Raw genomic sequence first — 57,671 nt, 5'->3', positions numbered from 1 at the left:
GTAGGTGAACCGGACCTCTCCCCGCACCTGGTCTCCGTCCGAGGCGACGGTCCAGTAGTGCGCGATGTAGACGCCCTTGCCCGGCCAGTGCGCCACGGGTATGCGCGCCTGGTACCCGTCGTGGTACAGGTGCGGCTCCCAGGAGCCGTTGACCAGGAAGAACTCTCTGATCGGCTCGTCGAGCCGCCGCGGCTCGCCGTGCGACCAGTGCCGGTCGACCCGTGCGCCGTCCGGGGCGGTGACGGTGAAGTACGCGTACGACAGCGGCTTCTCGGTGAAGTACAGCGAGACCGCGTCCAGCGGCTCGGTGACCGTGGCGTCCTTGGCCGGCACCGACAGGGCGAGCTGCCCATGGGCCTCGGCCGGCGCCGCCGGGACGACGAGCGCGAGAGACGCGATGACGGTCAGCAGCAGTATCCGCAGGGAGAGACCCTGGCCATGTCCAAGCGCGGACGAGCGCAACGAGACCCTTTCCGGAACACGGGCGCCGACCACGTCGATGACGATCGATGAGTACCCGTCGAGGGCGCGGGTGCCGCCCGATTCCGCCCAACGGATATTGCGCCCACATTGTCGCCATGAACCGAAGGGAGCGTCAACCCTCCCGCCCGCGCCCCGGCGCACCGGCACCGCTTCGCCTTCTCCACGGCGGACACGGCGCGCCGGGGACAGGCCGCCAACGCTAGTGCTCCCGGTTCGCCGTCCAGGGCCGGAGCTTGTCGGGGTTGCGTACCGCCCAGATGTGCTGGATCCGGTCGCCGGCGACGTCGAACGCCGCCACCGTCACGGTGACGCCGTCCCGCTGGGCGACCAGGCCGGGCCGGCCGTTGACCGTACGCTCCAGGATCGTCAGTTCGGGGATCACGGCGGCGATCTCCAGGAACAGGCGCGCGATGCGCTCGCCGCCTTCGACCGGGCGCGGTACGGCGCTGACCACGCCGCCGCCGTCGGCGGTCACCCTGGCGCCGGGGTCGAGGAGCCTGACCAGGGCTTCGATGTCCTTGGCCTCCCAGGCCCGCTTGAAGTCCCTGACGATGCCGGCCTGCCTGGCCGCCGGAGTCGCGGCGGCCTGGGTCCCGCGGATGCGACGCCGGGCCGAGGAGGCCAACTGGCGGCACGCCGCCGGCGTACGGCCGACGATCTCCCCCACTTCGGCGAAGGAGTAGCGGAAGACGTCGTGCAGGATGAACGCGACGCGCTCGGCCGGCGTCATCGACTCCAGCACGACCAGGAACGCCATGTTGACCGACTCGTCGAGGGTGACCCGGTCGGCCGGGTCCGCCGTGGCGCCGCCCGGCCGCCCGGCGATCCACTCCTTGGGGTCGGGCAGCGGCTCGGGGATCCATTCGCCCACATAGCTCTCCCGCCGGGCCCGTGCCGAGCCGAGCACGTCCAGGCAGATGCGACCGGCGACCTTCGTCAGCCAGGCGCCGGGCGACTCGATGGCCTCCTGCCGCTGCGGGGACATGGCGTACCAGCGCGCGTAGGTCTCCTGGACGACGTCCTCGGCCTCGGCCAGGGAGCCGAGGAGCCGATAGGCGAGATTGATCAGCCGGCGCCGCTCGCCCATGATCGCGGCCAGGCCCGGATCGGCCCGGTCGTCCTGCGGCCCTGATCGGGTGGTCATGGCGTTGCCCTCCTTTCCCTTCGTCGCATCCGCGTCCGCGCCCACACCGGACCGACGAGGTGACCCCCCGGAATGTGAGGTCGACGTCTCACCTCGCGTGGCCGTGTCGCCGGGCCACTGTGACACCATCCGGCCTGGAGCTCGGCACACGCCCCTCTCGTAGGACATCGCTCGGGGCCGGCCGGCCGAGCCCGCGGAGGACCTCCTGGACCGGCTCTCCCGCCGGACCGCGTGCCTGACATCCTGAAGCGGCCCGGTGGCGGTGCGAGATGGAGGGGCCGGCATGCCGCAATGGTTGCAAGCAGGGTTGTGGGGGCTCGTCGCGGGAGGCGCGCTGGTCGCCGGGGCGGGGGTCGCCTGGCTGGTGCGGGTGCCGGCCAGGCTGATCGCCGCGATCATGGCTTTCGGCGCCGGGGTGCTGATCTCCGCGCTGTCGTTCGACCTGGTCGACGAGGCGGAGCGTTCCGGCGGCCTGGCCGCGGCCGCGACGGGTTTCCTGGCCGGGGCGGTCCTGTACGTCGCGGCCAACGCCTGGCTGGCCCGCCACGGCGCCCGGCACCGCAAACGTTCCGGGCACCAGCAGGTCGACGAGGGGCAGGCGCAGGGAAGCGGGGCGGCCATCGCGATCGGGGCCCTGCTCGACGGCGTCCCCGAATCGGTGGTGCTCGGCCTGTCACTGCTGAACGGCGGCGGCGTCGGGGTCGCCGTTCTGGCGGCGGTGTTCATCTCCAACGTGCCCGAGGGGCTGTCCAGCGCCTCGGGCATGAAGAACGCCGGCCGCGACGCGCGCTATGTCTTCGGAGTCTGGGGCGGCATCGCGCTGGCCAGCGCCGTCGCCGCCTCGGTCGGCAACCTCACCCTGCGGACCGCCTCCCCGGCCGCCATCGCGATCATCACCGCCGTCGCCGCCGGAGCCATCCTCGCGATGATCGCCGACACCATGATCCCTGAGGCGTTCGAACGCGCACACGTCCTCACCGGCCTCATCACGACGATCGGCTTCCTCACCGCCTTCACCATCGAACGCCTCGGCCACTAGCGCAGGCCCCCGGCGATCTCGGACGGCGCCGTGCGGGGCGGGTCTTCGGGCGTTGTCACAGGTAGAGGGGGGGAGATGGAGGCCTGGTCGTCCTGGAGGAAGGTGAGGTCGCAGACCAGGGCGATGACGCCGTCGACGGTCTCGGCCGACGCGGCGAGGCGGGCGGCCTGGGAGCGCAGGAGCGTCTGGCCGGTCAGCGTGACGACTCCCGCCTCGACGGCCACCTCCAGTCCTTCGCCGGTGATCTCGTGAACCTCGATCAGCCGCCGGACCTCGCGCTCGATGTCGGCCGACGGACGGGTGTAGACCTTGATCAGGTCCTTCTGGTGGACGGTCCCCGCGACGCGGCCGCTGAGCACGTTGATCACCGGTAGCTGCTTGATGTGCGCGGCGTGCATGAGCCGGGCCGCCTCGCGGATCGAGGTGTCCTCGGTCACCGTTATGGCCGGGCTCGTCATGAGCTTCTGGGCCGTGGTGCCGGCGGCCTTGCGGTTCTCGCCGCGCCGTCTGCGGCTCTCGAACAGAGCGCCGGGGGCGGAACGAGGCCGGATCTCCTTCAGCAGCACGTCGTCGGTCGTGACGACTCCGACGGGACGCCGGTCGGGGTCGACCACCGTGACGGCGCCGACGTCGAACCGCCGCATCGTGGCGACCAGCTCGGCGAACGACGCGTCCAGCGGCACGGTGATGGCCACCTTTCCCATCACGTCTCTGACTTTCACCGTCATGACGAGCCTCCTTTTCTCCCTCCTCACGATGCCCGAAGGCGATCGCACCGGGCAGCGGTGAAAGTCCCTTGCTTCAGGGACTTTCGCTCGGTCGAGAAGGCCGGTCGTCTCCGGGAGTGGCGCCCTACCGTCACAGGCTCACCGGGGTTACTGTCCAAGACATGATTCGGGTGTTCCTGGTCGACGACCATGAGGTGGTGCGCCGCGGCGTCGCGGCGCTGCTGGATGCCGAGGATGACATAGAGATCGTCGGCGAGGCCGGCACGGCCGAGTCGGCGGTGGCGCGCATCCCGGCGCTCAAGCCCGATGTGGCGGTGCTCGACGTGCGCCTTCCCGACGGCAGCGGGGTCGACGTCTGCAGGGAGGTGCGCTCCAGGGTGCCCGAGCTGGCCTGTCTGATGCTCACCTCCTACGCCGATGAGGAGGCGCTGTTCAACGCGGTCATGGCCGGCGCCGCGGGCTACGTCCTCAAGCAGATCCACGGCTCGGACCTGGTGGGGGCGGTGCGCACGGTGGCGGCGGGCCAGTCTCTGCTCGATCCGAGGACCACCGCCACCATGTTGCAGCGGCTGCGCGAGCAGGCCGGCCGCAAGGACCCGCTGGCCGCCCTCACCGACCAGGAGCGGCACATCCTGGAGCTGATCGGCGAGGGGATGACCAACCGCCAGATCGGCGAACGGATGTACCTGGCGGAGAAGACCGTCAAGAACTACGTGTCCAACCTGCTGAGCAAGCTCAACATGCAGCGCCGTACCCAGGTGGCGGCCCTGGCGGCCCGGCTGAAGGCCGACCAGGGGGAGGGCGGCGACCGGACCGGAGGCTGACGCCCGATCCGGCCGGAGGCGCCGGCAGGGATCCCGCCCGGTGGGTGGCCACGCCCGCCGGGCGTCCGCTGTGACCGCACGCGTCGGCGCCCGCTCCTCGTGGCGAGGAGCGGGCGCCGGGGCGGTCATGGAGGACTACTTGAGGACGGGGTGGCGCCGCACGATCGCGGTGCCGCTCCACCAGCGGCCGATGCCGAGGGTGTCGCCGGCGCCTGCCAGGGCGAGGCCGGCCAGCACGATGGCGTAGATGATGTGCTCGTCCACGAACGGGTTGGTGGTGAGGGGCAGTTCGGCCGCCCACATGAACACCAGCAGGAGGCCGCCGGTGGCCGCGGCGATCCTCATGCCCGCGCCCAGGATCAGGGCGGCGCCGATGCCGGCCAGTCCGGCCATGAACAGCCAGTCGACCCAGGCCTGGCCGGCGAGGCCGCTGAAGAATCCGCCGAAGGTGTGCTCGGTGGTGCCCTTGAGGAAGCCGGTGGTCGGGCTGCCGCCGTTGATCCACGCCCGGGCGGAGGGGGTGGCGAAGCCCCAGCCGAACAGCTTGTCCAGGAAGGCCCACAGGAAGACCCAGCCGATCGCGATGCGGGCGAGGGCGAAGACGTAGTCGGCCGGACGGGTCTCGTCGTGCGGCAGGCCGGCGTTCACCGCGGGGGTGCGGGGCGCGGCGTCACCTTCGTGGCGCCCTTGGGTGAGTGACATGGCTGGCCCTTTCATCGCGGGGCTGACGTGGTGTTCGCACTAATCACACCTTTTCCAGGTCTTTGCCAGCAGTGCCATACGGATCGCGTCGACCGGCCGGTAGGCCCGGCGCCTCCGGGACCTTCGGCCCTGCCGTCCATCCGGCGTCCAGCGGGAGCCTCGGAGTCGACGAAGGAGGCACGCCATGCCTGTCCCCACTGAGACCGACCTCGGTGTCCGCTGGCTGCTCGCCGCGGCCGGTCAGGCGCCCTCGATCCACAACACCCAACCGTGGCGCTTCCGCATCTCACCGAACGCCGTGGAGCTGCTCGCCGATCCGGACCGCCGGCTCAGAACGACCGACCCGCGTGGCCGGTCGCTGCACGTCAGCTGCGGTGCCGCGCTGTTCAACCTGCGCCTGGCCGTCCGCGTGGCCGGATACCGGCCGCTGTCGTGGCCGCTGCCCGACCCGCAGACCGACCCGCGGCTGCTCGCGGTCGTCCACATGCCCTACGCCGGCCCGCCCACCCCGCTGGAGCAGGAGCTGTACGCCAACATCGGCAAGCGACGCACCAACCGTGAACCGTTCGACGACAGGCGGGTGCCTTCGTGGGTGCTGGCGGACCTGCGTATCGCGGCGTCCAGAGAGGGCGCCAACCTGGTGCTGCTCGGCGGGCGCGGCTCGGCGGACCTGCTGGACTATGTCGCCATGGCCGAGGGGGAGCTGGCCGGGGACCACGACTACCTCGCCGAACTGCGGGCGTGGACGATGAGGGGAAGGCACCGCGACGGCCTGCCCGGTTACGTGCTGGGCCCGCGCCCCGCCGGGGACTCGGCGGCGGTCCGCGACTTCGGCACGCATCCGGCCCGGCCCGACGCGCGTTTCGAGCGTCACCCGCAGATCGCGGTGCTCACCACCTCCGGCGACCGTCCCGTCGACTGGCTCCGGGCCGGGCAGGCGCTGCAGAGGGTGCTGTTGCTGGCGAGCGCGCACGGTGTGTCGGCTTCGTTCCTCAACCAGCCGCTGGACCTGCGGGACATGCGCCACCGCGTCGATCCGCACCACCGCCGCGGCCACCCGCAGATGATCATCAGGTTCGGGTACGGCCCGAACGTGCCTCGCGCTCCGCGCCGCCCGCCCGTCGAACTGCGCACCGGTCGAGGCCTAAGACCCTGGCCGTGAGGACTTCCGGCTCGTCGATGTGGTGGACGAGATCGGTTACGACGAGGAGTACGGCCCCAAGTGGTCCGGCTCGTAGTGGGTCAGGAGAACCGACGCCCGCCGAGCGGACGGAAAGGACAGAAGATGTTCGAAAAGATCGTAGTGGGCACCGATGGTTCGCCCTCGGCGGTGGCGGCGCTCGACTGGGCCGCGGACGAGGCCGCCCGTAAGGGCGTTCCGCTGCACATCGTCTCGGTGGTGGAGAACTGGCCCTACGGCATCGCGAGGTACCCGGCTCCGCCCGACGTCGGCGACAGCCTGGTCCGCGGCGCCGCGCGCGTGCTCGGCGAGGCCGAGGCCCGCGCCCGGCGGCGCCGCCCGGAGATCGAGGTCACGGTCGCGGTCGTCGAGGGCGTCCCCGCCACGGTCCTGTGCGAGCAGGCGAAGGACGCCGCTGAGGTGGTGGTCGGCAGCAGAGGGCTCGGCGGGTTCGCCGGAGCCGTGGTCGGCTCGGTCAGCGCGCACGTCGCCGGCCACGCCCACGGTCCCGTGGTGGTCGTGCGCCCGGACGCCGAGGCCCGGGACGGCGGCGAGGTCGTGGTCGGCGTCGACGACTCCCCGGAATGCGGCCCCGCCCTGGTCTACGCCTTCGAACAGGCCTCGCTGCGCGGCGCCGCCCTGCGTGCCGTGCACGCCTGGCGCCTGCCCGTGCACGCCTACGCCCCCGAGATCGCCTACGACATGGACGAGATCCGCCGGGCTCAGCACCAGGTCGTCTCCGACAAGCTGGCCGAGCTGAGCGGCGGGTATCCCGGCGTCACGGTGATCGAGGACGTGCCGTGCGCACACCCCGTCGACGCGCTCGCCCAGGCCTCGGAGAAGGCCGATCTGGTCGTCGTCGGCTCCCACGGCCGCAGCGGCGTGGGCGCTCTCCTGCTCGGCTCGGTGAGCCGTGCGCTTCTGCACCACGCCTGCTGCCCCGTGGCCGTCGTCCGTCCATGAGTGAAGTCCCCGCGCCGCGGCGCCTCCTCCAGGGGTCTGGAGGAGGCGCCGTGTCGTCGTGCCCGGTTCCTCACGCGGGCGCCCCGAGCGCCGCGCGGCCGGCCTCCAGCCGTGCCACGGGGACCCGGTAGGGCGAGCAGGAGACGTAGTCCAGTCCGGCCCGGTGGAAGAACCGCACCGACGCCGGGTCGCCGCCGTGCTCACCGCAGACGCCGATCCGAAGGTCGGGCCGGGCGTCCCGGCCTTCCTCGACGGCCATCTCGACCAGCCGGCCGACGCCGCGGCCGTCGATGGTCTCGAAGGGGGACTCGTCGAAGACGCCGAGGCGCGCGTACGCGGGGAAGATCGACGCCTCCACGTCGTCGCGGGAGAAGCCCCAGGTCATCTGGGTCAGGTCGTTGGTGCCGAAGGAGAAGAACTCGGCCTGCCGGGCGATGTCCCCGGCGGTCAGCGCGGCGCGCGGCACCTCGATCATGGTCCCGATCGGGATGACGGGGACGCCGTCGATCCCGGCCAGGACCCGCTCGGCCTCGGCGCGCACCATCGCCAGTTCCCGGACGTCGCCGACCAGGGGCACCATGATCTCGGGCAGCGGGTCGCCGCCCGCCGCGGCCCGTTCGGCGGCGGCCTCGCCGATCGCCTGCACCTGCATGGCGAACAGGCCAGGCACCAGCAGTCCGAGCCGGACGCCGCGCAGGCCGAGCATCGGGTTGCTCTCGTGCATCCGCCGGACCGCGGCCAGCATGGCCCGGTCGCGCTCGAGCAGCGGATCGCCTGGCGCGGCGGCGGTGCTCGCGACCAGCTCCTCCAGCGACGGCAGGAACTCGTGCAGCGGCGGGTCGAGCAGCCGGATCGTCACCGGCCGGCCGTCCATCGCCTCCAGAATGCGGATGAAGTCCGCGCGCTGGAGAGGGAGCAGCGCGTCCAGGGCCGCGCGCACCTCGCACTCCCTTTCCGCGAGGATCAGGCGCTCCACCAGCGCGCGCCGCGGGCCGAGGAACATGTGCTCGGTCCGGCACAACCCGATCCCCGTGGCGCCGAACCGGCGCGCGCGGACCGCGTCCTCGGGGGTGTCGGCGTTGGCGTGGACACCCAGCCGGCGCACCGCGTCGGCGTGGCGGACCAGCCGGTGCACCGCCGAGACCAGCGGTCCCGACCCGGCGTCCAGCTCGCCCTCGAAGTAGCGCACCACGGGCGAGGGGGCCACGGGCAGCTCGCCGAGGTAGATTCTGCCGGTCGTGCCGTCCACGGAGATGGCGTCGCCTTCGCGCACGACCACGTCCCCGGCGCGGAACATCCGGCGCCCGGTGTCGACCTCGATGCCCTCCGCGCCGCACACGCAGGTGCGGCCCATGCCGCGGGCGACGACGGCCGCGTGCGAGGTCTTGCCGCCCCTGCTGGTCAGGATGCCCGTGGCGGCCAGCATGCCGGGCAGGTCGTCGGGGTTGGTCTCCCGGCGGACCAGGATGACCGGGCCGTGCGCCTCGGCGGCCCGGCGGGAGTCGAAGACCGCCTGCCCGCAGGCGGCGCCCGGCGAGGCGGGGACCCCGGTGGCGATCGGCTCTGGCGAGCCCGAAAGGTCGAAGCGGGGGAACATGAGCCGCGCGAGCCGGGCGCCGTCCACCCGGCGCAGCGCCTCGTCCAGGTCGATGACGCCCTCGTCGACCAGTTGCGCGGCGATGATGAACGCGGCGGCGGCCGTGCGCTTGCCGACGCGGGTCTGCAGGAGCCAGAGCTTGCCGTCCTCGATGGTGAACTCGATGTCGCACAGGTCGCGGTAGCGCCGCTCCAGCACCGCCATCGCGGCCATCAGCTCGTCGAAGCAGCGCCGGTCCAGCGCGGCCAGTTCCTGGAGCGGGAGGGTGTCGCGGATGCCGGCCACGACGTCCTCGCCCTGGGCGTTGGGCAGATAGTCGCCGTAGACGCCGCGGGCGCCGGTCGCCGGGTCGCGGGTGAAGGCCACCCCGGTGCCCGAGTCCGGTCCGCGGTTGCCGTACACCATGGCCATGATGGTCACGGCGGTGCCGAGGTCGTCGGGGATGTGCTCGGCGCGGCGGTAGATCCGCGCGCGTTCGGTGTTCCACGACCGGAACACCGCCAGGACGGCGCCCCGTAGCTGTTCGTGCGGGTCCTGGGGGAACGGCCCGCCGGTGTGCGCGTGGAAGATCTTCTTGTACTCCTCCGCCAGGTCGCGCAGGTCGCGTGCGGTGAGGTCGGGATCGCGGCTCACTCCGGCGGCACGGCGATGGGCCTCCAGCGCCCGCTCGAACTCCTCGGCGGGCACGCCCGCGACGGTCGAGCCGTACATGGAGATCAGCCGCCGGTAGCAGTCCCAGGCGAAGCGCTCGTTCCCCGACGCGGCGGCCAGGCCGGCGACGCCTGCGTCGGTCAGGCCGATGTCGAGGATCGTCTCCATCATGCCCGGCATGGAGAACCTGCCCCCCGAGCGGACCGAGACCAGCAGCGGATCCGCGGGATCGCCCAGCCGGCGCCCCATCACCGCCTCGACCCGCCTCAGGTGGGCGGCGACGTCGTCCATGAGTCCTTCGGGCACCTCGCCTCGCGCGAGGTAGGCGCGGCACGCTTCGGTGGTGATGACGAAGCCCGGCGGGACCGGGAGCCCGAGCCGGGTCATCTCGGCGAGGTTCGCGCCCTTGCCGCCGAGAAGCTCCTTCATCTCCTTGCCGCCGTCCGCGAAGTCGTACACATAGGTGCGCATCGCGTCTCGCCTCCGTTCGGATCCGGGTCGTTGGTGCCGCCGGTCAGACGCTGGTCACGCCGTGCGCGCGGAACTGCGCGTGGACGCGGTCGAGCAGCTCCTGGCCGGGCGGCGGGGTGTCGGCCAGGGGGAACGTCCGGCCCAGCCGCTGGTACTTCTCCGCCGCCATGCGATGGAAGGGCAGCACGTCGACGTGCTCGACGTTCCCGAGGCCGGCGACGAAACGGGCCAGCCGGTCGACGTCACCCGGGTCGTCGGTGAGACCGGGGACCAGCACGTAACGGATCCACGTGGGCCGGCCGAGGTCGGCCAGGCGGCGGGCGAAACGCAGAGTCGGCTCCAGGGAACCGCCGGTCAGGCGCCGGTAGCCCGCCGGGTCCGTGGACTTGATGTCGAGCAGGACCAGGTCGGTGTCGGCGAGCATCGCGTCGGTCGCGCGGTCGCCCAGCAGGCCGGAGGTGTCGAGCGCGGTGTGCAGGCCGAGGTTGCGGCAGCGGCGCAGCACGTCCGCGGTGAAGCGAGGCTGCAGCAGCGGTTCGCCGCCGCTGACGGTGACGCCGCCGCCCGCCACGGTGATGAACCGGCGATACCTGCCGACCTCCGCCATGACCTCCTCGACGGTCACCCGGCGGCCGTCGCGCATCCGCCACGTCTCGGGGTTCTGGCAGTACAGGCAGCGCAGCGGGCAGCCGCACGTGAACACCACGAACCGCGTCCCGGGGCCGTCGACGCCGACCGAGATGTCCCACGAACTGATGACACCGGTGCCCGGCGCCCCGGGCGGCGAGCGCAGTTCGCCCGCCGCCTCTCCCAGCACCGTCTCCCGGGCGTTCACCCCGACCATTACAGGGACCCGTGGAAGGTGCGGTCCACGACGTCCTGCTGCTGCTCGCGCGTCAGGCGGACGAAGTTCACCGCGTACCCCGACACGCGGATGGTGAGTTGCGGGTAGCGGTCCGGGTGCTCCATCGCGTCCAGCAGCACGGCCCTGGTCAGCACGTTGACGTTCATGTGGAAGCCGCCGGCGTCGGCGTAGCCGTCCAGGACGCCGACCAGGTTCACCACCCGCTCCTCCGGGGTGCGGCCCAGTCCTTCGGGCGTGACCGTGTTGGTGAGCGAGATGCCGTCCTTGGCCTGGTCGTAGGGCAGCTTGGCCACCGACAGGGCGGCGGCGACCATGCCGTGCCGGTCGCGGCCGTTCATCGGGTTGGCCCCCGGCGCGAACGGCGCGCCGGAGCGGCGCCCGTCGGGGGTGTTCCCGGTGTGCTTGCCGTACACGACATTGGAGGTGATCGTCAGCACCGACTGGGTGTGCTCGGCGTCGCGGTAGGCGGGGTGGCGGCGGACCTTGGCCATGAACGAGCGGACCAGGCCGGCCGCGATGCGGTCCACCCGGTCGTCGTTGTTGCCGAAGGCCGGGTAGTCGCCCTCGACCTCGTAGTCGACCGCCAGCCCCGTCCGGTCGCGGATCACCCTGACCCGCGCGTACTTGATCGCCGACAGGCTGTCGGCGGCCACCGACAGCCCGGCGATGCCGCAGGCCAGAGTGCGCGCCACCGGGTAGTCGTGCAGCGCCATCTCGATGCGCTCGTAGGCGTACTTGTCGTGCATGTAGTGGATGACGTTGAGGGCGTTCACGTACGTGGCGGCCAGCCAGTCCATCATCCGGTCGAACGCGGCGGCGACCTGGTCGTGGTCCAGGTACTCGCCCTCCAGAGGCGGGACGGCCGGGCCGATCTGCTCGCCGGTCATCTCGTCGCGGCCGCCGTTGATCGCGTACAGCAGGGTCTTGGCCAGGTTGACCCGGGCGCCGAAGAACTGCATCTGCCTGCCGACCGGCGCGGCCGACACGCAGCAGGCGATGGCGGTGTCGTCGCCGAAGCACGGTCGCATCAGGTCGTCGCTCTCGTACTGGATCGAACTGGTCTCGATCGACAGCCGCGCGCAGAACCGCTTGAACGGCTCGGGCAGCCGCGGTGACCAGAACACCGTCAGGTTGGGCTCCGGGGCGGGCCCGAGGTTGCGCAGGGTCTGCAAGTAGCGGAAGCTCGTACGGGTCACCAGTGTCCGGCCGTCCTCGCCCATGCCGCCGATCGACTCGGTCACCCAGGTGGGGTCGCCGGAGAAGAGCTCGTCGTACTCGGGGGTGCGCAGGAACCGGACGACGCGCAGCTTGATCACGAAGTCGTCGATCAGCTCCTGGGCGCGCTCCTCGGTGATGGCGCCCTCGGCCAGGTCGCGCTGCAGGTAGACGTCCAGGAAGGTCGCGGTACGGCCCAGCGACATGGCGGCGCCGTTCTGCTCCTTCACCGCGGCCAGGTAGGCCAGGTACAGCCACTGGACCGCCTCGTGGGCGGTGGCGGCGGGCCGGGAGACGTCGCACCCGTACGAGGCGGCCATCTCCCGCAGCTCCGCCAGGGCGCGCACCTGCTCCGAGAGCTCCTCGCGGTCGCGGATCACCGCGTCGGTGGAGAAGGCGTCGTCGAGGCCGCGCAGCTCGGCCTTCTTGGCCTCGACCAGCCGGTCGACGCCGTACAGCGCGACGCGGCGGTAGTCGCCGATGATCCGGCCCCTGCCGTAGGAGTCGGGCAGGCCGGTGATGACCCCCGAACGGCGCGCGGCGCGGATGTCGGGGGTGTAGGCGTCGAAGACGCCGTCGTTGTGGGTCTTGCGGTACTTGGTGAAGATCTCCCGCACGCGCGGGTCGAGGGTGTGGCCGTACGCGGCCAGGCCGTTCTCCACCATCCGCAGGCCGCCGGCGGGCATGATCGCCCGCTTGAGCGGTGCGTCGGTCTGAAGCCCCACGATCAGCTCGTCGGCCTGGTCGATGTACCCGGGCCGGTGAGCCGTGATCGAGGAGGGCGTCGAGGCGTCGACGTCGTAGACGCCGCGCCGCCGCTCCTCGGGGAGCATGCCGGCGATCTCGCGCCATACGGCCAGCGTGCGAGCGGTGGCGGAGGCCAGGAACGACTCGTCGCCGTGGTAGGGCGTGTAGTTGTCCTGGATGAAGGCGCGGACGTCGATGGCCGTGCGCCAGGCCGTTCCGTGGAAACCGCGCCAGGCTTCGAGCCCGGCCGCCTGCCGCCGTCCCGCTGTGACCGTCATCGCGAACCTCCCGGTGTCAGGGTCTCGCTCCCACTTTCGTCCGGTCCCCCCGCCGGCTCATCGAACGGAGGTCCTTGATCGGCGGGCCGAAAGTCCTCCGGCCGCGGCTTCCCGCGGGGCCGCCGGGCGTTCTCAGGCATGGCGGCGTCAGCCCAGCCGGGCGGACACGCTCTTGGCCCACGCCGCGATCCGCTCCCGGTCGCGGTAGTCGCCGGCCAGCTTCTTGGCCATGGCGGAGGCCACGAACCCCGACTGCTCGGGAGCGAGGCGCCCGCCGAACGTCACGTGCCCGGCCGCTTCCAGCCGGGCCGACAACGTGGCGACTCCCCGCACCGGCGGGATGTCCTTCCGGGCGGCGGCGTCGCCGAGCGGGCCGCTGCTGAAGAGCCACACCGAGCGGTTCCGCAGCGTCTCGGCGTGACGCCGCGCGAAGCGGCGGGCGTCTTTGTGCCACACGCCCGCGTAGAGGGCGCCGCCGAGGATCACGACGTCGTATCCCTGTACCTGCCGCGCCTGCTGGGCGGCCGTGACGTCGACGTGGTGGCCGTCCTGCCGCAACGTCTCGCCGATCCACTCGGCGATCTCGGCCGTCGAGCCCTGCTTCGATCCGTATGTCACCAGGATGCGTGCCATGGGATCACCTCCATGCCGAGCATCGGTCCGGCGTGGGAGGGCGCGTAGAGCCCGACGGCCATGGTCACGGGTGACCAAGGTCCCGCCGGGCCCCGGGGTTCGCGCGCCGGGTTCAGCCGCCGGTGAGCCGCTTGCGGAACACCCAGTACGTCCACGCCTGGTAGGCCAGGACGATCGGGGTGAAGCTCACCGCGACCCAGGTCATGACGGTCAGCGTGTAGGGGGTGGAGGAGGCGTTGACGACCGTGAGGCTGTGGGCGGCGTCCAGGGCGGGCATGACGTCCGGCCACAGGTTCCCGAACAGCGTCGCGGTGACCGCGGCGATCGCCGTGGCGTTGGCGGTGAACGCCCAGCCGTCCCTGCCCCGGATCGTGGCGCCCAGGGCGCAGGCGACGCCGGCGGCCGCGACGGCGGCGGTGACCCAGGTGGCCGGCTTTCCGGAGTCGAGCTGGGTGAGCAGGAGGAACGCGCCGCCGATGACCAGGGCGAGCAGCCCGAGCTGCCGCGCCACCCGGCCCGCGGCCTGGCGCAGCTCCCCTTGGGTGCGCAGGGCCAGGAACACGGCTCCGTGCAGGGTGAACAGCGCCAGCGTCGCCGCTCCGCCGAGCAGGGCGTAGGGGTTGAGCAGGTCCAGCAGCGTGCCGGTGTACTCGTGATCGGCGTCCAGGGTCACGCCGTGCACGATGTTGGCGAAGGCCACTCCCCACAGGAAGGCGGGGACCACGGAGCCCCAGAACAGGGCGCGGTCCCATCCCCGGGTGCCGTCGCTCTTGTTGCGGTACTCCAGCGCCACCCCTCTGGCGATCAGCGCCAGAAGGATGAGGAACAGCGGCAGGTAGAAGCCGCTGAACAAGGTGGCGTACCACTCGGGGAACGCGGCGAAGGTCGCGCCGCCCGCGACCAGGAGCCAGACCTCGTTGCCGTCCCAGACGGGCCCGATCGAGGCGACGACGACGCGGCGCTCGGCCTCGTCGCGGGCCACGAGCGGCAGCAGCACGCCGACGCCGAAGTCGAAGCCCTCGAGGACGAAGTATCCGGTCCACAGGACGGCGATGAGCACGAACCAGACGGTTGTGAGTTCCATGGGACGGGTCCTCAGTAGGAGAGCGCGGGTACGGGGTCGTTGGGCTCGGCTTCCGTCTCGACGCCGAGCCGGACGAACTTCAACAGAAGCCGCACTTCGATGACGGCGAGCAGCCCGTAGACCAGCGTGAAGCCGGCCAGGGTGAGCGCGACCTCGGGGACGTCCGCCCCCGGGGACACGGCGGCCGCCGTGCGCATGACGCCGAAGACGGTCCACGGCTGGCGCCCCATCTCGGTGAAGATCCAGCCGAGGGAGTTGGCGAGGAAGGGCAGGCCGATGCCGAGCACGGCGGTCCGGTAGAACCAGCGGCTCGCCGGCAGGCGTCCGCGGCGGGTCAGCCACAACCCGGCCAGGGCGAGCAGCCCCGCCAGCAGCCCGAAGCCGATCATCAGGCGGAACGACCAGTACGCCAGCCCCACCACCGGCCGGTAGTCGCCCGGGCCGTACAGCCGCTGGTAACGGGCCTGGATGTCGTTGATGCCCTCGACCTTCCCGTCGGGCGTGCCGGTGGCGAGCAGGCTGAGTCCGTTGGGGACCTGGATGTTGACGTGGTTGCGGCCGCCCGCCACGTCGCCGACGGCGAACAGCGAGAAGCCGGCGGAGGTCTCGTCGTCCCACAGCGCCTCGGCCGCGGCCATCTTCATGGGCTGCTGCTCGGTCATGATCTGCGCCTGCCAGTGTCCGGACACGGCGACCCCGGCGGCGGCCACCAGGCCGACCACCATGGCGATACGGGCCGAGGTCAGGAACAGCGGCACGTCGCGCCCGCGGGAGAGCTGCCAGGCGCTCACCCCGGCCACGAAGGCGCCCGCGGTGACGAACGCGCCGAAGATCACGTGGGGGAAGGTGACCAGGGTGGTGGGGTTGGTCAGGACGGCCCAGATGTCGGTCAGCTCGGCCCGGCCGCTCACCGGGTTGAGCCTGTACCCGACCGGGTGCTGCATCCAGGAGTTCGCCGCCAGGATGAAGGAGGCGGAGACCGCCGTGCCGGTCGCGGCCAGCCAGATCGTCGCCAGGTGCAGGCGCGGCGGGAGGCGGTCCCAGCCGAAGATCCACAATCCGAGGAACGTGGACTCCATGAAGAAGGCGATCAGCCCTTCCATGGCCAGCGGCGCCCCGAAGACGTCCCCGACGAACCTCGAGTACGCGCTCCAGTTCATCCCGAACTGGAACTCCTGCACGATTCCCGTGACGACGCCCATCGCGAAGTTGATGAGGAACAGACGCCCCCAGAACCGGGTCAGGCGCAGGTAGGCGAGGTTCTTCGTGCGGTACCAGGCGGTCTGCAGCCCGGCCACGATGAACGACAGCCCGATCGTCAGGGGGACGAACAGGAAGTGGTAGACGGTCGTGATGCCGAACTGCCACCGGGACAGGTCAAGGACGTCCATCAGGGCTCCAGGAGTTTCGAGGCACTCCCGGAAGGGTCCGGCATCCGCCGGCGTCGTCCCCAGGGCCGTCGGGTCACATGTCGCGGGACCTTGGTCCCACCGACGGACGCGCACGCCGGTCCCGGCGAGGGGCGAGGGCGGGGCGGAGACGCGGTGGCCGGGCCGGAAGGACGGTGGAGCCTCCGGTGCGCGGCGGTGATCCCCGGCGGACCAAAGTCCTCTTCACGGTGGCCCTCCGGCACTGCCGCCCTTGCGGCATGGGGCGGGACCGTGGCAGTGAACCACGCACCGAAGCAGACCCGACGACGGCGGCAGGCGCGGCGCGGCCGTCCTCCCGCATGCCCTCATCGCGGTCCGGCACCGAACGGGAGACCGTCATGTCCGAGGAATGCGACGTCCTGCTCCGCGACGGCGGCATCGCCCACGTGCGCCCGCTCGCGGCCGGCGACGGCGCCGGCCTGCACGAACTGGTCGCGCGCACATCGGAGCGTTCGGCCTACCTGCGCTTCTTCACCGGCGGCCGGGCGACGGCGCACGCCTATGCCGACCGGCTCACCCGCCCCGGCCGGCAGGGCCTGGTGCTGGTGGCGATCCTCCACGGCCGGCTGGTCGCCATCGCCGAGCACACCCCTGCCGCCGCGCCCACGGCCGCCGAGATGGCCATCCTGATCGACGACGCCGCCCAAGGACTGGGGCTCGGCACCCTGCTGCTGGAACACCTGGCCGTGCGGGCCGCGGAGGCCGGCGTCGCGGAACTGACCGGCGAGGTGCTCGCCGAGAACCGGGCGATGCTGAGGATGCTCCACGACCTCGGACTGCCGGTCGAACTGGAGTACGACGGCTCCCTGGTGCATCTGCGCATCCGCCTGGACCCGGGTGACCGGCTGCTGGAGAGCGTCGCGGCCCGCGACCACCAGGCCGAGCGCGCCTCGCTGGCCCGCGTGATGGCGCCGGCGTCCATCGCCGTCGTCGGCGCGGGCCGCGACCCGTCGGGCGCCGGGCACAAGGTGCTGCGCAACCTCCTCGACGGCGGGTTCCCCGGCCCGGTGTACCCGGTCAACCCGAAGGCGGCGCGCGTGGCCGGGATCGAGGCGTACCCGGACCCGCGCGCGGTCCCCGGACCGGTGGACCTGGCCGTGGTCGCGGTCCCCGCGCCGGCCGTCCTGAGCGTGGCCCGCGACTGCGCCGCCGCCGGGGTGAAGGGGCTGGTGGTGCTGACGGCCGGGTTCGCCCAGAACGAGGGACGGCCCGCCGAGCGGGAGCTGGTGGCGATATGCCGGTCGGCCGGCATGCGCCTGGTCGGCCCGAACTGCCTCGGGATCGTGAACACCGCGGCGCGGATGAACGCGAGCTTCCTGCCCACCCCCCTGGTCGGGGGCGGCATCGCGGTGATGTCGCAGTCGGGCGCCGTCGGAGCGGCCCTGCTGGAGCGCCTGCCGGTCTCCTCGCTGGTGTCGGTCGGCGACAAGGCCGACGTCAGCGGCAACGACCTGCTCGAATACTGGGAGGACGACGAGACGGCGCAGGTCATCGCGCTCTACCTGGAGTCGTTCGGCAACCCGCGCAGGTTCGCCAGGATCGCCGCCCGGGTGGGGCGCCGCAAGCCGGTGCTCCTGATCAAGAGCGGACGGTCCGTGGCGGGTGACAGGGCGGTGCGCTCGCACACCGCGGCCGCCGCCACGCCCGACGTCGCGGTGGACGCCCTGGTGCGCGCGGCCGGAGTGATCCGGGTGGACGGCGTGCGGGACATGCTGGACACCGCCCGGCTGCTGACGGCCCAGCCGCTTCCGGCCGGTCGCCGGGTGGCCATCGTCGGCAACTCCGGCGGCCCGCAGGCGATGGCCGCCGACGCCTGCGAGCGCGAGGGGCTGGTCGTCCCGGAGCTCGGCCCGTCCGCCGCGCCGGCCGCGTGGGTGCGGGCCGGGTCGGCGCTCGGCAACCCGGTGGACCTGACCGCCGACGCCTCCGCGGAGGAGATCGGCGCGGCGGTGGAAGGCGTGCTCGCCGAGGCGGGGGTGGACGCCGTGCTCGTCGTCTACACCCCTCCGTTCGGATCGGGGCCGGAGGCGACCCGCAAGGCGATCGGCGAGGCCGCCCGCGCGTCCCGCAAGACCGTGGTCGCCTGCGTGATGGGCCACGAAGGGCTGATCGACGGGCGCATCCCCGTCTACGCCTATCCCGAGGAGGCCGTGCGGGCGCTGGCCCGCGTCACGGCGTACGCCGCGTGGCTCCGCACGCCGGACGACCGCGCCGAACCGGTATCCCGCGGACCGGCCCGCGGCGCCAGGGAGATCGTGCTGTCAGAGCTCGCCGCGCGGCCCGGCGGCGGGTGGCTGGACCCGGTCGCCACCGGACGGCTGCTGGGGTGCTTCGGGGTGAGCGTCGCCGAGTCGATCAGCGTTGACGCCCCGGAGAGCGCCTGCGTCGAGATCATCGTGGGCGGCGTCAACTACCCGGCGTTCGGCCCGCTCGTCATGGTCGGCATGGGGGGCGTCACCGCCGACCTGCTCGCCGACCGCGCGTTCCGGGTGCCGCCGCTCAGCCTGGACGCCGCCGCGGAGCTGATCGCCGACCTGCGCTGCTCGCCTCTGCTCTACGGCCACCGCGGCAGGCCGAAGGCCGACGTCAGGTCGCTGGCCGAGCAGATCGTCCGCGTCGGCCGGTTGCTGGACGCCCTGCCCGAGGTGGCCGAACTGGACCTCGACCCCGTGATCGTCTCCCCGTCCGGCGCGGTGGCCGTGGACGCCCGCGTACGGCTCGCGCCCAGCACCCCCGCACCCTCACCCTTCGCCCGCCGGCTCCGCTGACGGCCTCCGACGGCGGGCGTCCGCCCGGGCCGTCCGGTGGCGAGCCTCCGGCGGGGTCCTACAGCGGGGGCGTCCGGCGGCGTCCGGCGATGGGGGGACACGACCCCGACCGGTACGCCGATGACGGCCGAGGTCGCCCGTGCGACCCCGGCCGTCATCTCGACCTGTCCGCCGCCTCAGCCCTCCGCGGCGATCCTGGTCGCCGTCTCCACCAGGCGGCTCGCGTAACCCCACTCGTTGTCGTACCAGCCGAACACCTTCACCAACTCTCCGTCGGCCTGCGTCAGAGGGGCGTCGAACACGCACGACGACGGGTCGCCGATGACGTCGCTGGAGACCAGCGGCCCGGTGCTGTAGCGCAGGACGCCCTTCAGCGGGCCCTGTGCCGCCTCGGCGAACAACTGCTTGACCTCCTCGGCGGTCGTCCGGCGGGCCAGGACCGCCGACAGGTCGGTCAGCGAGCCGTCCACGACCGGGACGCGCAGCGCGAGCCCGTCCAGCCGGCCCTTCAGCTCCGGCAGCACCTCGCCGACCATGCGGGCCGCGCCCGTGGTGGTCGGCACGATGTTCACCGCCGCCGACCGGGCCCGGCGCGGGTCCTTGTGCGGGGCGTCCAGCAGGCGCTGGTCGCCGGTGTAGGCGTGGACGGTGGTCATGAAGCCCTTGACCAGGCCGAAGTTGTCATGGAGCACTTTGGCCATCGGCGCGACGCAGTTGGTGGTGCACGAGGCCATCGACACGATCTGGTGCAGCGCCGGGTCGTAGGCGGAGTCGTTGACGCCCGGTACGAGCGTCACGTCGACGTCCTTGCCGGGGGCCGAGATGAGCACCTTGCGCGCGCCGCGCTTGAGGTGCGGGCCGACCTCGGGGCCGGTGCGGAACCGGCCGGTGGCCTCGATGACGAGGTCGACGCCGTATCCGGCCCAGTCGATGTCGGCGGGGTCGCGATGGCCCGTCACCTGGATCGCGTGGCCGTCCACCAGCAGGGCCGACGCCGACACCGCGACGGGACGCTCGTAGCGGCCGTAGGTGGAGTCGTGCTTGAGCAGGTGGGCCAGCGTCTCGACGTCGGCCACGTCGTTGACGGCGACGATGTCGAGTCCCTGGCCGAGGCCGCGCCGCAACACGGCCCGGCCGATCCGCCCGAAACCGTTGATTCCTACCTTCATCATCACTCCTCGGATTCTTGGGCTACGTGGCGATCGTCCGGCGGGGGCGGGCACGCCCCACAGAGGCGAAGGACCACTCCGGAAGGACCAGAGACTCTGCCCACGCCGGCCGGCGTCCCCGACGCCGGTCCAGGAGCGGCCCGGGCGCGGACCGCCGGGGTCCAAGGTCCCGAGCCGGGGTGTCGTTCGGGCAGGGGATCAAGGTCCAAGCGCTCCGGTGCCGGAGGCGGCTGATCGAGATGCTCAGAGTGACCGCATCACACGAGATGCCGAGGTGATCACATGACCGCGCACGTGGCGCACGTACCGGCCGCCGTCAGCGAGATGATCGACGCCCTTGTCGGGAACGGGCTCAAGGCGCTGGAGGAGTACGCGGCCTTCGACCAGGAACAGGTGGACCACATCGTGAAGAAGGCGTCGGTCGCCGCGCTCGACGAGCACGCCGGGCTGGCCGAACTGGCGGTACGGGAGACCGGCCGCGGGTTGTTCGAGGACAAGGCGGTGAAGAACGTCTACGCCTGCGAGCACGTCACCAACGGCATGGCGGCGCTCAAGACCGTCGGCGTCATCGCCCGCGACGACATCAGCGGCCTGGTGGAGATCGCCGAACCGGTCGGCGTGGTCTGCGGGATCACCCCGGTCACCAACCCCACCTCCACCACGATCTTCAAGACCCTGATCGCCCTGAAGACCCGCAACCCGATCGTGTTCGCCTTCCACCCCGCGGCACAGGAGTGCAGCGCCGCGGCGGCGAGGATCGTCCGCGACGCGGCCGTCGCCGCGGGCGCGCCGGAGCACTGCGTGCAGTGGATCGAGGACCCCTCGCCGGTCGCCACCAGCGCGCTCATGCGCCATGACGGCGTGTCCACGATCCTGGCCACCGGCGGCGGAGGCATGGTCCACGCGGCGTACTCGGCCGGCAAGCCCGCGCTCGGCGTCGGCCCGGGGAACGTGCCCGCGTACGTCGAACGCACGGCCGACCTGCGCCGGGCCGTCAACGACATCGTGCTGTCCAAGGCCTTCGACAACGGCATGATCTGCGCCTCCGAGCAGGCGGTCATCATCGACGCGGCCGTGTACGACGCGACGCTCGCCGAGTTCGGCTCGCTGCACGCCTACCTGGCCACGCCGGAGGAGAAGCGGAAGCTGGAGGACCTGCTGTTCGGCGCGGCCACGGGCGCACCGGGGGCCTGTACCAGGATCAATCCCGACGTCGTCGGCCGGTCCGCCGCCTGGATCGCCGGGCGGGCCGGTTTCACCGTGCCGGAAGGCACCTCGATCATCTTGGCCGAGGTCGGTCAGGTGGGCCCGGCCGAGCCGCTGACCAGGGAGAAGCTCTGCCCGGTGCTGGCGGTGCTGCGCGCGGCCGGCGCCGAGGAGGGCATCGTCCTGGCCGAGCGCATGGTGGAGTTCGGCGGCCTCGGCCACAGCGCCGCCGTCCACACCCGTGACGAGGTGCTGGTGGAGAGGTTCGGAGCGAGGGTGAAGGCCGTGCGGATCATCTGGAACGCCCCTTCGTCCCACGGCGGCCTCGGCGACATCTACAACGCGTTCATCCCCTCGCTGACCCTGGGATGCGGCAGCTACGGCCGCAACTCGGTCTCCCACAACGTCTCCGCCGTCGACCTGCTGAACATCAAGCGGATCGGACGCCGTACCAACAACCTCCAGTGGTTCAAGGTGCCCGCGAAGATCTTCTTCGAGCCGCACGCGATCCGCTACCTGACCGACATGCCCGGCGTGCACCGGGTGACGATCGTCACCGACGCGACCATGACCCGGCTCGGCTACGTCGACCGGATCCTCACCGTGCTGGGCCGCCGCGCCGAGCGGGTGGCACTCCAGATCATCGACGACGTCGAGCCGGAGCCGAGCGTCGCCACCGTGGACCGCGGCGCCGAGCTGATGCGCGCGTTCCGCCCCGACACGATCATCGCCCTCGGCGGGGGATCGGCGATGGACGCGGCCAAGGTGATGTGGCTGCGCTACGAGCACCCCGAGGTCGTGTTCGCCGACATGCGGCAGAAGTTCTTCGACATCCGCAAGCGGGCCTTCAGGTTCCCGGCGCTGGGCGGCCTCGCGCGGCTGGTCTGCGTGCCGACGACCTCCGGCACCGGGGCCGAGGTCACGCCGTTCGCCGTGATCACCGACACCGCCACGGGCAAGAAGTACCCGCTGGCCGACTACTCCCTCACTCCGAGCGTCGCCATCGTCGACCCGGTCCTGGCCGCCGATCTGCCGCCGACCGTCACCGCCGACAGCGGCTTCGACGCCCTGACCCACGCCATCGAGGCGTACGTGTCGGTCTACGCCAGCGACTTCACCGACGGCCTGGCCCTGCACGCCATCAAGCTGATCATGGGCAACCTGGAGAGCGCCGTGCGGCACGGGTCCGGCGACCCGGTCGCGCGCGAGCGGATGCACAACGCCGGGTCCATCGCCGGCATGGCCTTCGGCAACGCCTTCCTCGGCATCGTCCACGCCATGTCCCACACGCTGGGCGCGAGCTTCCACATCGCCCATGGCCGGACCAACGCGGTGCTGCTGCCGCACGTGATCCGCTACAACGGCACGATTCCGGCCAAGCCGACCGGCTGGCCGAAGTACGAGCACTACCGCGCCCCCGAGCGCTTCCAGGAGATCGCGCACGCGCTGGACCTGCCCGCCGCGACCCCGGAGCAGGGCGTCGAGTCCCTGGCCGCCGCCATCGAACGGCTCCGCGACGCCGCCGGCATCGAGCCGTCCTTCCAGGCCCTGGGCATCGACGAGGAGGAGTTCATCGCCGCGCTCCCCCAGCAGGCGCGCAACGCCTACGAGGACCAGTGCGCCCCCGCCAACCCCCGGATGCCGATGCTCGACGACATGCGGTCCCTCATGCGCACGGCCTACTACGGCACGCCCCGGGAGCGCTGAGCGAAGAAGGGATCTCCGACGGCGGATCGACGGACCGGCGGCGCCACGGCCGTGCCGGAGCCGCCGGTCCCGATGGCCGGCCGCGGCGGCGGGCGCCGCGGACCGGCCGTTCACGGCGCGTCCGGGCGTCCTGATACGTTGGTCACAGGTGCGCCGGGAAGTCTGGTCGGCAGGTCCGGCCCGACCCTGCCACCAGTGGAGCACCATGCGCACCGCCTCCCACCGCACACCCCGCCTGCCCGGACGCGGCACATGGCGCGAAGCGCGGCGCGTCGCCGACATCCTGCGCAAGGAGACCCTCGGCGGGGCCCTGCTCCTGGCCGCCGCGCTCGCCGCGCTGGCCTGGGCCAACTCCCCGTGGTCCCGGGCGTACGAGGACCTGCGCGCGATGCGCGTGGGGCCGGCCGCCCTGCACCTCGACCTGCCCCTGGCTACCTGGGCCGGTGACGGCCTGCTGGCCATCTTCTTCTTCGTCGCCGGGCTGGAGCTCAAACGCGAGTTCGTCGCCGGGGACCTGCGCGACCCGCGGCGGGCGGCGGTGCCGGTGGCCGCCGCCTTCGGCGGCGTGGCCGTGCCGGCGGCGCTGTACCTGGTGGTGGCCGGCGCGGACGCGGTACAGGGCTGGGCGATTCCCACCGCCACCGACATCGCCTTCGCCCTGGCGGTGCTGGCGGTGATCGGCCGGCACCTGCCCGCCGCGTTGCGCACGTTCCTGCTGACCCTGGCGGTGGTGGACGACCTCATCGCCATCGTCATCATCGCCGTCGCCTACACCATCCACCTGTCGGCGCTCCCGCTGCTGGCGGCCCTGGCGCCGCTCGCCGGCTTCGCCGTGCTGGTGCGACGGCGGGTGCGCTCGTGGTGGCTGCTGCTGCCGCTCGCCTTCTCCACCTGGGCGCTGGTGCACGCGTCGGGCGTGCACGCCACCGTGGCCGGGGTGCTGCTGGCCCTGACCGTCCCGGTGCCGCGCGGCGCGCGGGCGGGCGTCCCGGAGGGCGGGCCCGGGCTCGCCGAGCACTTCGAGCACCGGTTCCGGCCGATCTCCGCCGGCCTCGCCGTCCCGGTCTTCGCCTTCTTCTCCGCCGGGGTGACCTTCGGCGGGCTCGACGGGCTCACCGGGACGCTCACCGAGCCGGTCGCGCTCGGCGTCGTCGCCGGACTGCTGGCCGGCAAGCCGATCGGCATCCTGGCCGCGACCTGGGGGGTGGCCCGTTTCACCCGCGCCACCTTGGACGAGGGTCTGACCTGGACCGACATGACCGGCCTGGCCGTCCTGTCGGGCATCGGGTTCACCGTGTCGCTCCTGATCGGAGAACTGGCCTTCGGCCCCGGCGGCGACGCTCACGCCACGGTCAAGGTCGCGGTCCTGGCGGGTTCGCTGGCCGCCGCGCTGACGGCCACGGTGATCCTGCGGTCGCGCGCCCGCGCCTACCGGCGCATCCACCAGGCCGAGACCGCCGACTCCGACGATGACGGCATCCCCGACCTCTACCGCGCGACCTGACCACCGCCGTCCGCCAGGGCCCCCTCGCGCCGATGGAGGACACGGTCGAGACGGGTGGCGACGTAGCCGAGGGTGGACAGAGCGGTGACGATCAGCAGGTCACCCGCGGCCAGGGGCCGGGTCCCGAGGAGTTCGCGGAGCGGCGGGAGGTAGAGCCCGGCCAGCTGGAGCACGAGGGCTCCGGCGACCGCGAGCAGCAGCGCGGGGTTGGCCGAGGAGCCGGGCCGGGTGCGGGAGCCGATCGCCACCCCGAGCTGGGTGGCGCCGAGGGCGAAGAAGGCCATGCTCTGCCACGGGCGTCCGGTCTGGTGGGCCCAGATGGCGACGCCCAGGGTGACGGCGGTGAGGACGACGGCGATCCGGAGCACGCGCTGCCACAGGCCGGCCCCCAGGATGCTCTGGGTGGGCGGCCGGGGCGGCCTGCTCATGGACCCCGGCAGGGCGGGCTCGCCGCCCAGGGCCACGCCCGGAAGCCCGTGGGTGAGCAGGTTGATCCACAGGATCTGCGCGGGCAGCAGCGGGAGTGTGAGCCCGGCGAACGGGCCCAGCAGCATCACGGCGATCTCGGCCGCGCCGCCGGACAGCCCGTAGACCAGGAAACGGCGGATGTTGGTGTAGACGCGGCGGCCCTCCTCGACGGCGGCGACCACCGTGTCGAGGTCGTCGTCGGCCAGCACCAGGTCGGCCGCCTGGCGGGCCACCTCCGTGCCGCGCTCGCCCATCGCCACGCCGATGTCGGCGCGTCTCAGCGCGGGCCCGTCGTTGACGCCGTCCCCGGTCATCGCCAGCGTGTCGCCGCGATGACGCATGCTCTCGATGATGTCGAGCTTCTGCTCGGGCGTGGCCCGGGCGTACACGCTCGCGGTGCCCTCGCCCGGTGCGCCGGCGTCGCGGCAGTCGACGACCCGGCCGCCGGTCCCGATGATGCCGAGGTCGGTGGCGACGGCGCGAGCCGTCCCCGGGTGGTCGCCGGTGATGAGGACGGGTCTGATCCCGGCGCGCTTGCAGGCGTCGATGGCGGCCGCCGCGGCCGGCCGCGGCGGATCGAGGATCGCGATCAGCCCGAGCAGCGTCAACCCGCGCTCCTCGACGGTCGCCGGGACGTCGTCCAGGTCCGACGCGGCGACGGCCAGCACCCGGTAGCCGTTCTCGGCGAGCCGGTCGGCGCGCTCGCGCGCACGGGTGAGGACCGCGGGGGCGTCGATCAGGACGGAGGGATGGAGCAGCGCCTCGGGCGCGCCCTTGCAGATCGTCCGGGCGTGGCCGCCGGGCGTCCGGTGGACGGTCGTCATGCGCTTGCGCCCGCTGTCGAAGGGCCGCTCGGCGACCCGCGGGAAGCGCTGCTGCGTCTGTGACCGGTCCAGGCCCAGCTTGGCGGCGGCGGCGAGCAGGGCGGCCTCGGTGGGATCGCCCAGCGCCAGCCACCGGCCGCGCGGGTCCGGCGTCAGTCGCGCGTCGTTGCACAATGCCGCCGCGGTCAGCAGGTCGGTGAAAGCCTCGGCGCCGACGGCCCCTTCGGGGATGATCCGGCCGTCGGGGGCATAGCCGGAGCCGGTGAGCCGCGCTTCTCCGGCCGGGGTCCACACCAGCCGGGCGACCATTCTTCCCTCGGTGAGCGTGCCGGTCTTGTCGGTGGCCAGCACGGTGACCGAGCCGAGGGTCTCGACGGCGGGCAGCCTGCGCACCAGGGCGTTGCGTGCGGCCATGCGGCGCGCTCCCAGCGCCAGGCTCAAGGTGACGACCGCGGGCAGCGACTCCGGGACGGCCGCCACCACCAGGCTGATGGCGGTCACGACCATCAGCTCGACCGGCAGGCCGCGGACCAGGCCGAGGGCGAGCACGATCACGCACAGCAGCACGGTGACGCCGGCCAGCATGCGGCCGACATCGGTCAGCCGTCGCTGGAGGGGGGTGAGACCGGCGCCGTTGACCATCATGGACGCTATGCGTCCGGCCGTACCGGCCGCCCCGACCGCGGTGACCACCGCCCGTCCGCGCCCCCGGGCCACGACCGTGCCCGCGGACACCGGCCGGCCGGCGCCCTTGTCCACCGGGACGGACTCGCCCGTCAGGGCCGACTCGTCGATGAGCAGCCCGGCCGCCTCCACCAGTTCGGCGTCGGCAGGGACGATGTCCCCCTCGGCCAGCACCACGACGTCACCGACGACGACGCCGGCCGCCGGGACCTGCGTCTGCGTGCCGTCGCGGATCACGCGCGCCGTCGGAGCGGTCAGTTCGGACAGGGCGGTGATGGCGCGGTCGGCCCGGACCTCCTGGACCACCCCTACCGAGGTGTTGACCACGATCACCAGCATGATCACGGCCATGTCGGTCCAGTCGCCCGTGGCCAGGGTCAGCGCCGTCGCCACCAGAAGGACCAGGATGAGCGGGTCGCGGAGCTGGGCGGCGACGCGCCGCCACAGCGGGACGGGCGGTCTCCGGGGAAGCAGGTTCGCCCCGTCCCGTTCCAGTCGTGCGGCCGCCTCCGCGGACGACAGGCCGCGGCCGGCGACGCTCGCGGTGACATCCTCCCTGGTCATGGGTCGACTCCGGCGCGGCCGGCGAGTGATCGGGTCATGGTTCGAGCCTCTGACCGGCGACGCCGCGGGCACAGAGTCTTTGGTCCCCTGGCGGGGCGGCGGGCCGGGCCGCGCGGGCCGCACGGGCCGGACGCGCGACCGCCGGTGCCCCGGATGGCGGCAGGTGTAGATTCGCAGGTAGAAGTACTGATGGTCCTCGATGAGCCGTGGAGCGGTTGGTCGCGGAGACGACCCGGCGGCGTCGTGACCGGCCTGAGTTGGACATTCTCGTCCGACATCCGAGGAGGCCGAGGTGATCACGAGACGTGAGTTCATGAAGACGGGCGCGGCGGGCGCCTTTCTCCTGGTCGCCGGGCGGCGCCTGCGCCTGGGAGGCGCGGCGGCCCCCTGGGGCATGATGGACCCGGCGGCGATCGCCAAGTACGTCACCCCGCTCGCCGTTCCTCCGGTCATGCCGTCCCTCTCCGCGGCGGGCGATCCCGCGGACCGGTACCTCATCGGGGTCCGGCGGTTCCGGCAGCAGATCCTCCCTCCGGGGAGCCCGGCGACCACGGTCTGGGGCTACGGGTCGGTCCGGCACCCGCGCACCTTCAGCTCTCCCGGGTTCACCCTGGAGGCCACGGTCGACAGGCCCCTCCTGGTGACGTGGGCGAACGAACTGGTCGATGGGGATGGTCGCCACCTGCCGCACCTGTTGCCGGTGGATCCGACCCTTCATTGGGCCAACCCGGGGGGCGGCGTGCGGGGCCGTGATTCGCGCCCCGACCTGACCTCCACGCCCGGCCGATACGACGGGCCGGTGCCGATCGTCACCCATCTGCACGGCGGGCACAATCTCGAGGACAGCGACGGTTTCCCCGAGGCGTGGTACCTCCCGCGAGCGAGAGACATCCCTCCCCGCTATGCGACCGAGGGCTCCCAGTACGCGGCCTTCGCCGCCGGCTTCGCCGACCGGACCGGCATCTCCTGGCGCCCGGGATCCGCGGTGTTCCGTTACGGGAACGACCAGCCCCCCACCACGATGTGGTACCACGATCACGCGCTGGGCGTGACCAGGCTCAATGTGTACGCGGGTCTGGCGGGGTTCTACCTGCTGCGCGGCGGTCCGTCCGACCTGCCGGCACCCATGCTGCCGGGACCGGCGCCACGGCGAGGCGATCCCGCCGGCACCCGGTACCACGAGATCCCGATCGTCATCCAAGATCGCTCGTTCGACGCCGACGGCTCGCTCCACTATCCCGGCAGCCGCAGGGACTTCGACCGGATCGCGGGGCCCTACATTCCCCACAGCGATCTTCCGCCGATCTGGAACCCGGAGTTCTTCGGCACCGCCATGATGGTCAACGGCCGCACCTGGCCGTACCTGACGGTCGAGCCACGCCGCTACCGGTTCCGCTTCCTGAACGGCTGCAACGGGCGGGTCCTCGACCTGAAGATCGTCACGCGGCCCGCCGCGAAACGCCCGGTGGCCCCGGCCCTGCCCTTCTGGCAGATCGGCTCGGACGGGGGGTTCCTGCCCGAGCCCGTCGAACTCGGCAGGCTCCTGCTCGCCCCGGCCGAGCGAGCCGACGTGATCGTCGACTTCACCCGCATGCCCCAGGACTCGGAGCTGTACCTCATCAACGAAGGGCCCGACGGGGCCTACCGCGGGGATCCGCGGGCCACCCCGGCCGACCCGGCGACGACCGGGCAGGTGATGAGGTTCCTCGTGCGGGAATCGGTGGAACCGGATCTCAGCGAGCCTCCCGACCGGCTCGCCCTTCCCGCGCCCGGCCCGCTCGCCCCGGAGACGAAGACCCGCAAGGTCGCCCTGCTGGAACAGACCTCGGCCACCATCGCCGGCGCCCCGCCGACGTCGGCGCTGCTCGGCACCGTCGACGGCGGGGTCAGGGCGAGGATGTGGTCCGATCCGATCACCGAGACCCCCGTGGCGGGCTCCACGGAGGTCTGGGAGATCCACAACCGGACGGTGGACGCCCACCCCATCCACATCCACGAGGCGCAGTTCGAGGTGGTCGACCGGCAGCCGTTCACCGGCGCCTCCCGGTCTCCGGAGCGCTGGGAGACGGGGTTCAAGGACACGGTGATCGCCTATCCCCACGAGATCACCCGGATCAGGGCGACGTTCGACCGGGCAGGGCTGTTCGTCTGGCACTGCCACCTCCTCGAGCACGAGGACAACGAGATGATGCGCCCCTACCGCGTGACGGGCTGAAGGCGCCGTGATCCCGCCTCCGCCGCTGGTCGCGGCCACGGGAAAATGCGTCGTACGCGGCATTTGCTGGTTGTAGCCTGACCCCTGCGGCACGTTCCAGGAACGTGAGGAGCAGGATGGCTCACCCGGATCCCGACGATCATCTCCGGCGCCGGCTGCGCACCTTGCAGCGGGTCGTGGGCGGTCCCACCGACGCGACGCTGGCTCGCCGCAGCGGGGTCGCGGCGGCCACCTTCTCCGAGGCGATGGCCGGCAAACGGCGACTGCGGGACGAATTCGTCGCCAAGGTCATCGCCGGCTGCGTGGCCTGTGCCCGCGCCGCGGGAAGAGCCGGGCTGGACGAGCAGCACGTTCTGCAGTCGCTGCGGCTTCCCGGCCACACCGCCGCGGACAACGGCATCTTCGAACGCGACGACTACCTGGACTCCTGCTCATCTGTGCTCGACGAGGTCCGCGGACGGGCGGGGGCCACGATCGTGGTCGAGGGCCCCGCGGGCATCGGCAAGTCCGAACTGCTCGCGCGGGTGTGCGCGGAGAGCGCCGTGCGCGGGATCACCCCCTTGGTGGTGCGCGGCAACCAACTCGACCAGACGATGGCCTTCAGCGGCGTCCGGACGCTGCTCGGCCGCTGGGCGGCCGGCCACAGTGGCCACGACCGGCAGCGCCTGTTCGCCGGCGCCGCCGCGTTCGCGCGGGTGCCCCTCGGCCTCCCGCACACCCGGCGAGGTTCGGAGATCGGCCTCACCGAAGCCCTGTACTGGCTGCTGGTCAACGCCACCGACCCCGCCGGCGGCGACGAATCGCTGCTGCTGGCCGTCGACGACGCGCACTGGCTGGACGAGGAGTCGCTGAACTGGCTGGAGTTCCTCAGCGACAGGCTGGCCGGACTGCCCGTGGTGTTGCTGCTGGCCTGCCGGCCGGACGAGCCCGCGCAGCCACCGGCGCTCACCCGTGTCACCCTGCGCGCCACCTCCGTCATCCGGCCCCGGCCGCTCAGCCTGGACGCCGTGCGCGCCATCGTGGGCCGGGGCCTCGGACCTCCGGGCTCCCCTCCGGACGAGACGTTCTGCGCGGCCTTCCACCGGCACAGCGGCGGCAACCCGTTCTACCTGCGGTGGATGATCGACCTGGCCCGCGAGCGGCGGCTCGCGCCGACGGCCGGATCCGCCGCGCGCGTCGCCCGCCTCACGCCCCGCCAGGTCGTGGTGCACCTCAACGAGCGGCTGCGCACGCTCGGGCCGCCGGCGGAGCGGCTGGCCCGCACCATCGCCGTGCTCGGCCCCGGTATCCCCCTCGGCCAGGCCGTCCACCTCGCCGGACTGACCTGTGAGGAGGGCAGGCGCGCGTACGACCTGCTCTGCAGAGCGGGGATCCTGGCCGACCACTCCAGCGTCGACTTCCGGCACCCGATCATCCGGAGCGCGGTCTACGACGACATCGACCCCTCGCAGCGCAGCGACACCCATCTCGCGGCGGCACGGTCGCTGCACCAGGCCGACGCCGGCCTCCAGCCGGTGGCCGCCCACCTGCTGCGGGTCAACGCCGCGGGCGACCCCTGGGTGGTCGACCGGCTGGTCGCCGCGGCCGACGCGGCGATGAGCTCCGGCCTGGCGGCCACGGCGGCCCGCTACCTCGGGCGCGGGGTCGCCGAGCCGCCACCGCCCGCCCGGCGTTGCCAGGTGCGAACGCGTTACGGGCAGGCGCTGGCACTGGGCGAGGTGGCCACGGCCATCCCCGAACTGCTCGCCGCCCGCGAGCAGGCCGCCGACGACGCCCAGGGCGTCGAGGCCGCGATCGCGCTCGCCAAGGTGTACGGCTACGCCAACCGGCTCGGCGACGCCGTCCGATCGCTCGACCGGGCCCTGGACGGCTGCCGGGACGACGGTCTCCGCGACCGCCTGCGGGCCGAGCAGTTGCTGTGGGCCACCTGGTGGGCCGACGACCCGCACCGGCCCGACCGCATGCTGCTGCTCGACCGGGCCGCCCCGCCGCTGCGGGGCGCCACCCACGTGGAGCGTCTGATGATCGCCCTGCACGCGTGGAGCCTGGTGCTGCGCGGGGAGCCCCGCACCGCCGCCGCGAAGGCCATCGGGCCCGTGATCCGCGACGGCGTGTCGTTCGCCGACCTCGACCAGGGCATGGAGGTCGGCACCGTGACCGCGTTCGTCCACCTGTTCTCCGACGACCTGGCGACGGCCGGTCGCCTGTTCGAGCAGGCGGTGGACGAGTTCGACCGCAACGGCTGGCGCGGCACCCACCTCACCTTCGCCCGCGTCCACTTGGGCAACGTGGCCCTGCGGGAGGGCAGGATCGCCGACGCGGTCGCCGACGCCGAGATCGCGCTGCGCCTGGCCGACCGCACCGGCCCCGGAACGCCCGCGGAGCAGTTCGCCACCGGCACCCTGATCGAGGCACTGCTCGCGCGCGGCGACGTCGACCGCGCGGAGGCGGTGTACGGCGAGCGCCGGTACGGCGCGTCCTCGGCCGACGCCTTGGTGCTCCCCATACCGAACGCGGTCCGCGGCGCCCTCCAGATCGCACGCGGCCAGAACGCCGGCGCCGCCGCCACGCTGCGCCGGCTCGGGCAGTGGCTGGAACACGCGTCGCTGCTCAACCCGTCGGTGTGCATGTGGCGCTTCGACCTCGCCCAGCTGTTGCGGCACACCGCGCCGGACCAGGCCCGCGAGATCGTGGATGTCGGGATGCGGCGGGCGGAGCGGTTCGGCAGCCCGCTGGTCCGTGCGCGAGCCCTGCGCACGCTGGCCACGCTGCGACCGGCCTCGGCCGCGGAACCGCTCGAGGAGGCGGTCCGGATCCTGCGCCCCACCCCGCACCGCCTCGAACTGGCCCACGCTCTGGCCGAACTCGGCGCGGCCCTGACCCGGAGGGACCCCACGTCCTCGCCGCGGACCGGCCACGACGCGCGCGTGCCGCTGTCGGAGGCGCTGACCCTGGCCGACGAGTGCGGCGCCCTGGGGCTGGCCGACGCCGTCGCCCGGCGCCTCGGGGACGCTCCTCACCTCCAGCGCCGCCGGACCAACGGGCTGGATCCGCGCCGGCGACGTGTCGCCCTGCTCGCCGCGGACGGACGCTCCGAATCCGAGATCGCCTACAGCATGGTCCTCGACCTGGACACGGTCACCACGCTGCTCCGTGAAGCACACGACATCCTCGGAGTCGGCTCCCGCGCCGAACTGCGCCGCGCCCTGACGCGGTGACCGTGACCCCTGCCCTTGAACCGGCGGATCCTGCGACCCGGCAAGCCTTCTGCGGCGGACCGTGTGACCCGGCATGCCCTCTGAACCGGCATGCCCTTTGAACCCGGGGTGCCCGCTGAACCGGCATGCCTCTGAACCGGTGTGCTCTCTGAACCGGCGGACCGTGTTAACCGGCATGCCGTCTGTGGCGGCATGCCGGCCGAACCGGCACGGGCCGGTCGCCGGATGCCGGAATCGTTCGGTTATTCGGCGGCGATGGCGAAGCCCCGGCGCGCTCGGTGAAATGACTCGACTCCTCCGATGACCGCGCCCCGCGGATCGGATCCCTCCAAAGGCGAAACGGGGCCGCATGACGGCCTCCGTCACCCTGTCCACGATCAAGGGGAAATGATGCCAATCGCAGCACATCGCGGCACGTTAGCCGGCCCGCGCAGGTCGGCGGCACGGTACGTGGGGGTCCTGAGCGCGGTCGTGCTGAGCGTGACCGCGCTCAGCACGACCTCCGCTCTGGCCGATCCCGATCCCGAACCCGCTCCCGGCGCGGGCAAGAACGCCGTCGAGGCCGTCCCGTTCAGCCACATCCCGGCCGACATCCGGCAGAAAATGCTCGACCAGGTTCCGCTGAAGGAAGCGGCGTCGAAGATCTCCTGGGCCGTCGAGAAGGGCGGAGCGGCCGGCGGGTTCGCCGGCATCGTCCTGCAGCCCAAGTCGGTCGAGCTGTGGTGGAAGGGCAAGCTCCCCGCCTCCGTGAACAGCGCCCTGGCCAAGGCGCGCGGCGTCGCGGCCGTCGAGGTCAAAGCCGCGCGTCACTCCCAGGCCGAGCTCAAGAAGGCCGCGGCCGGCCTGCTGGCCGACCTGAGGAAGAACCCGCAGGGGGCGCTCACCCAGGTGGCCGGCTCGGTCACCGGCGCCGGGCTCGTCGTGACCACCAAGGCCGCGGCCAAGACGCTCGCCCCTCGGGCGACGACGGTCGGCGGCGTTCCGGTCACCTACGTCACGGGGGAGGTCCCGCAGGCCGACGGCCGGTACAACGACTACGACCCCTACTACGGCGGTGGCGCGATCATCAACGACGACAACCACGCCCGGTGCACGGCCGGCTGGGCCGTCACCGACGGCGGCGGTCAGAGCTACCTGCTGACCGCCGGTCACTGTGGCCGGACCGGCGGCGGCTGGCACAACGGTTCCTGGACCACCCCCGGCACCGGCCTGTGGGTCGGAACCGGCGCCCAGGAGAACCCCGGTCACGACATCCTCCTCATCACCGCGAGCTCCGCCGGGCGCATCTGGGACGGCGACTCCTCCGGCACCTTCACCAAGGGCGTCGCCGGCTGGGACTGGGTCTACGCCAACGAGTGGGTCTGCCAGTCGGGCTCCACGAGCGGCGCCGTCTGCGGGATCCAGAACACCGCCGACTTCGCCTACGGAGGCTGGTACCTCGACGCCTACGGCAACACCGAGTACTGGTCGGACCTCATCGTCGCGCGCCGCACCGACGGCGGGCTGCCGAGCCAGGCCGGCGACAGCGGCGGCCCGGTCTTCGCCCTGAGCGGCGACTACAACGTCGTGGCGAAGGGAACGGTCACCGCCCACAACGGCTCGACCTTCTACTACCAGGACTTCGCCACGGCCGTCCGCGACTTCGGGATCTCCGTGAAGACCGGCTGAACCACCCCGCGTTTCGACAATCTCATGAAGCCGACCGAGCCGGCCCGCGACTCCGAGCCTGAAGCCGTGAACGCGGCGGCCGCTGACGTGGAGCCGGCTCGGCCCTCATTTCCGCCCGGCGGTCACGGTGTCGTCCTGTCGCCACCGCAGTTCGTCGAGCACGTCCACCACGCCGTTGACCCGCCCGATCATGGCCACGATGGTCCGGGCCTCGCTGTGATGGGCGATCTCACCGCCGACGGTCACCACACCCTGCGACACCGAGACCCGGACCCCTGAGGTGTCCATCCACAGGGGGCCGCTGAGGATGTCGTCGCGGATCTCGGCGGCGATGTCGTCGTCGGTGCGCGTGAAGACCTTGAGCACGTCGTGACGGCTGACGATGCCCACCAGCAGACCTTCTTCGTCGACCACCGGCAGCCGTTTCACCCCGTGCACGTCCATGGCCCGGGCGGCGGCCACCACACTGGCGTACGGCCTGCAGGTGATCGCCGGCGCGGTCATCAGCTCGGCGGCCGTCTCGCCGCGCGCCTTCTCCTCAGGGTCGGAACCGCCGCCGATGCGCCGGCGCAGCCTGGCCCGCAGGGGAGGCCGGTAGTCCTCGCCGTAGTAGCGCTGCCTGAACTCCTCCTTGCGCAGCAGATCGGCCTCGGAAAGGACGCCGATCACATGTCCTTCGCCGTCCACCACCGGCACGGCGCTCACACCGTGGCGCACGAGCACCTCGGCCACGTCCTTGAAGGGGGTGCTGCCGTTGACGGATGCGACCTGCCAGGTCATCACGTCCCGCACCTTCTTGTGCATGATCGGCTCCCTCCGGGCGCCGGCGTGGCGCCCGTCTCTCGCTGCGAGCGTCCCCGTCCGCGGCAGCGCCCACGCCCCGCCCACGCTCCTCTTCATCGAATCGTGGAACGGGATCAGCAGCGAAGAGACGAAGGTCCCCGTGCCCCGAGACATTCGGCCCCACCGGATCCGGACGGGGGACCAGGCCAGGCGGTTTTTCTACAGGTTGAGGTACCGGGCGGGAGTGGTGATCCGGCGGCGGCAAAGATCATATTCGAACCTGTGTACGACTCTGTGGAAACTGTGGATAACCCGCGGCAGGCGATGGGGCGGGATGTGTGCCGTTGTGCACGCTCGCGGCGCTGTGTGGATTCCTACGTATAACGCCGCCGGGCGCGGGCCTAACGTCTGGGATGTCCGAAACGAGCGATTCGGCGCCTCCCTCACGAAAGAAGCTTTGTGATGAACGTTCAGCAGACCACTGGTACCGCGATCTCCTGGCAGCGTCTGGCCGGTCGTGTCGCGGCCGGTGCGGTGACCGCGGTTCTGGCCGTCGGGATCGCGGCGATCCCGGCGGGTGCGGCGACCGGCCCGGCCGCGACCTCCGCCGCCTCCACCGCCTCCGTGTCCGTCGCGTCCGCTGTTTCGACCGCCGGGCATGTGAGTTTCACGTCCAAGAGCTACTACTTCGGTGCGGTGCTGCTGGGCAGGAACGAGGTGCGGGAGGCGGGTAAGAAGGTGAACGACCGGGACGGTGTCGCGGTGGCCAAGTTCCGTATCAAGGGCGACCGGATGTACTACCTGGTGCAGTGGAAGCGGACCGGCAGGCCGACCGCCTTCCACATCCACCGCGGCAAGGCCGGCGTGAACGGTCCGGTGGTGATCGATCTGCTGCACGATGGGACGATCCGCGGTAACTCCGCCTTCGGTTCGGTGAAGGTCAAGGACCTGTCGGTGCTGGCCGGGATCAAGAACAACCCGAGGAACTGGTACGCCAACATGCACACCAAGCAGTTCGCCGACGGCGCCGTCCGCGGCCAGCTCCTCAAGACCGGCCGCTGGTAACCCCGCCGACTCGCAGAACGCACGTTTCGCTCCGGTAGGTCACGTGCCAGGTGTGAGGTCAAGAAGCCCCGTCGTGGCGGTTGGCGGACAGGGATGTGGCCGGAGGCGGCGAAACGCCTCCGGCCACATCGTCTTTCCAGGGATCAGCGCACGACCTTGTATCCCGCTTCCTCCACAGCGGCGACGATCTTCGCGGGGTCGACGGGGCTTTCGCTGTCGACGGTCAGCAGGCCGGTCGACAGCTCGACCTCCACGCCGGTGACGCCGGGAACCTCGCCGACCTCCTCCTTGACCGAGCTGACGCAGTGCCCGCAGGTCATGCCCTTCACGGTGTAGGTGGTGGTGCTCATATCGATCAACCTCTCCTGACTAGGAACGGACGAGCCGGGCGATGGCTTCAGAGGCTTCCTTGATCTTGGCCTCGGCCTCGGGGCCGCCCTTGACGGTGGCCTCCGCGACGCAGTGGGCCAGGTGCTCGTCAAGGAGCGACAAGGCGAAGGACTGCAGGGCGCTGGTGGCGGCCGACACCTGGGTGAGGATGTCGATGCAGTACTTGTCGTCTTCGACCATCCGCTGCAGCCCGCGTACCTGCCCTTCGACGCGGCGAAGCCGCCGCAGATGATCCTGCTTGTTGTGGGTGTAGCCGGCCATTGTTCTCCCCCTCGTTCTTCGCTTGTAAGCATACCCCTAACCCGTATAGGGCCTCATTTCCGTCAGACCCGTGCGGGTGCTGGTTCAACAGGGGAGGGGGTGGGCTTGCGCATCAGAACCAGGGAGAGGATGGCGCCGAGCAGTGCTACCACGCCGGCGCCGATGAAGGCGGCGTGGAATCCGTCGGTGAGCTCGACCACGTTCCCCAGTTCGGTGGCGCCCTGTGCCGTGGCGATGGCCGTCATGACGGCGAGGCCGAGCGCCGAGCCCACGTTGTAGGTGGTGTTGACGATGCCGGACGCCAGGCCGCTCTCCTCAGGACGGGCGCCGGACATGGCCGACATCATCGCCGGGATGTAGGCGAGGGACATACCGACCGCGGCGACCAGGCTGGCGGGCAGCACGTCGGTGGCGAAGGACCCGGCCGGCCTGACGAGTGCCAACCCGGCGATGCCCGCGGCGAGTACGGCGAGCCCGCTCACGATGAGCGCCTTGGCCCCGAAACGGCCCATGAGCCGCGCCGTGATACCCACCATGAAGATCATGATGGCGACGGTCATCGGCAACAGTGCCGCGCCGCCGGCGAACGCGCCGTAGCCGAGAACCTGCTGCAGGTAGAGGTTCAGGAAGTACCACATCGGGATCCACGCCGCGCCCAGCAGCCCCATCGCCAGATTGGACACGGCCAGGCCCGGCACCCGCCAGATGGCCAGGGGCATCAGCGGCTCGCGCACCATGCGTTGCGCCGCCAGGAACACCGCCAGCAGCACCACGCCGGCCGCGGCACTGATCCCGTCGGCCGACACGATCGCGTAAACGATCAGGGCGAGGCCCGCGGTGACCGATATGGCGCCGAGCGCGTCCAGACCGCCGCGCTTGCCCTCGACGGCAGGCAGCAGACCGATGGCGGCGAGCGTGGCCAGGCCGATCGGGATGTACACGATGAACACCCAGGGCCAGCTCAGGTACTCGGTGATCACACCTCCCAGGAAGACGCCCGCCGTGCCGCCGGCCGGGGCGGCGGCACCGTACAGCGCCATGGCCTTGCCCAGTTCCCTCGGGTTCCCCCCGAACAGCAGCATGAGCAGCGTCATCGCGGCCGGTGCGATGAGCGCCCCGCCGACGCCTTGCACGGCGCGGCCGACGATCTCGATCGAGGCGGTACCGGCCGCCGCGGCGACGACAGAGCCGGCGATGAGGATCAGCCATCCGGTGGTGAAAACTCTGCGCGGGCCGAACAGGTCGGACAGGCGTCCACCGAGGAGCAGGAGACCGCCGAAGGCGACCACGTAGGCGTTGAACACCCATTGCAGATCGCCTGGGGAGAAGCCGAGGTCGAGCTGCATTTCGGGAAGCGCGACCCCGATGATCGACGTGTCCATGATCACCATGAACTGTGCGGCGGCGAGCACGAGCAGCGCCCACCATCGGCGGGGATGGGGAGACATGGCTCCCTCCTTTCGCATACCCCTAGGGGGTAGTTACTGGAACGGCTGGGAACGGTAACATACGGGGTGGGGGTATAACAAGCAGGCGTGTCAACTGATGTGTCCGCCGCTCTCGTCTACGGCCGCTTTCGCTTCGGTGTGGGCCGCGGTGGTCGAGGTTGAACCTCGGCCGGGTTGACCTCCAGGAAGGGGGTCCGTTGTCGGATGGGGCCGCTCCAGGGGTTGGCAGATACTATAGGGGGGTATAGTGTGCGCTGCATGAGAATGACGGTCGTCGCCGAGGACGAACTCGAGGAGAAGCCGATGAGCGTGGTCATCTGCACGGTTGAGGGCATGACCTGTGGCACCCGCGTGAACTCCGTCAAGGAGGAGGCGGCGATGGTGCCCGGTGGGACGGATGTCGGAGTCGGCCGGGCGCGCGGCTCGTTGATCGTGGAAGGCGGCGGCCTCGTCGAGAAGACGCCGGTCATGGCCGCATTCCGAGAGGCCGGGTACGTAGTGGCGGGTCGGTCATGAACGCCGGCGTCAGGTTCGGCGGATACGTTCTGGGCCTTGCCGTGGTCTTCGGTGGCGCCCTTGGCCTGGGAAAGGCGGTAGGACCGGTGAATGCTACGTCCGAGAGACACAATGCGGCGCACGTCCCGGCGAAGAGCGCGACCCGCGAGGCGGTGCCGGCTCGACGACCATCGGAGGATACCCCTGGGGGGCTCCAGGTGGCCCAGAGTGGCTACACCCTCATGCCACTCACCATGGGCGTCAGGCCGGACGCGGCGACCGACTTCCGCTTCACCGTCACCGGCCCCGACGGCCGGCCGGTCACCGACTACCAGGTCGCGCACGAGAAGAGGCTCCACCTGATCGTCGTGTCCCGCGACCTGCGCACATTCCAGCACCTGCACCCCACGCTGACCCCTGACGGAGTGTGGTCGGTCAAGCTCACGCTGCCCGGCGCGGGCGCCTACCGGGTGTTCGCCGACTTCGCGCCCGCTTCTGGCGGTGCGATGACGTTGGGCGCCGATCTGCTGGTGGCAGGCGATTACGAGCCGAAGGCGTTGCCGGCGGTCACTCGCACGGTCGACGTCGACGACTACTCCGTCAGCCTCGGCGGCGACCTGACTCCCGGACGGTCGAGCAGGCTGACGTTGCGGGTGACCAAGGACGGCGAGCCGGTGACCGATCTGGAGCCGTACCTCGGCGCCTACGGGCACCTGGTGGCTCTGCGGGCCGGAGACCTCGCGTATCTGCACGTCCATCCCGACGGCGCGCCCGGTGACGGCCGGACCAAGGCCGGACCCGAGATCGTCTTCTACGCCGAGGTGCCCAGCGACGGCGACTACCGGCTGTTCCTGGACTTCAAGCACGAAGGCCAGGTCCGCACCGCCGGCTTCACCCTGCGCTCCGGTCGGCCGACGGCTCACATGTCCACGAGTTCCGAACCGGCGACCGCCGACCCCCAGCCCGGCGAGCACGGCGACCACGGCCACTGAGCGAGAGAAAGGAGAAGGTGATGTCCTCCCTCACCGATGACCGCCAGAACGCGGTCGAACTCTCGATCGGCGGCATGACCTGCGCGTCCTGCGCCAACCGCATCGAGCGCAAGCTGAACAGGCTCGACGGGGTGACGGCGACGGTGAATTACGCCACCGAGAAGGCCAAGGTCACCTTTCCCGAGGGGCTGGAGGCGGCGACGCTGATCGCCGAGGTCGAGAAGGCCGGCTATACCGCCGCGCTGCCCGCCCCGCCCGTCCAGGAAGGGGAACGGCAGCCGGGTGAACCTGACGAGGTGGCGCCGCTGCGGCAGCGCCTGATCACCGCCGTGGCGCTGTCGGTGCCGGTCATCGCCATGGCGATGGTGCCCGCGCTGCAGTTCGCCAACTGGCAATGGTTGTCGCTCACCCTCGCCGCCCCCGTGGTCGTGTACGCAGGGTGGCCGTTCCACCGGGCCGCATGGACCAACCTGCGCCACGGCGCGGCCACCATGGACACCCTGGTCTCCCTCGGCACGATCGCCGCGCTGGGCTGGTCGCTGTGGGCGCTGTTCTTCGGCACCGCGGGTACACCGGGCATGACCCACCCGTTCGCGCTGACGATCCAGCGCACCGATGGCTCCGGCAACATCTACCTGGAGGCCGCCGCCGGGGTGACCGCGTTCATCCTGGCCGGTCGCTACTTCGAGGCCCGCTCCAAGCGTCGCGCGGGCGCGGCGCTGCGCGCCCTGCTGGAGCTGGGCGCCAAGGACGTCGCCGTGCTGCGCGACGGTGCCGAGGTGCGCGTCCCCAGCGACCAACTGGTCGTAGACGACCGGTTCGTGGTGCGGCCGGGCGAGAAGATCGCCACCGACGGAGTGGTCGAAGAAGGTTCTTCGGCGGTGGACGCCTCGATGCTGACCGGGGAGTCAGTGCCGGTGGAGGTGCACCCGGGTGACGTAGTGACCGGGGCCACGGTGAACGCCGGCGGGCGGTTGGTCGTCCGCGCCACCCGGGTCGGGTCGGACACCCAGCTCGCCCAGATGGCCAAGCTGGTGGAGGAAGCCCAGACCGGCAAAGCGCAGGTCCAGCGGCTGGCCGATCGTATCTCCGGCGTCTTCGTCCCGATCGTCATCGCCCTGGCACTCGGCACGCTCGGGTTCTGGCTCGGCACCGGCGAGGGCGCCGGCGCCGCGTTCACCGCGGCCGTCGCGGTGCTGATCATCGCCTGCCCTTGCGCGCTCGGTCTGGCCACCCCGACCGCGCTGCTGGTGGGCACTGGACGCGGTGCCCAGCTCGGCATCCTGATCAAGGGCCCCGAAGTGCTGGAATCCACCCGGGCGATCGACACCGTCGTGCTGGACAAGACCGGCACGGTCACCGAAGGCAGGATGACCCTCGTCGAGGTCCACGTCGCCGATGGGCAGGACGAGGAGGAGGTACTCCGCCTGGCGGGCGCGCTGGAGCACGCCTCGGAGCACCCGATCGCCCGGGCCGTCTTCGAGGGCGCTGTCGCGCGGGTCGGCGAACTGCCGGCACCGGAGGACTTCGCCAACGTCGAAGGGCTGGGCGTGCAGGGCATCGTGGACGGGCACGCGGTGCTGGTCGGCCGCCCGCGGCTGCTGGCCGAGTGGTCACAGCACCTGACGCCCGAGCTGGAACGGGCTCTGCACGCGGCTCAGACCGCAGGGCGTACCGCCGTCGCCGTCGGCTGGGACGGGGAGGCCCGTGCCGTGCTGGTGGTGGCCGACGTGGTCAAGGCGACCAGCAAGGAGGCGATCGAGCGGCTTCGCGGCCTGGGTCTGACCCCGGTGCTGCTGACCGGCGACAACGAGGCCGTCGCGCGCACCGTGGCCGCCGAGGTCGGCATCGACGAGATCATCGCCGAGGTGCTGCCCGCCGACAAGGTGGAGGTCGTCAAGCGCCTGCAGTCCGAGGGCCGCACGGTGGCCATGGTCGGCGACGGTGTCAACGACGCCGCGGCGCTGGCCCAGGCCGATCTGGGGCTGGCGATGGGCACCGGCACCGACGCGGCCATCGAGGCCTCCGACCTGACCCTGGTCCGCGGCGACCTTCGGGTGGCGGCCGACGCCATCCGGCTGTCCCGCCGCACCCTGCGCACCATCAAGGGCAATCTGTTCTGGGCCTTCGCCTACAACGTCGCCGCCCTGCCGCTGGCCGCCGCCGGCCTGCTGAACCCGATGATCGCGGGAGCCGCCATGGCGTTCTCCTCGGTCTTCGTCGTCAGCAACAGCCTCCGCCTGCGCCGCTTCACCTGACGAACACCCAGAGGATTATCGAGGCTCGAGACGCGCGCGTGCCCATGAGGTGAGATCGGCCGGCTACGCACAGGCGCCGGCTCTGTCTGCCCGTGCACCGCCGCTCGATGGCCGCCCTTTCAGAGGAGACCCGAAACTCGATGGATCCCGTCGCCGACGGCCTGCTCGAAGCCGTGCTTGCTCACAGGCTGAGGAGTTCGTGACAGTGGTGAGCCAGGAAGGCGCTCACGCCTGGGATCAGCGCCACGGCGGCGGGGCCGGTGAGGAGCAGGCCCACGGCGGCCACGGTGGCGAATCGCTCGTGCCGGGTGAGCGGGTTCTCCGGCCCGAGCATGCGGCGCACGCGCGTCAACGCCGTCTCGCCTCCCATGCCCAAGGAGAAGGCGGGCACCCGCCCCGTGGCAATGCGTACGAGTGCACCGGCGACGTGGATGCGCGCGTGGCGGCGGGCCGCCACGTCGTCCGCCCGAAGTTCGATCAGCCGGGCGACCTCGGTCCTGGCCCGGCGGAACAGCGGCACGCCCGGGAAAGCCCGAGCAAGGATCTCCCCGGCCGCCACCACAAGATCATGCCGGCCACGCAGATGAGCCCGCTCGTGGGCCAGAACGGCAGCCAGCTCCTCCGGCGGCAGGGACCGCAATGCTCCTGTCGTGATGACCGTCCTACCCTCCCCACCCGGCAGGCAGTAGGCGATCGGCTCCGCGTGGTCGAGCACGACCGCGCCCAACGCGCTGTCGTGCTTGCCGAGCAAGCACAGCATCTCCGCGTGCTCGCGCCGCTCGCGGCGGGTCCTCAGCAGCACGGCCGCGGCGCAGTACGCCAGACGGCCCCCCACGAGACCAGCCGACGCGGCGACGATCACCACTTCAGTGGGAGTGACGGAGACGCCGTGAGACAGGAGCGCGGCACAGGCTTCGAAGAGGTCGGCGATGCCGTGCCCGACCACGGAAGCCGGTATGGCGGCGGCCAGTACGGCGAGCACGGCGGAGGTGAGCACCGAGGCGCATGCCGCGTGCCACATCGCGATGGCGAGCCGCGGCGCCCGCTCGGCCCGGTCGCCCCGACTCAGCAGTCGCGGCAGGGCCACCGCCCCGAACAGGGCGTACAACCCCAGAACCATCGCGACGATCACGGACGACTGCCTTTGGGCGGGTACACCTTGAGCGCGGCCTCCAGCGCGTCCGCTTCCTCAGGGCTCAACCGCTCAAGGAAGTGCACCAGCGTGGCGGCCTGGTTGCCACCGTTGGCGAGCGTCGTCCGCATCAGCTCGGCGGTGTAAGCCTCCTTGCTGGCGATCGCCTCATAGACGTACGCCCGGCTGACCTGCTTACGGCGTAGCAGCCCCTTCTTGTGCAGGTTGTCCATCACGGTCATCACGGTCGTGTAGGCGATCTGCCGTTCCTGCTGAAGGTCTTCGAGTACGTCCCTGACCGACGCCGGCCGCCGGTAGGACCACATGCGGTCCATCACCACCGACTCAAGGTCTCCAAGGCCCCGTACCATCCGCCAACCTCTCCCGCGTGCCGTCCGCTCAATGCTATCGACCCTCGTAGACGGGCCACAGGTCTGCGCGCGGTCACGGTGAGGTCTCGGATACGGACCACGGTAATGGACCGGCGCGCATGTGTAGCGAATCCGAGTTGAACCGACCGTGCCGAATGTTCGTACTCGCTGCTGCGATCCCCTACGCACCTTAGTAGGATCGCGCCGCAAGTTCGGTAAAGCGTGAGTAATACAGGGATGGTGCTGCTTTGGTCGTGCGCCGCAAGAGACGGAGCGCCGTGCCGGTGACCGCCGTCATGGTGGCGGTCATGGCGGTCATGGTCGGGCAGGGGAGCGCGATCGCCGAGCCTCGTCCGACGGTGGCGCAGGCCGAGGCGAGATTGGCCAAGCTGGAGGACCAGGCCGACCGGATGGTCGAGCGGTACAACACCGCAGCGGAGAAGTACAAGGCGTCGAAGAAGAAGTACGACCAACTCGACGGGCAGCTCGAATCAGAACTGACCAAGGTGGCGGAACTGCGCAAGAGCCTGGTGGCGACCGCCGTCGGCACGTACCAGTCCGGTGACGCACTGCTCTGGCCGGGTTTCGTCGACCAGCAGGATCCGGCGGTGATGCTGTCAGGGCTGGCGGCCGGCAATCAGATCGCCGCCGGGCGCGACCGCGTCCTGCGCGAGTTCGACGTGGCGAATCGAGGGTTGCGCGACAGGCGCACCAAGGCCAAGGCGGCCTTCGACGAGGCCGGCGACATCCTGGAAGAGGTCCGCGGAGAGCGCAAGAAGGTCGAAGAACTTGTCGGCGAGCAGGAACGCCTGCTGCGCCGCCTCAACCGGTTCAACCCCGGCAACCCGAACAGTCCTGGCGTCGAGTACACCGGCCCCGCCTCCGGCAACGCCCGCGTGGCACTGCAGTTCGCCTTCGCCCAGATCGGCAAGCCCTACCGGTGGGGCGCCACCGGCCCTGGCTCCTACGACTGCTCAGGCTTCACCCAGGCGTCCTGGGCCAAGGCAGGGGTCAGCCTGCCCCGCACCACCTACACCCAGTGGTCTTGGGGTGCGAGCCGTCGCGTCTCCCTGGACGCGCTCCAGCCGGGTGATCTGATGTTCAGCAAGGGGCTCGGCCACATGGGCTTGTACGTCGGTGGCGGCAAGATGATCCACGCTCCTCGCACGGGTGACGTCGTCAAGGTCGTCGCCCTGGACGACTACTGGCGCGGACGCCTGCTAGGAGCGGTCCGCCCCTGATTAAGGGGACCTAAGACAGGGGCGTATATGACATTTCCCCTCGCTGTACGGCTAGAGAGAGACGGTTCTGGATCTGTCGGGCAGCCGAGTATCGACCAGCTGAGCAAGATGATCAAGATGTGGCACTGGGACGGATGGGGGAATGGGTGGCTGGGGATATGCCCTTATGACCCTGGCCATGATCGCTTTCTGGGGTTTGGTCATCGTCGGTGTCGTACTTCTCGTCCGCTCTTCGACGGGTACGTCACAGACGCAGAGGGGCTCCGCTTTCCCCTCGGCGGAGGAAATGCTGGCCCAGCGTTACGCCAGAGGTGAGATCGATGCGGAGGAGTACCGTGCTCGCCTCGACACCTTGCACGGTGCCCACTTCTCGGGTCCTGCGAATGGCTGAGTGAAGGGTCGTCGCCATGGTCGCGATGGCCGACGGCGCCGCTTCCGCTCGCGGCCTCGGCCGTTAGATTGGTACGAAGCCCCATAGTAGGAGCGGAGCGGTATGTCGGACAGCGGTAAGACCGTAGTGCTGGACGTGAGCGGTCAGCTTTGGGCGAGCCAGCAGGGCGCGGTGTCGGCAAGCCTCGGCCGCAGACCCGGTGTACTCGCGGTCGAGGTCAACCCGGTGGCCCAGACGGCGACGGTGGAGTTCGACCCGGCGCGTACGTCGGTGGCCGAGCTGCGCCGCTGGGTGCGCGAATGCGGGTATCACTGCGCGGGCCAGTCGGTGCCCGCACACCTGTGCGACCCGTTGGAAGAGCCGGACCCGCCCGCCGTCCGGCACGCGCACGCGGCCCCGCCGGCCGGAGAGACGCCGCCGCAGGTGATGTCGTCGCATGAGGCGATGGGGCACGGCGGCCACGCGGGGATGTCGATGGCGGCCATGGTGGCCGACATGCGCAACCGCTTCCTGGTGGCGCTGCTGTTCTCGATCCCGATCGTGGTGTGGTCCCCCATCGGCAGGGAGGTGCTGAACCTCCACGTCCCTGTTCCGTTCGGTCTGCGCGAGGACGTCTGGGCACTGCTGCTCAGCCTGCCGGTGATCTTCTACTCGTCCTGGATCTTCTTCGACGGGGCCGTCCGGGCGCTGCGCGCGCGGACGCTGGACATGATGGTGCTCGTCGCGGTCGCCATCGGCGCCGGCTGGGGGTACTCCCTGGTCGTCACCCTGACCGGCGGCGGCGAGGCGTTCTACGAGGCCGCCACCGTGCTGGCCTCGTTCGTGCTGCTGGGGCACTGGTTCGAGATGCGCGCCAGAGGCGGGGCCAACGACGCGATCCGCACGCTGCTCGACCTCGCGCCCCCCAGAGCCCTGGTGCTGCGGGACGGCCGGCAGGTCGAGGTGCCCACGGCCGAGGTCGTGGTCGGTGACCTGCTGCTCGTCCGGCCGGGTACGAAGGTCGCCGTGGACGGGGTCGTCGAGGACGGCGACAGCGAGGTGGACGAGTCGATGGTCACCGGCGAGAGCATGCCGGTGCACAAGCAGCCGGGCTCGCCCGTCATCGGAGCCACGATCAACGAGAACGGCACGCTCCGCGTTCGGACCACCAAGGTCGGCTCGGACACGGCGCTCGCGCAGATCGTCAAGCTCGTCCAGCAGGCGCAGAACTCCAAGGCGCCCGGCCAGAGACTGGCCGACCGGGCGGCCTTCTGGCTGGTCCTGGTGGCACTGGCCGGCGGGGCGGCCACCTTGCTGATCTGGTTGACGGTGGGGGCGTCATTCAGCCTGGCCATCCTGTTCGCGATCACTGTTGTGGTGATCACCTGCCCGGACGCGCTCGGCCTCGCCACCCCGACGGCCATCATGGTCGGTACCGGGCTCGGCGCCGCGCGCGGCGTGCTGTTCAAGAACGCGAGCGCCATCGAGACCGCCGCCCGCATCGAGGTGGTCGTCATGGACAAGACCGGCACCCTGACCAAGGGCGAGCCGGAGGTGACCGACCTGGCCGCCGACGGGATCGGCGAGCCGGAACTCCTCGCCCTGGTGGCCGCGGTCGAGCGTGAGTCCGAGCACCCGCTCGCCGACGCCGTCGTCCGCCACGCGGAGGGTCAGGACGTCGCGGTGTTCCAGGCACGGGACTTCCACAACGTCCCGGGCCACGGTGCGATCGCCACCGTGGACGGTCGCCGGGTCGTCGTGGGCAACCGGCGGCTGATGGAACGAGAAGGGATCTCGCTGGACGGGCTCACGTCCCGGCGGGACGAGCCGGCCGCCGGCGGGCGCACCGTGGTGGTCGCCGCGGTGGACGGCCGCGCGGCCGGGCTGATCGGCATCGCCGACGCGCCGCGCGACACCTCCGCCGCCGCGGTGGCCGCCCTGCACGACCTCGGCATCGAGGTGGTGATGCTGACCGGCGACAACGAACAGACCGCGCGGCGCATCGCCGAGCGTCTGGGCATCGACACCGTCATCGCCGAGGTGCTGCCGGGTGACAAGGCGGGCAAAATCGTCGAATTGCAGCAGGGCGGACGGAAGGTCGCCATGGTGGGCGACGGCGTGAACGACGCCCCGGCCCTCGCCCAGGCCGACCTGGGCATCGCCATCGGCGCCGGCACCGATGTGGCCATCGAGACCGCCGACGTCGTCCTCATGCGGTCCGACCCACTGGACGTCCCCACCGCGCTGCAAATCGGCCGAGGGACGCTGCGCAAGATGCGGCAGAACCTCGGATGGGCGATCGGCTACAACGCCATCGCGCTGCCCATCGCCGCCGGGGTCTTCGAGCCCGCCTTCGGCCTGACGCTCCGGCCCGAGATCGCGGCGCTGTCGATGTCCGGCTCCAGCGTGATCGTCGCGGTCAACGCGCTCATGCTGAAGCGCCTCCGCCTGCCAGGCCGTACGCAGTAGTTTGCGGGGTATGCCGCATCAATCCCTGGACCCGCTCGTCGCCGAGACGGTCGGCGCCTACCTGGAAGATGTCGACGCGCAGGCCCCCGGGCTGGTGGAAGGGCTGTACCTGGTCGGGTCGGTTGCGCTCAACGACTTTCGGCCGCAGGCCAGCGACATCGACTTCGTGGCGGTGACGTCGGCCCGCCTGGACGCCCCCGCGCTCGCGACTCTGGCAGGAGTCCATGACCGGCTGAAGCGGCGCCGTCGCAAGCCCTTCTTCGACGGCGGTTACATCACCTGGGACGACCTGGCCGGCGCGCCCGCGAACAGCGGTCCAGGCGCGAGCGTCCACGAGCACCACTTCCACGCCACCCAAGGGGGAAGCGACCCGGTGACCTGGCACACCCTTGCTCATCACGGCATCGCCTGCCGCGGTCCCGAGCCGGGAGAGGTCAAGGTCTGGTCCGACCGCGAGGAGCTGATCGCCTGGACCGACGCCAACCTGGACGACTACTGGCGGCGATTGCTCGACCGCGCCTCCCGGCTTCACCACCGGTGGGGGATGGCCATGCTCGCGCCCTACGGCACGGTGTGGGTCGTCACCGGGATCTCCCGTATGCACTACACCATCGCCACCGGCCGCGTCATTTCCAAGACCGGCGCCACGGCTCACGCGATCGAGGTGTTCCCCGAGCGGTGGCACCGGGTGGTGGCCGAGGCGGCGCGCCTGCGCCGCGGGGAGCCGGGCCGCTCGGCGTACCGGTCCCCGCTGTCCCGGCGCCGCGACGTCCTGGCGTTCGGTGACATGGCCGTTAACGAGGCGCACCGCCTACGCGCCGCCGGAACTTGACGGCTTCCCGCACGGCGGGAAGCATTCTGGGGCGCATCATGGGATGCGCCCCAGAACGTGCCCTTACTTGGACGGGAGCATCTGCTTCATCGTGCCGATCTCCGCCGTCTGGCTCGTCACGATGGCACCGGCCAGTTCCTTGGCCGGTGGGTATGCACCGGAGCTCTGCTCCTTCTCGGCCATGACGATCGCTCCCTCGTGATGGTCGATCATCATGGTGAGGAATGCCTTGTCGAAGGCGCTACCCGACAGCTCTTCGAGTTCCTTCATATCGTCGGCCGACATCATGCCGTCCATGCCGTGTCCCATCGAGGGCATGGCGTCGTCCGGAACCTTCATGTTCCAGGCGGTCAGCCAGCCGCTCATGGTCGTGATCTCGGGCTCCTGGGCGGCCTCGATCTGCTTGGCCAACTGCTTGACGTCAGGGTCGGCGGCTCGCGAGCCGGCGAGCTTGGCCATGTCGATCGCCTGTCGATGATGAGGGATCATCATCTGGGCGAACATCACGTCCTGCTTGTTGTGGTCCGCCGACGTGGTGCCGGTGGCGGCGCTGGCGGGAGTGGCGGCCGGCGACGCCATCGAGGACATGCCGTGGCTGCCGTCGGCTTGCCGGCCGTGACCGCTTCCTTCCTCCTGTCCGCCGCAGCCCGTGGCGAGCAGCCCGGCCGCGGCCAGAGCGGCGGAGGCGATGACGAGACGTTTCATGTGAACAACTCCGTGGTTCGGCTGGGTGACTGATCCGTGGGCGGCCGCAGACCGCCGCGGTGGATGTCAGCGCCGAAGCACGCAGAGTTGCGCGAGCGTGGGCCCGCGTGGCAGGAGCATCGGTCCGGCTCGTGGAACAAGCCCGCCCGGGACGAGGGAATCGATGCCCGGCCTCGTGCCCAGCGCCCTGGCCACAAAGAAGACCAACGCCGCCATCAGAAGCAGGGCCAGGCACACCTCCCCGCCACCGTGCCCGTCATGGGTGGGCATCTGCCGGTCGTGGGCGTCGCTTCCTGGGGTATATGAGGGCATGCCGTCGTGGGAGACATGCATGGTCCAGACGCTGGCCATCTCGGTCGGCCCCGGCGTGGGCTGAAGGCCGTGCATGGCGAACAATCCGGCCACTAGTGCGCATAGTAGGACCTGCCAGGCAATCATCCGGCCGATCACCTCGGATGTGCTTCCCTTGACCACAGTGCCAGCCTAGCGGGTATCTCAATAGCTACTACCCGCCACCGGAGGATCCGGCGGATCGCGCCTTGGCGGACTGGGCGGCGGAGAATGTTCATCCTGCCGCTGCGGGCGAGCAGTCGTACTGCTGACGGCGCACGCCGCGCCCAGCGTCATCAGGCCCCACCACGGAAGGCTGTGTGCTCCCGAGTTCCGGCCCGCGTCGAGCGCGGTGCCGGCGAGGACGTTGCCCGCTGCGATCTCGACTTTGGACACCGTGCTGTAGAAGCAGTAATACGTGCCGACCATGCGGTCGCCTATCGGTGCGCCGTGGCCGCTTTGCGTCGTTGACCGGTCAGGTGCACAAAGATCAGCTGCGGCCTGGCCCCGCCGGCGCCGGCTGTTGAGGACGCAGTCCGGCCATTGTGATGGCGACGAGGCGGTGGACGGCGTCGGGTCCGGTGAGCGTGCCGGCCGCGGTGAGAGCGTGGAGACAGTAGCCGGTCAACTCGGCGGCGGGAACGTCATCGCGCAGGTCACCGCTCTGCGTTCCTTCGACGATCAGCTGTTCGATGAAGTCGTGGAGGTGCTTTCGCGCACGGTCGACGTGGTCGCCGTGATGGAGCAGCACGGAAAGTTCGCCGCCGTGGCGACCGGAGTGGTGCTGGATGAACGCGTAGGCCCGGAGTACGGCTTCCAGTCGTACTCCGGCCTGCGCGGCGGGGTCGGCGGCGGCGGCGAGTTGGTCCAGATGTGTGGCGACCTGGCGCTCGTGCCAGGCGAAGAGGACAGCCTGCACGTCGGAGAAGTACTTGTACAGCGTCGCCCGTCCGATACCGGCCTTCTCCGCGATCTGCGACATCGTCAGCGCGACGAGCCCACGCTCGGCCACCAGGGCGGCCGTGGCGTCCAGGGCCGCCTCCTTCACAGCCGCGCGATGCGCGTCGATCGACTCGTTCCACAGCTTCGGCACCGCGCCATCATACATCTCGTCCCCGCTATAGACAGTGTGATGTTGACATAGACAATATGTATCGATAGATCTGATGTCGAGTTGATGTCCGTCCTGCGGGGAGTGCCGGTCGCCTCCCTCGCCGGCCCGATCGAAGGGAGTGCCATGCCAAGCCTGGAAGCCCACATCGAAACCGAGCGTGCGAGCCGATATCTCGTCCACTTCTGCAAACACGCCACCGCCATGGGCGGACGGGGCGCCCACGTGCCGCGGATGCGTCTCCATGGAGCGATGAGCAGTCATGACGTGCGGATCGACGCGCAATGGTCCGACACAGAGGGCACGGTCACCTTGACTCCGTGGGGCCGATGCGTGCTGCGCGCCGACGAGAACGCGCTCAGTGTGAACATCGAGGCCGCCGACGAAAACGGCCTGCGAGAGATCCGAGACATCGTCACGCGCGACCTCGACAGGTTCAGCCGCCGTGACCCACTGGTCGTCACCTGGAGCAGGCCCGGGACGGACGAGGCTGTACCGACTGCGGAGGCCGAGGGGGTGGCGTCCGCCAGGCGAGGCATACCTCGGGTGCTCATGAGCATTCAGGGGATCATCGTGGCGATCGCCGGGGTGCTGGTCCTCGTCTTGCATCTTGGGTTGGCCGGCACCTTCCTCTCCACTGCCCCCTGGGCCGGTCTCGCCATCAATGCGGTGCTGGTCATCGTCGTGGTGAAGGTCGCCCTTATCGCTGTGTTCCGCTTCCGCTTCCGCCTTCGCCGCCGACGCAGAGCGCCCAAGACTTCGGCTGACGCGCCGGTCGGAGAAGGCAGGTGAGCCGCTGGTCCGCACACCGAGCACGGGCAAGGCGGTACGGACACTGCTGCCGAAGCGGCACGGTAGAAGATCGCCGAGTGTGACCGCAAGCTCGCTCCAGGAAGCCGACCCGGCCGACAAGGCCGAGGTCTACGCCAGCTCGGACTGCGGCTGACGTTCCGTCCCCAGAAACAACTAGTGGAGGCCCGGATTTCTCCCGACCTCCACATGTGCACAAGGTTGGTGTCCGAGGGGGGACTTGAACCCCCATGCCCCGTAAAGGGCACTAGCACCTCAAGCTAGCGCGTCTGCCTATTCCGCCACCCGGACAGTGGTGCCTGCACGTTGGAACGTCTTCCCGCGTCGGCTGAACTAGGTTAGCAAACTCCGGGCACTCCTTCATACCGGTAAGCGGGAGGGGAGGATGCGCTATGCCGGAGATGCTGGTAGGTGCCCCTTGGCGGCAGGATGGGGGTGTCAGCCTGTACTTGACCGAAGGAGCAGGGGATGACCGCGTTCAACGGCGAGGAGGAGGTCGTAGAGCTGTGCCGCGACCTGATCCGCATCGACTCGACCAACGCTGGGGACAACGCGGGCCCGGGAGAGAGGGCCGCCGCGGAGTACGTCGCGGAGAAGCTGGCCGAGGTCGGCCTGGAACCGCGCATCCTCGAGAGTGACGACAAGCGGGCCAACGTGATCGCCCGCATCGAGGGTGAGGACTCCGGGCGGGAGGCGTTGCTGCTCCACGGGCACCTCGACGTGGTCCCGTTCAACGCGGACGACTGGACCCATCACCCGCTGAGCGGTGAGATCGCCGATGGGTGCGTCTGGGGCCGGGGCGCGGTGGACATGAAGGACATGGACGCCATGATCCTGGCGGTCGTCCGGCAGCGGCTCAGCGAGGGGCGCAGGCCGCCGCGCGATGTGGTGCTCGCTTTCACGGCCGACGAGGAGGCCGGCGGCACCTATGGTGCGCAGTGGCTGTCCAACGAGCACCGTGACCTGTTCGAGGGGTGCACCGAGGCGATCGGCGAGGTGGGCGGGTTCAGCGTCTCCGTCGGCGAGGCCAGGAGGCTGTACCTGATCGAGGCGGCCGAGAAGGGCATCGCCTGGATGACGCTCAGGGCCGCGGGCCGGGCCGGGCACGGGTCGATGCTCAACGACGAGAACGCGGTGACCGAGCTGGCCGAGGCGGTCGCGCGCATCGGGCGTCACGACTGGCCGGTGCGGCTGACCCCGACCGTGCGCAGCTTCTTCCTGGAGGCCTTCGAGATCGAGCTGGAGGCCGATGACGCCGAGGCGGCGGTGGCCAAGCTCGGGTCGCTGGCCCGCATGATCGGCGCGACGCTGCGCAACACGGCCAACCCGACGATGCTCGACGCCGGCTACAAGGCCAACGTGATCCCCCAGACCGCGACGGCGCATGTGGACGGGCGCTTCCTGCCCGGCTACGAGGAGGAGTTCTTCGCCACCATCGACGACCTGCTGGGGCCCAATGTGACCCGGGAGTTCGTCTATCACGACGTCGCGGTCGAGACGGCGTTCGAGGGGCCGCTCGTGCGGGCGATGGCCGGCGCGTTGCAGGCCGAGGATCCCGGTGCGCGGGCCGTGCCGTACACGCTGTCGGGAGGCACGGACCTCAAGGCCTTCAGCCGGATGGGGATCCGGGGCTTCGGGTTCGCGCCGCTGAAGCTGCCCGCCGACTTGGACTTCTCTGGCATGTTCCATGGCATCGATGAGCGGGTTCCGGTGGATTCGCTCAAGTTCGGGGTGCGAGTTCTTGACCGTTTCTTGGACGGCTGCTGACGTGTTCCGCGGAAAACCGTTGCCATAACTCCAAGTGCTGCTAGCGTGACTCTCCGTTGAGGGGCTGGTTCCAGGGTCCGTCCTGCGAAAGCGGGGCGTTCAAGGAGTTCAAGGAGGTCACGTGGCACGCATGCCGGGACATCGGCGGAGGGCTCAGTCGCCCACCGTCACCGGTCGCGTGCCCGTGATCGTTTCTGGTGATCAGATCCAGGCGATCGTGACGCGGGAAGGCCGGATGGCACGGTTCGTGGCCGGCTCCCGGTTCGTTCGCCTGGTGGCCATCGGCGGTCTGATCGCCGCCGGCTGGCTTCTGGGTGTCGTCTTCGGTGCCGTCGGCGCCGGTCCCGTGGCCGCGGAAACCCGCGTCCCCGTGAGACAGGTGCCGTCGGCGAAGGCCGTCGAATATGGTCACGGTCATCAGGCGGTAGCCGCCGGTGCTGTGGAACACGGCCGGCCGGCCGGTGTCGCCGGGGCTGTGGGACATGGTCGGTCGGTTGGGACCTCCGATGTCGCTGGGCGTGGTCGTCCTGTGATGGCGGGGGACCCGGCGGTGCTCGGTGATCCGGCCATGGCCGGTGGTGCCGGAGCGCGCGTCGGCCGTCTCGCCGAGGGCGATGGTCTGGTCGATGCCGATGATCTTCTTGATGACGCTCCAGCGGGTCATCCCGTCCGCAGGACGGGCCGTGCGGGGTCGCCCATGAGCGGTGATCTCCGTGGGGTCACTTCCGAGCGCGGCGATGGCTCCGCCACCTCTCATGTCGCCACCGGGCCGGCCTCCGCCGGCGGTTTCCCCACGGTGCGCGTCGACGCTCCGGCTGATGCCGGGGCGATGGCAGGCAGGATGGTCGACGGGCTCACCAGCCAGTCGAAGCCCCTGTCTCCCCAGCCGTCCACCGCCGACCACTCGGCGGGGGCCAACGGGTTCGTTCCCAGGCCCGGCTCGGGTCCGTTCGGGTCGGGGTTCGGGGACGTCGCGAGGTCGGTCTTCGACCCGCGGCTCGCGGTCGCGCCCGCCGAGATGGCGAGTGTGCTCGCCCCTGTCGTCCGCGCGGTAGCGGACGACCCTTCTTTCTCTCCTGATTGACCCCGCTGCTGTGCCGGCCTCGGAGGCGTCAGCCGTCCGGCCGGTCGCGGAGCGTGCCGTCGGTCCCCGTCGCGGGAGTGACCATGCCGGCTCCGCGCGGGTGAAAACGTCAGTCCCAGCATCGCGATGATCTCGGGCTCACCGCCCACCATGCGATCTCCACGAGCTCGTCCACGCGAACTCGGCTCCGCGAACTTCCTCGACTGCTGCGTGACCTCGGTGGTCCGGCCCTCTTGGTCCGGTGAGGGCGCTGTGGGTGAGGTGGGTGCGGAGGCCACGATCGGCCCGCTCGTCGCCACCGTCCAGGTGGTCGGCGCAGGATCGGGCCGGTCGGGGCGGAGGCCGGCGCGCACCGATGCGCTCGATCCCGGCTCTGCTCGATCCCGGCTCTGCTCGATCCCGGCTCCGCGAGAAGCCGGTCCGGTCCCCGCCGGTCTGGTCTCCGCCGGTTCTGTGCGAGCGCGGCCGGCGAGGGCGGGTCTGCTCGTAGCGGTCCGGTTCCCACGATCTCCGTGCGGACGTGCGTAGCGGTCAGGTTCCCACGAGTTGCGCGCGGAGTGCGTAGGGGGCCGGTTCCCGCGCGTTCCGTGTGGACGGTGGTGGCGGGTCGGCTCCGTTCGTAGCCGTCCGGCCATCGCTCGTCCGGGTGGACGGCGGCGGGCGGCCGATCGGGTCGGTCGAGTGGCGCGGCCGGGCCTTACGAGGCCTCGGGCGGCATGGTCCCGAGTGCGTCGCGGTCCGTTAGGTACTTCCCCCAAAAAACCTCTGTCAGGTACTTCCCCCCAAAGAACCAAGGAGCGATCTGTTATGCGTACGTGGGCGAAGGGTTCTGCCCCCGCGGCTCTTCTCGCGGTCGGCGTCATGGCTCTGGGCAGCGGCACCGCCGTGGCCGACACCTCCGGCACCGGCTCGGTGGGCGGCGGCAACCAGGTGAACCTTCCCATCACCCTCCCCATCGACATCAGCGGCAACGCCGTCGGCGTGATCGGCGAGTCCTCGGCCTCGTCCCGCGGCGGTTCGTCCGTCCAGGGAGGCTCCGGGTCCGCCGGCATCCAGGGCACCACCTCGGGCCGTGGCAGCGTGCTGGGCGGCAACCAGGTCAACGCGCCGATCACGGCCCCCATCAACGCCTGCGGCAACGCCGTCTCTCTCGTGGGCCGCTCGGACGCGGGCTGCCGGGGCGGTGCGACGGTGAAGAACGCCGGCGGCGGCGCGGGCGGTAACAGGACCGACGGCCGGCACAGCGTGCTGGGCGGCAACCAGATCAACGCGCCGATCACGGCCCCCATCAACGCCTGCGGCAACGCCGTGGCGATCTTCGGCGAGGCCACGGCGGGATGCAAGGGCGGCGCGTCGGTCGTCGGGGGCGGCGCCGGTCGCGGCGCGGGCGGCAACCGCACCTCCGGGCACGGCTCGGTCCTCGGCGGCAACCAGATCGTCGCCCCCATCACCGCGCCGGTCAACATCTGCGGCAACTCGGTCGCCCTGATCGGCGGGGCGTTCTCCGGCTGCCAGGGCGGCGCCCACGTCAAGGGCGGCCACGGCGGCAACGGCTACAACGGGCACGGCCCGCGTCCCGGCTCGGGCGCCGGCCACAACCTCACCGACGGACGGCACAGCGTCCTGGGCGGCAACCAGATCGTGGCTCCGATCACCGCGCCGATCAACGTCTGCGGCAACGCCGTCGGCAACGGCAACGCGGGGTGCCCCGGCGGCGCCACGGCCCGTCCCGCCGGGCAGGGCGGCGCGGGCGGCAACCGCACCTCCGGGTACGGCTCGGTCCTGGGTGGCAACCAGATCGTGGCTCCGATCACCGCGCCGGTGAACGTCTGCGGCAACGCCGTCGCCGTGATCGGCGAGGCCTTCGCGGGCTGCCGCGGCGGCACTTCGGTGAAGGGCGGCGCCGGTCGCGGCGCGGGCGGCAACCTCACCGACGGGCGGCACAGCGTCCTGGGCGGCAACCAGATCGTGGCTCCGATCACCGCGCCGGTGAACGTCTGCGGCAACGCCGTCGCCGTCCTGGGCGACGCCGCCGCCGGGTGCCTGGGCGGCGCCCGCGTCGGTGGCGGCGAGCCGTGCCAGCGGGTGCCCGTGCCTTGCGGGCCGGCGTACATGGCGCACAGCTCCGGCCAGGTCGCCGGCGCCAAGGCGGCGGGGCTCGGGCTGCTGCCCGAGCTGCCGCTGGTGCCGTCCCTGCCCGGGCAGAGCGGGACGATGATGCGGCGGCCGTCCGGGCCCGCCGGCGTGCCGCCGAAGGCCGACCCCCTGCCGCTGCTGCCGACCCTGCCGGGTGGTGCTCGTGAGGGCGGCGGCGGGCCGTTGGAGCAGGTCACGGGCGTGGTGGCGAACAGCCCCGTGGGCGAGGCCGTGTCGTCCACGCCGGTCGGCGGCGTCGTCGACGGCAAGGCGGCGCGCGAGCTGCCCATCAACCCGGGCCTGATGAGCGCCGAGCAGCCGGTGGGCCTGACGGGCATGAACTCCGGCTCGCTGGTCGCCCTGCTGGCCGGCGCCCTGTTCGCGGCCTCCGCCACGCTCTTCGCGGGCACCCGACGTCTGCGCCTGCGCCGGAGGTGACCGGCGGCGGTCCCGCCGTCCGTTGATCACCTTAGGAGAGGACGCCGGACGCGGCCGTGGGGTGATCGATGGCGGTGCCACCGTCCGTTGGTCACCCCCAGACCCGGTCGCCGGGGTGATCGGGGGGCGGTCCCACCGTCCGGTGATCACTGTGGGGCGGTGTCCGGGGTGAGCGGCAACGGTTTCAGCGTCCGCTGATCACTCCGGGCTCGCTTCCCAGACACTCCGTAACGGACCAGGCGTCCGGCGGAGCCACAGACGCCTCGCCGTCCGCGAGAGCGGCCACGGTGCCCGGTCATCGTGCCGGACTCGCGCGGTGAGGCACAGAAGCTTTGCCCGTTCCGGGGGCGCGGCCCGGGACGGGCAAAGCCATGTCCGGACGCCGGTCGATCCTCGGTAGAACCGTGTTCGGTGGGCGGTCGGTCACCGGGTGTGGGTGGGACAGGCGATGTTCGACCGGTATCAGGTGTGGGAGGAAAGCAATGTTCGGTGGGTGGTCGGTTCACAGGGTGTGGGCGGGGAGCGCCTGGTTGGGGTGTCGGCCTGTACCAGGGGTGATCAGGGGGTGGGGGGAGCCGTGTTCGGAGGGCGATCGGTGTCCAGGGGGTGGGTCGGTGGCGCTGTGTTCGGGGGTGGTGGTTCTTCCCGGGACGGTGTGACGGGAAGTGGGGCGGTGGCCGGGGGGTTACAGTTGCCTGGGCGGCGGCTACAGGGTGCTGGCCACGCGCAGGATCTTGCGGCGCAGCCGTACATGGCGGCGGCCATCGGGATACAACCGCAGGCGGTCCAGCTCCCAGTGTCCGTATTCGGCGTGTTCGGTCAGCACGCGCCGGGCGGCTTCGCGGCTGGTCCCGCGTGGCAGATACAGGTCCAAATAGGAGTACTCGAGCACAGCGGTTAGTCTCCGAAGGGTGTGCAAGGGGACGCTGGCACTCTCTGGGCTCTATTCTGCGTCCTCGTGGGTATCGGGTCCAGGTAGGTGGAACACCGGTAAGTGACCGGGTAGTCCGACGGGGAGAAGTTTCCGGCGGCGGGTTACCTTCATGCCTGTGACGGATCACATCGGCCCGCCTCCCACGGCGGGCGGTGCGGGATCGGCAGGGGAATGACAGCGAACAGCGAGGTAGGAAGCAGCGTGCCAGCCAAGAACGGCA

The 57,671-nt window shown here is 71.2% G+C and carries 46 protein-coding genes and 1 tRNA gene (2 of these 47 cut by a window edge); 23 read left to right on the top strand and 24 right to left on the bottom strand.

Translation table 11 applies throughout. From position 1 onward, the window contains the following. Positions 1–495: the start of a copper resistance protein CopC gene (locus tag ABZT47_RS18300; protein ID WP_354842916.1), read on the bottom strand. Its footprint begins 501 nt before the window's first position; only the first 495 of its 996 coding nucleotides appear in the window; it begins with the start codon at positions 493–495; its stop codon lies beyond the left edge, outside the window. A 187-nt stretch (positions 496–682) separates the two neighbouring features. Next, positions 683–1,627 (bottom strand): RNA polymerase sigma factor SigJ, encoded by a 945-nt coding sequence (gene sigJ / locus ABZT47_RS18295; RefSeq protein WP_354842913.1) that lies wholly within the window; start codon positions 1,625–1,627, stop codon positions 683–685. A 283-nt stretch (positions 1,628–1,910) separates the two neighbouring features. Here sigJ and ABZT47_RS18290 point away from each other — a divergent pair, with 283 nt between their 5' ends. Beyond that, entirely contained in the window at positions 1,911–2,666 is a 756-nt protein-coding gene (locus ABZT47_RS18290) for a ZIP family zinc transporter (RefSeq protein ID WP_354842910.1), read from the top strand. Here ABZT47_RS18290 and ABZT47_RS18285 read toward each other — a convergent pair. Beyond that, positions 2,663–3,394: a CBS domain-containing protein gene (locus ABZT47_RS18285; RefSeq protein WP_354842907.1), complete on the bottom strand. Its 732-nt coding sequence runs from the start codon at positions 3,392–3,394 to the stop codon at positions 2,663–2,665. The two genes, ABZT47_RS18290 and ABZT47_RS18285, sit on opposite strands and share 4 nt — an antisense overlap. 161 nt (positions 3,395–3,555) lie before the next feature. Here ABZT47_RS18285 and ABZT47_RS18280 point away from each other — a divergent pair, with 161 nt between their 5' ends. Beyond that, positions 3,556–4,218 (top strand): response regulator transcription factor, encoded by a 663-nt coding sequence (locus ABZT47_RS18280; protein ID WP_354842905.1) that lies wholly within the window; start codon positions 3,556–3,558, stop codon positions 4,216–4,218. A 135-nt stretch (positions 4,219–4,353) separates the two neighbouring features. Here ABZT47_RS18280 and ABZT47_RS18275 read toward each other — a convergent pair whose 3' ends face one another. Then, entirely contained in the window at positions 4,354–4,920 is a 567-nt protein-coding gene (locus ABZT47_RS18275; protein ID WP_354842902.1) for a hypothetical protein, read from the bottom strand. Positions 4,921–5,104: 184 nt separating this feature from the next. On the opposite strand from ABZT47_RS18275, the gene ABZT47_RS18270 reads away from it, so the two are divergent. Both ABZT47_RS18270 and ABZT47_RS18265 read left to right on the top strand, forming a co-directional pair. Beyond that, positions 5,105–6,082, top strand: a complete 978-nt coding sequence (locus ABZT47_RS18270; RefSeq protein WP_354842900.1) for a hypothetical protein — start codon at positions 5,105–5,107, stop codon at positions 6,080–6,082. A gap of 123 nt (positions 6,083–6,205) precedes the next feature. Beyond that, a complete protein-coding gene (locus tag ABZT47_RS18265; protein WP_354842897.1) occupies positions 6,206–7,063 on the top strand; it encodes a universal stress protein in 858 nt (285 codons plus the stop codon). Positions 7,064–7,133: 70 nt separating this feature from the next. On the opposite strand, the gene ppdK is transcribed toward ABZT47_RS18265, so the two are convergent. From ppdK to ABZT47_RS18235, 6 genes are all read right to left on the bottom strand, one after another. After that, the gene (ppdK, locus tag ABZT47_RS18260) at positions 7,134–9,782 is read right to left on the bottom strand and encodes a pyruvate, phosphate dikinase (protein ID WP_354842894.1); all 2,649 of its coding nucleotides are present in this window, start codon (positions 9,780–9,782) and stop codon (positions 7,134–7,136) included. Positions 9,783–9,825: 43 nt separating this feature from the next. After that, a complete protein-coding gene (pflA, locus tag ABZT47_RS18255) occupies positions 9,826–10,617 on the bottom strand; it encodes a pyruvate formate-lyase-activating protein (RefSeq protein WP_354842891.1) in 792 nt (263 codons plus the stop codon). A gap of 8 nt (positions 10,618–10,625) precedes the next feature. Continuing rightward, on the bottom strand, positions 10,626–12,887 hold the full coding sequence (pflB, locus tag ABZT47_RS18250; RefSeq protein WP_354842888.1) for a formate C-acetyltransferase: 2,262 nt from the start codon (positions 12,885–12,887) through the stop codon (positions 10,626–10,628). Positions 12,888–13,034: 147 nt separating this feature from the next. After that, on the bottom strand, positions 13,035–13,520 hold the full coding sequence (locus ABZT47_RS18245; RefSeq protein ID WP_354842885.1) for a flavodoxin domain-containing protein: 486 nt from the start codon (positions 13,518–13,520) through the stop codon (positions 13,035–13,037). Between the two features lie 112 nt (positions 13,521–13,632). Then, positions 13,633–14,604, bottom strand: a complete 972-nt coding sequence (gene cydB / locus ABZT47_RS18240; protein ID WP_354842883.1) for a cytochrome d ubiquinol oxidase subunit II — start codon at positions 14,602–14,604, stop codon at positions 13,633–13,635. A gap of 11 nt (positions 14,605–14,615) precedes the next feature. Continuing rightward, complete coding sequence (locus ABZT47_RS18235) at positions 14,616–15,995, bottom strand: cytochrome ubiquinol oxidase subunit I (protein WP_354842880.1); 1,380 nt, start codon at positions 15,993–15,995, stop codon at positions 14,616–14,618. Positions 15,996–16,372: 377 nt separating this feature from the next. Here ABZT47_RS18235 and ABZT47_RS18230 point away from each other — a divergent pair, with 377 nt between their 5' ends. Beyond that, positions 16,373–18,802, top strand: a complete 2,430-nt coding sequence (locus ABZT47_RS18230) for a GNAT family N-acetyltransferase (protein ID WP_354842877.1) — start codon at positions 16,373–16,375, stop codon at positions 18,800–18,802. Between the two features lie 176 nt (positions 18,803–18,978). Here the strand turns inward: ABZT47_RS18230 and gap are convergent, their stop codons facing one another. Continuing rightward, a complete protein-coding gene (gene gap, locus ABZT47_RS18225) occupies positions 18,979–19,971 on the bottom strand; it encodes a type I glyceraldehyde-3-phosphate dehydrogenase (RefSeq protein ID WP_354842874.1) in 993 nt (330 codons plus the stop codon). Between the two features lie 282 nt (positions 19,972–20,253). Between gap and adhE the strand changes: the two genes are divergently transcribed. Together adhE and nhaA are read left to right on the top strand one after the other, a co-directional pair. Further along, entirely contained in the window at positions 20,254–22,884 is a 2,631-nt protein-coding gene (gene adhE, locus ABZT47_RS18220; protein WP_354842871.1) for a bifunctional acetaldehyde-CoA/alcohol dehydrogenase, read from the top strand. 205 nt (positions 22,885–23,089) lie between these two features. Further along, entirely contained in the window at positions 23,090–24,388 is a 1,299-nt protein-coding gene (gene nhaA / locus ABZT47_RS18215) for a Na+/H+ antiporter NhaA (protein WP_354842868.1), read from the top strand. Here the strand turns inward: nhaA and ABZT47_RS18210 are convergent. Further along, a complete protein-coding gene (locus ABZT47_RS18210) occupies positions 24,373–26,928 on the bottom strand; it encodes a cation-transporting P-type ATPase (RefSeq protein ID WP_354842865.1) in 2,556 nt (851 codons plus the stop codon). The two genes, nhaA and ABZT47_RS18210, sit on opposite strands and share 16 nt — an antisense overlap. A gap of 292 nt (positions 26,929–27,220) precedes the next feature. Between ABZT47_RS18210 and ABZT47_RS18205 the strand changes: the two genes are divergently transcribed. The 3 genes from ABZT47_RS18205 (at position 27,221) to ABZT47_RS18195 (ending at position 34,029) form a co-directional block, all read left to right on the top strand. Then, positions 27,221–29,143, top strand: coding sequence for a multicopper oxidase (locus ABZT47_RS18205; RefSeq protein WP_354842863.1), 1,923 nt, complete (start codon positions 27,221–27,223; stop codon positions 29,141–29,143). A 116-nt stretch (positions 29,144–29,259) separates the two neighbouring features. Then, positions 29,260–32,361: an AAA family ATPase gene (locus ABZT47_RS18200; protein ID WP_354842860.1), complete on the top strand. Its 3,102-nt coding sequence runs from the start codon at positions 29,260–29,262 to the stop codon at positions 32,359–32,361. A 390-nt stretch (positions 32,362–32,751) separates the two neighbouring features. Beyond that, on the top strand, positions 32,752–34,029 hold the full coding sequence (locus ABZT47_RS18195) for a S1 family peptidase (protein WP_354842857.1): 1,278 nt from the start codon (positions 32,752–32,754) through the stop codon (positions 34,027–34,029). Positions 34,030–34,134: 105 nt separating this feature from the next. On the opposite strand, the gene ABZT47_RS18190 is transcribed toward ABZT47_RS18195, so the two are convergent. Beyond that, a complete protein-coding gene (locus ABZT47_RS18190; protein WP_354842854.1) occupies positions 34,135–34,833 on the bottom strand; it encodes a CBS domain-containing protein in 699 nt (232 codons plus the stop codon). Positions 34,834–35,274: 441 nt separating this feature from the next. Here ABZT47_RS18190 and ABZT47_RS18185 point away from each other — a divergent pair, with 441 nt between their 5' ends. After that, the gene (locus ABZT47_RS18185) at positions 35,275–35,877 is read left to right on the top strand and encodes a CHRD domain-containing protein (protein ID WP_354842851.1); all 603 of its coding nucleotides are present in this window, start codon (positions 35,275–35,277) and stop codon (positions 35,875–35,877) included. A gap of 143 nt (positions 35,878–36,020) precedes the next feature. On the opposite strand, the gene ABZT47_RS18180 is transcribed toward ABZT47_RS18185, so the two are convergent. The 3 genes from ABZT47_RS18180 to ABZT47_RS18170 form a co-directional block, all read right to left on the bottom strand. Beyond that, positions 36,021–36,227: a cation transporter gene (locus ABZT47_RS18180; RefSeq protein ID WP_354842848.1), complete on the bottom strand. Its 207-nt coding sequence runs from the start codon at positions 36,225–36,227 to the stop codon at positions 36,021–36,023. Positions 36,228–36,246: 19 nt separating this feature from the next. Then, positions 36,247–36,528 (bottom strand): metal-sensitive transcriptional regulator, encoded by a 282-nt coding sequence (locus ABZT47_RS18175; protein ID WP_354842845.1) that lies wholly within the window; start codon positions 36,526–36,528, stop codon positions 36,247–36,249. Positions 36,529–36,590: 62 nt separating this feature from the next. Beyond that, positions 36,591–37,976 (bottom strand): MFS transporter, encoded by a 1,386-nt coding sequence (locus tag ABZT47_RS18170; RefSeq protein ID WP_354842843.1) that lies wholly within the window; start codon positions 37,974–37,976, stop codon positions 36,591–36,593. Positions 37,977–38,240: 264 nt separating this feature from the next. On the opposite strand from ABZT47_RS18170, the gene ABZT47_RS18165 reads away from it, so the two are divergent. The 3 genes from ABZT47_RS18165 to ABZT47_RS18155 all read left to right on the top strand — a co-directional run bounded on the left by ABZT47_RS18165 (position 38,241) and on the right by ABZT47_RS18155 (position 41,721). Beyond that, the gene (locus ABZT47_RS18165; protein ID WP_354842840.1) at positions 38,241–38,492 is read left to right on the top strand and encodes a hypothetical protein; all 252 of its coding nucleotides are present in this window, start codon (positions 38,241–38,243) and stop codon (positions 38,490–38,492) included. Positions 38,493–38,713: 221 nt separating this feature from the next. Continuing rightward, the gene (locus ABZT47_RS18160; protein WP_354842837.1) at positions 38,714–39,463 is read left to right on the top strand and encodes a hypothetical protein; all 750 of its coding nucleotides are present in this window, start codon (positions 38,714–38,716) and stop codon (positions 39,461–39,463) included. A gap of 20 nt (positions 39,464–39,483) precedes the next feature. Next, complete coding sequence (locus ABZT47_RS18155) at positions 39,484–41,721, top strand: heavy metal translocating P-type ATPase (protein WP_354842834.1); 2,238 nt, start codon at positions 39,484–39,486, stop codon at positions 41,719–41,721. 181 nt (positions 41,722–41,902) lie between these two features. On the opposite strand, the gene ABZT47_RS18150 is transcribed toward ABZT47_RS18155, so the two are convergent. Continuing rightward, positions 41,903–42,853, bottom strand: coding sequence for a M56 family metallopeptidase (locus ABZT47_RS18150; RefSeq protein ID WP_354842831.1), 951 nt, complete (start codon positions 42,851–42,853; stop codon positions 41,903–41,905). Further along, complete coding sequence (locus ABZT47_RS18145; protein ID WP_354842828.1) at positions 42,850–43,224, bottom strand: BlaI/MecI/CopY family transcriptional regulator; 375 nt, start codon at positions 43,222–43,224, stop codon at positions 42,850–42,852. The genes ABZT47_RS18150 and ABZT47_RS18145 overlap by 4 nt, the downstream gene beginning before the upstream one ends. A 254-nt stretch (positions 43,225–43,478) precedes the next feature. Between ABZT47_RS18145 and ABZT47_RS18140 the strand changes: the two genes are divergently transcribed. The 4 genes from ABZT47_RS18140 (at position 43,479) to ABZT47_RS18125 (ending at position 48,136) form a co-directional block, all read left to right on the top strand. Further along, positions 43,479–44,465, top strand: a complete 987-nt coding sequence (locus ABZT47_RS18140; RefSeq protein WP_354842825.1) for an NlpC/P60 family protein — start codon at positions 43,479–43,481, stop codon at positions 44,463–44,465. 142 nt (positions 44,466–44,607) lie between these two features. Further along, positions 44,608–44,856, top strand: coding sequence for an SHOCT domain-containing protein (locus ABZT47_RS18135; RefSeq protein ID WP_354842822.1), 249 nt, complete (start codon positions 44,608–44,610; stop codon positions 44,854–44,856). Between the two features lie 102 nt (positions 44,857–44,958). Continuing rightward, the gene (locus ABZT47_RS18130; RefSeq protein WP_354842819.1) at positions 44,959–47,304 is read left to right on the top strand and encodes a heavy metal translocating P-type ATPase; all 2,346 of its coding nucleotides are present in this window, start codon (positions 44,959–44,961) and stop codon (positions 47,302–47,304) included. 10 nt (positions 47,305–47,314) lie between these two features. Continuing rightward, positions 47,315–48,136: an aminoglycoside adenylyltransferase domain-containing protein gene (locus ABZT47_RS18125; protein WP_354842816.1), complete on the top strand. Its 822-nt coding sequence runs from the start codon at positions 47,315–47,317 to the stop codon at positions 48,134–48,136. Positions 48,137–48,199: 63 nt separating this feature from the next. Here ABZT47_RS18125 and ABZT47_RS18120 read toward each other — a convergent pair whose 3' ends face one another. The 4 genes from ABZT47_RS18120 to ABZT47_RS18105 all read right to left on the bottom strand — a co-directional run bounded on the left by ABZT47_RS18120 (position 48,200) and on the right by ABZT47_RS18105 (position 50,264). Next, a complete protein-coding gene (locus ABZT47_RS18120; protein ID WP_354842813.1) occupies positions 48,200–48,841 on the bottom strand; it encodes a DUF305 domain-containing protein in 642 nt (213 codons plus the stop codon). 66 nt (positions 48,842–48,907) lie between these two features. Then, positions 48,908–49,315 carry a DUF6153 family protein gene (locus tag ABZT47_RS18115; protein ID WP_354842811.1) on the bottom strand — a complete coding sequence of 136 codons (408 nt, stop codon included), beginning with the start codon at positions 49,313–49,315 and terminating at the stop codon, positions 48,908–48,910. Between the two features lie 21 nt (positions 49,316–49,336). Further along, positions 49,337–49,600, bottom strand: a complete 264-nt coding sequence (locus tag ABZT47_RS18110) for a hypothetical protein (protein WP_354842808.1) — start codon at positions 49,598–49,600, stop codon at positions 49,337–49,339. A 61-nt stretch (positions 49,601–49,661) separates the two neighbouring features. Continuing rightward, positions 49,662–50,264, bottom strand: a complete 603-nt coding sequence (locus tag ABZT47_RS18105; protein WP_354842806.1) for a TetR/AcrR family transcriptional regulator — start codon at positions 50,262–50,264, stop codon at positions 49,662–49,664. A 144-nt stretch (positions 50,265–50,408) separates the two neighbouring features. Here ABZT47_RS18105 and ABZT47_RS18100 point away from each other — a divergent pair, with 144 nt between their 5' ends. Further along, the gene (locus ABZT47_RS18100) at positions 50,409–51,074 is read left to right on the top strand and encodes a DUF2218 domain-containing protein (RefSeq protein WP_354842804.1); all 666 of its coding nucleotides are present in this window, start codon (positions 50,409–50,411) and stop codon (positions 51,072–51,074) included. Between the two features lie 220 nt (positions 51,075–51,294). Here the strand turns inward: ABZT47_RS18100 and ABZT47_RS18095 are convergent. Then, positions 51,295–51,383 (bottom strand) — tRNA-Leu (locus tag ABZT47_RS18095). 177 nt (positions 51,384–51,560) lie between these two features. Between ABZT47_RS18095 and ABZT47_RS18090 the strand changes: the two genes are divergently transcribed. From ABZT47_RS18090 to ABZT47_RS18080, 3 genes are all read left to right on the top strand, one after another. Then, a complete protein-coding gene (locus ABZT47_RS18090) occupies positions 51,561–52,859 on the top strand; it encodes a M20/M25/M40 family metallo-hydrolase (RefSeq protein WP_354842801.1) in 1,299 nt (432 codons plus the stop codon). A gap of 121 nt (positions 52,860–52,980) precedes the next feature. Beyond that, entirely contained in the window at positions 52,981–53,943 is a 963-nt protein-coding gene (locus ABZT47_RS18085) for a hypothetical protein (protein ID WP_354842798.1), read from the top strand. 807 nt (positions 53,944–54,750) lie between these two features. Next, a complete protein-coding gene (locus ABZT47_RS18080; protein WP_354842795.1) occupies positions 54,751–56,517 on the top strand; it encodes a chaplin family protein in 1,767 nt (588 codons plus the stop codon). A gap of 706 nt (positions 56,518–57,223) precedes the next feature. On the opposite strand, the gene ABZT47_RS18075 is transcribed toward ABZT47_RS18080, so the two are convergent. Then, positions 57,224–57,409, bottom strand: a complete 186-nt coding sequence (locus ABZT47_RS18075; protein ID WP_354842792.1) for a DUF5703 family protein — start codon at positions 57,407–57,409, stop codon at positions 57,224–57,226. A gap of 213 nt (positions 57,410–57,622) precedes the next feature. On the opposite strand from ABZT47_RS18075, the gene topA reads away from it, so the two are divergent. Then, positions 57,623–57,671 carry the 5' portion of a type I DNA topoisomerase gene (gene topA / locus ABZT47_RS18070; protein ID WP_354842789.1) on the top strand. The gene runs 2,648 nt beyond the window's last position, so the window shows 49 of its 2,697 coding nt (coding positions 1–49); the start codon lies at positions 57,623–57,625; the stop codon falls past the right edge of the window.

Origin of the sequence: Sphaerisporangium sp. NPDC005289 (genome assembly GCF_040607455.1) — a bacterium.
Taxonomy (GTDB): domain Bacteria; phylum Actinomycetota; class Actinomycetes; order Streptosporangiales; family Streptosporangiaceae; genus Sphaerisporangium; species Sphaerisporangium rhizosphaerae.
This window is presented reverse-complemented; position numbering and strand designations above follow the sequence as displayed.

Coding starts and splice junctions, on each gene's coding strand:
- sigJ (WP_354842913.1), bottom strand. CDS start 1,627: ATGACCACCCGATCAGGGCCGCAGGACGACCGGGCCGATCCGGGCCTG.
- ABZT47_RS18090 (WP_354842801.1), top strand. CDS start 51,561: ATGACCGCGTTCAACGGCGAGGAGGAGGTCGTAGAGCTGTGCCGCGAC.
- ABZT47_RS18120 (WP_354842813.1), bottom strand. CDS start 48,841: ATGAAACGTCTCGTCATCGCCTCCGCCGCTCTGGCCGCGGCCGGGCTG.
- ABZT47_RS18080 (WP_354842795.1), top strand. CDS start 54,751: ATGCGTACGTGGGCGAAGGGTTCTGCCCCCGCGGCTCTTCTCGCGGTC.
- ABZT47_RS18135 (WP_354842822.1), top strand. CDS start 44,608: ATGGGTGGCTGGGGATATGCCCTTATGACCCTGGCCATGATCGCTTTC.
- ABZT47_RS18285 (WP_354842907.1), bottom strand. CDS start 3,394: ATGACGGTGAAAGTCAGAGACGTGATGGGAAAGGTGGCCATCACCGTG.
- ABZT47_RS18100 (WP_354842804.1), top strand. CDS start 50,409: ATGCCAAGCCTGGAAGCCCACATCGAAACCGAGCGTGCGAGCCGATAT.
- ABZT47_RS18180 (WP_354842848.1), bottom strand. CDS start 36,227: ATGAGCACCACCACCTACACCGTGAAGGGCATGACCTGCGGGCACTGC.
- ABZT47_RS18265 (WP_354842897.1), top strand. CDS start 6,206: ATGTTCGAAAAGATCGTAGTGGGCACCGATGGTTCGCCCTCGGCGGTG.
- ABZT47_RS18185 (WP_354842851.1), top strand. CDS start 35,275: ATGAACGTTCAGCAGACCACTGGTACCGCGATCTCCTGGCAGCGTCTG.
- ABZT47_RS18155 (WP_354842834.1), top strand. CDS start 39,484: ATGTCCTCCCTCACCGATGACCGCCAGAACGCGGTCGAACTCTCGATC.
- ppdK (WP_354842894.1), bottom strand. CDS start 9,782: ATGCGCACCTATGTGTACGACTTCGCGGACGGCGGCAAGGAGATGAAG.
- ABZT47_RS18270 (WP_354842900.1), top strand. CDS start 5,105: ATGCCTGTCCCCACTGAGACCGACCTCGGTGTCCGCTGGCTGCTCGCC.
- ABZT47_RS18245 (WP_354842885.1), bottom strand. CDS start 13,520: ATGGCACGCATCCTGGTGACATACGGATCGAAGCAGGGCTCGACGGCC.
- cydB (WP_354842883.1), bottom strand. CDS start 14,604: ATGGAACTCACAACCGTCTGGTTCGTGCTCATCGCCGTCCTGTGGACC.
- pflB (WP_354842888.1), bottom strand. CDS start 12,887: ATGACGGTCACAGCGGGACGGCGGCAGGCGGCCGGGCTCGAAGCCTGG.
- ABZT47_RS18230 (WP_354842877.1), top strand. CDS start 16,373: ATGTCCGAGGAATGCGACGTCCTGCTCCGCGACGGCGGCATCGCCCAC.
- ABZT47_RS18125 (WP_354842816.1), top strand. CDS start 47,315: ATGCCGCATCAATCCCTGGACCCGCTCGTCGCCGAGACGGTCGGCGCC.
- ABZT47_RS18175 (WP_354842845.1), bottom strand. CDS start 36,528: ATGGCCGGCTACACCCACAACAAGCAGGATCATCTGCGGCGGCTTCGC.
- adhE (WP_354842871.1), top strand. CDS start 20,254: ATGACCGCGCACGTGGCGCACGTACCGGCCGCCGTCAGCGAGATGATC.
- ABZT47_RS18145 (WP_354842828.1), bottom strand. CDS start 43,224: ATGGTACGGGGCCTTGGAGACCTTGAGTCGGTGGTGATGGACCGCATG.
- ABZT47_RS18170 (WP_354842843.1), bottom strand. CDS start 37,976: ATGTCTCCCCATCCCCGCCGATGGTGGGCGCTGCTCGTGCTCGCCGCC.
- ABZT47_RS18200 (WP_354842860.1), top strand. CDS start 29,260: ATGGCTCACCCGGATCCCGACGATCATCTCCGGCGCCGGCTGCGCACC.
- ABZT47_RS18280 (WP_354842905.1), top strand. CDS start 3,556: ATGATTCGGGTGTTCCTGGTCGACGACCATGAGGTGGTGCGCCGCGGC.
- ABZT47_RS18275 (WP_354842902.1), bottom strand. CDS start 4,920: ATGTCACTCACCCAAGGGCGCCACGAAGGTGACGCCGCGCCCCGCACC.
- ABZT47_RS18290 (WP_354842910.1), top strand. CDS start 1,911: ATGCCGCAATGGTTGCAAGCAGGGTTGTGGGGGCTCGTCGCGGGAGGC.
- ABZT47_RS18210 (WP_354842865.1), bottom strand. CDS start 26,928: ATGACCAGGGAGGATGTCACCGCGAGCGTCGCCGGCCGCGGCCTGTCG.
- ABZT47_RS18190 (WP_354842854.1), bottom strand. CDS start 34,833: ATGCACAAGAAGGTGCGGGACGTGATGACCTGGCAGGTCGCATCCGTC.
- ABZT47_RS18160 (WP_354842837.1), top strand. CDS start 38,714: ATGCCACTCACCATGGGCGTCAGGCCGGACGCGGCGACCGACTTCCGC.
- gap (WP_354842874.1), bottom strand. CDS start 19,971: ATGAAGGTAGGAATCAACGGTTTCGGGCGGATCGGCCGGGCCGTGTTG.
- ABZT47_RS18110 (WP_354842808.1), bottom strand. CDS start 49,600: ATGGTCGGCACGTATTACTGCTTCTACAGCACGGTGTCCAAAGTCGAG.
- ABZT47_RS18130 (WP_354842819.1), top strand. CDS start 44,959: ATGTCGGACAGCGGTAAGACCGTAGTGCTGGACGTGAGCGGTCAGCTT.
- ABZT47_RS18165 (WP_354842840.1), top strand. CDS start 38,241: ATGACGGTCGTCGCCGAGGACGAACTCGAGGAGAAGCCGATGAGCGTG.
- nhaA (WP_354842868.1), top strand. CDS start 23,090: ATGCGCACCGCCTCCCACCGCACACCCCGCCTGCCCGGACGCGGCACA.
- ABZT47_RS18195 (WP_354842857.1), top strand. CDS start 32,752: ATGCCAATCGCAGCACATCGCGGCACGTTAGCCGGCCCGCGCAGGTCG.
- ABZT47_RS18235 (WP_354842880.1), bottom strand. CDS start 15,995: ATGGACGTCCTTGACCTGTCCCGGTGGCAGTTCGGCATCACGACCGTC.